Raw genomic sequence first — 57,671 nt, 5'->3', positions numbered from 1 at the left:
CAAAAAGGTGTCTGGAAATTTAGAAAGAGCTCCCCGACAGACGGTCGATAGTGAGCCCTTTCTGCTGCGCCTCGTCAGTCGTCAGCACGAAGACGAAGAGCTAGATACTGCTATAGCTACACTGTCTCAGGTCGCCTTTCTCCATCCAGATGAGGATACTTTTAGTCGGGGCTGGTCTCTAGATGAGTTACGTAGACTTAATGACACTGGTACCCCTATCCGCTTCTCTATCTATACTAAGCCCTTCGATAGGCTGGAACGTTACTATTATAGATCAAACGGCTCAAGAGCTTTAGTACCTCAAGGCCGGTTAGTTACCGAGCTAAGTCAGCCTTTTCACGGTGATACTATAGCCTTTAGTTCTAGTATCCCGCTTGTAGTCGACACCATCCGTAGCTTAGGCGTGTCATTACGCGGTAATGATCTAGTCACTATATCTCGCTTAGAGATGGACACCTCACTTCTCGATCTACGTCTCAAAGAGTTAATGTGCACCGATGAGATAAGGCGTCACAGTGATGGCACCCTATTCGTTCCGGAAGCTAGTGCACTTAAGCAAGGTACTGATAGACAGTCGCATCCTTGAAAGTCTGCCCGCCCACCCAGCTCCCGCCCGTATAGAGTGGTACGAAACCACGCGCCATTACGTTACATCTAGAGACATCATTACCAGTATCTACTACTGTCCAAAGTCCGTCATGTCCATTCTCTACGGTCGCGATCTTAATTCTCGCTTCCAACGATTGCCGTCCATAACCCCTACCTTGATAAGGTCTAGCTATCCAGCTAGATGTGCTAGGGCCAGTGGTTGTGATGTGACCGATATAGATACCGGCCATTAAGCGGCGACGCTTAGCTTCCAATCGCTCGTCTAGGACTGCTATGCCGATAGCGTGCTCACCTAGAAGCTGCACGAATGGCTTAAAACGGCTGTCTTCTTTGGCTATTTCCTGATTGTTAATCAAGCGCTGCTCAGCTGCTTCAATCGACTCACCATAGCTAAGCGGGCCAGGTAGATGACGTTTTAATTGCCGATAGGTCTCCTGCTCTTGCAGGCAGGCATGGAGATCGGTAGCAGTTCTCTCTACATCTACTTCAGTAATCGGTACTAGTTCAAACTCGGACATCACAAATAACTCAGTTCTTTAACCTGGTTGCTAGTATCTAACTGGAAAGATTAGTTTCAGCGAGTCGATAAGCATCAATCGCGAACGCTGTAGCATAGATCAGCCAGGCGGTAATAGCTAAGCTCCAGTCTCCAAGCTGAAAGTTGTCTAAGGATTGATCTAGTGCCTCAGCTACAGCAGGTGGCAGAGGAGCTAGGAGGTATATTAGCTCTGAAGTTAAAATCAGACCGCCAAATAGTACCCGTTGTTTGAGCAGTATATAAGCAGATCCAGGTAGGACAAAGTTGACGATGGCAGCGAGTACTGGGCTTTTCATGGTTACACTTTCATTAATTATTTAAGATTATCTACTCTAGAACGTATTCTGTCAATAGTTAGGTCGGTCTGAGTTGGGTGAACAGCATGTCAACTACCCATAACGCCTCCGCCGTCCATAGCCGTATAGCAGGCTACCGCTAGTCATGGCCCAAGCCAGGGCCAGTAGCCACCCACCGATCACATCCGTTGGATAATGAACCCCGAGATAGAGACGTGAATAGCCGATGATTAGCACGTAGAGCGTACTAAAAATCACTACCGACCAGCGCCATCTAGTAGGCCAGCAGATTACGACCAAGCTAATAGCTAGCGCCATACTACCGACAGCGTGACCGCTTGGAAATGAATAGCTTGTCTCCTCCACAATCCGTTCCCACAAGCTAGGTCGTTCACGACCAACTAATAGTTTTATAGCCGTAGTAGCGACTCCAGCTCCCACTACATTTACTACCATAAAGACAGCTCTGTAGTACCATCTCTGCCACAACAGTACGTAGAGTAGAACAATAGTCGCTAGGGTGATGAAGGGAGTGCCACCAAATCTAGTGGCAATTGAGTAGAATCTATTCCAGGAGTCCGTAATGCTCTGCCCTATCTGCTGCAGCACGATTTTATCTAGGTACATAGTATCACCCTCATGCACCTCTTCCAGCAGCTGGGCAAATCCGATCGCCAGCACAGTAAATATAACTAGAGCTATAGCAAGGTGTATCCAAGTAGAGCGTTTATTGATATCAGTCGCTAGTTGAAGCAGTATAGATTTCACATTACCAGTATAGATGCAAACTAACTAAAAGTTCGAGTGCGTCTACTGTAGGATGCCTTTTATAACTCGCATTATTGGTACTGCCTTGAGTCGCACACTGTTAGGTATGTACCGCCGATAAGCATTACGCAGTGTTAGATAAGTTACTCGTGAATTGAGATGGGCTAACTTTATAAATGGAGCGTATAATTCGTCTCGCTTCTGCTCTGCTAAGTTTAAATCACGATGAGCTTCTAGCATGAGGTCGCGAGTCAGCACATCACGTTTACGTAAACCAGTTATCCCGTGCATGCCGAGATGCGTCTGTAGCGGCACAGTCAGGATGGCTGCTCCGTACAGTCCCTGAGCTGCAATCGGTTCCATTACGTCGGGATGGAGTTGTTCCGCAAAACCGTGATGAGTAGCCAGTAGATACCAATCATTACGATCACGAGTTAGAGCGGCATATCCATCCTTCATTCCGGTGGCATCAACCGGGAAGGGACTATGGCCTTCAGCTTCTGCAGCTGATAGGCCCAATAAGTCGATATCTCGAGGTCGATTGATAGTACCAAGTGGGTGTTCCCGCCTAACAGTAAATTCACGAGAGCTATCGTTATAAATAGTGCCATACAGTGCGCTTCGTCCTATAGAACCGAATATGCGTAAGCCCTCCTGGGGCAAACCATAAATATGGTCGAGCTCGCTGATGAGCGCAGCTTCGGTGTGGCGAGATGATAGTTTTTCTGACATTCTGTTATCTTATATAATGTTTGTATTATTAGTCAACAGCCCTTACGGCATTAAGGTGAGGCTCAGTAAGTGTTTAGCGGTTTAGTTATAGCTTAGCTAGAGTTAAGTCTTCTTTCGACTCGATACTACCCGAGCAATGCGTGGGTTATCGCGCATGAACTTAGTAACTAGTCTTCGAAACAGACCAGTACTGCCGGTCTTGATATAGAAATATCCAACTACCGAGGTAATAGTAGCGCCGATGGCATTGAGCAAGAGGTCGATCATGGTATCGCGTCCGCTCGGCTGGGTCGTCATACCAAAGAGCTCATCTAAGCTAAACTCAAACAGCTCCCACATGGCACCGATGGTCATGGAAAAGGTAAAAGCGAACAGGGCTATTAGCACGGCCGAGGCCGTAAGCTTATTGCGGTGGTAGATGGCATACATGATCATGAAACCGATAAAACCGAAGACTATGGCCGCGGTGAAGTGCATGATTGAGTCCCACCACCAGAAACGATCATAGTAGCCGCGCATCTCGCCTAAGAATAGCGCTGCATAGATGAGCAGTACGGCATAAACCTCTATCTCGAGTGGCATGTTGATCTTGTGCCAGCGCTCGATGAAGCTGACGGCGTAAGTCATAGCTAGTACCATTAGGCTGACAAACACCTCGAGCCAGTTTAGCGTCAGCAAGCCGATAATAGCCGATCCCACCAGTAGTAATCTAACAATTATCACTACCCAGACAAGTAGTCTATCGGTAGCGTCTAGTTGTGGCTGGCTTATTTCACTCATAGTTACTATTTAGTATAGCGGCTTAAACTAGGCTTACCAATTTCATCTTTTAAAGTTTGTAAATCATCCTGCTGCCTACTCAAGTTGTAGTGGGTTTATGAGTTAACGTTAGGACAATCTGAGCACTTACGAAAAATAGGACAAGTATCGCTCGGCATAACTTCCGTAACTAGATAAGCTGATCGATGAGCTAGCAAAGGGGAAAGCTATGACTCACTAGATTATGCCCACAGACCAGAATATATAGGCTCATTTTCTGCATCTCTAATGAACATATCTACGAAATCACTAATACGCTGATCATCCGCTAAGGATTTTATAGACACACCCATAGTTCCAACTTCATCCACTAGCTTTTGAATATCCATCTCAATCCAACCATACCCACCCTCACTAATACCGACTATGTCCAACCCAAGTGTTTCAAAGAAATACATTTTGAGCCCATCATCTAATAACTCAGATCCTTGTGTAGAAACCCTAAACAGACGCAACTGTTCTGTCTCTACGTTTCTAGCAAATACTAGTGCATTGAAATGGCACTCGCTATAGGTACGCTTCATATCGAGCACGGTAACCTTTGAATGCTTACCTTCTAACTCTGTTTCGAATGCAAAAAATGCAGTTACACTAACTGCAGGTTCCTGCTCTCCATGGACCACTCCATCGACTTCTATCCCACCCGTTGTAGACCCAGTATACAGATACGCAACATCACCCCCGTGAGTTTCAAGCAGTTCATTCACTTTACGTGCATAAGGCTCACAGTCTGTAGCAAGTTGACGAAAATGTTCGTCATGCTTCTCTTTCAGTGCTAGAGATATTTCACCCAAGCTTTGACGTCTTAGTCGGTCGTATTCCTCAGACGATACATCACTTAACGTAAATCTTATTTCTTCCATAAAGAATATTATACAATACTATACATGCTTTACAATAAATAGCTTATCCGACAAAAATGCTCTCAGTGACTACGCCTGATAGATATAGTCAGGAATATTTCATTTACCTCTGAGAAACTGCTTGTCGCGGGTTAAAAGTGATTTAATGCGTCTATCCGTGTCCTCTCCATCATATTGAAGGCAGCGAAAGCGTCTATTCTCAACCGAAAATAATAACAGATGCTGATCAAGCAGGTGAGCTGAGCCACTGGGGTACAAAAGTTATCGCACAATAAGCTATAGTAAGGTTAGTGAAAAATACAATAACTCATCCTTATTGGCATGTCGACTTAAAGTGGCTACTTGCCCTGCTAGCTTTGCCGTTCCTTGCTACCGTATTGCTACTAACAGCCAGTTACCGTCTCACGGCTAAAGAACCAGCGGTCGATATTCTTAGCTACACGTTAGCCGGTTTAACTTCTAGTGAAGGCATCGATAGTGATTTCGATATCGAGCAGCTACGGCAAGATTTAGATGCTAACGAGGAGACGGTAGTCGCCTTTGGTGGCGTAAACGTGACTATTACGGCTGAAGATCTGGATAATTTGAGCCCCAGGGAGATAAGATTAAAGATATTCTCAGCTTTTGCTGAACGCTTTTATGATGTAGGTGCCGGAGGAGTGGCGGAGGATATAAGCAGTGATACGGAAGCAATTGTCCAAATTGAAGATGATGCGGTTTTAATCTCTCCTCTGACTAGCGCTGGACATAGGCAAATTGGCGTGTATCTCGCTATCGCTACGGTCATAGCCCTAGCTCTCTTGAGTATGGCGGTGCTCTTCAGCTACCGCCTAGGACGCCTAGTTACACCCGGAGTTTTGCTTCTCTTAGCCGGTCTACCGGGCATCTTGTTTATGGCTATAGCTGCGAGCAACCCCAATACGCCCTCTGGAACGATTCGATCGGAAACCGGCGAAGGGTCGATGGAGTTAGCCGGTAACTTTGTTAGCTTCATGGCCCCGCTAATCATGCCGTATCTGAGTAGCACCTACATGAGCGCATTTCTTCTCGGTGTCACTCTGCTAGTCCTGGCACTGATGCTAAAGATAATTCTAAAACACCGAGATAAGGAGAACGGATGAAAAAACATCGCATCTACACCATGAGCTTCTCTAGTGTCTACCCTCACTACATCAAAAAGGCCGAGAAGAAGGGTCGCACAAAGGCAGAGGTAGACGAAATCATTCGCTGGTTAACAGGCTACAGTCCGCAAGAGTTAGAGGTGCTGCTAGAAAACCAGACAGACTTCGAAACCTTCTTTGCCGCCGCTCCGAAGATGAACCCTTCTAGAAGTTTGATTACGGGTATGATTTGCGGTATCCGCGTAGAAGATATCGAAGAGCCCTTAATGCAAGAGATCCGATATTTGGATAAGCTAATTGATGAGCTAGCTAAAGGCAAGGTGATGGAGAAGATACTACGGGAGGAGTAAGCTCGTTTACTGTAGGCTAGAATTACCATGGCGATATACGCCACTATTCCAGACTAAATAAATCTTTCTCGGCCGATGAGTGCCCCCGCCTGCTCGACTATTGTACTATATCTGACTTCTGCCGGATCGGTCTCTTCCTCACCTACTTTATGAGCCAACTCTTGAGCTAGTTGCAATGTATACACCCTTCTTCTGTATTTTGTAGATATGTACGCTTCTTTTTCTATACCGGACTGAAGTAAGTCGTATGCATCATTTGCTTCATGGGCAAGCTCTACACCTCTCACGTCAAGCCCAAGGTTTTCAGCTAGTGTCTCAGCCATCATGCAATCCCTTCGTATTTGATAATTATCATATATGAAAAATCGGGAACTTTGCAACTTCTCCTAGAAGTAAGTGCCATTAGTACTATCGGAGCCACCAGAGAGTGTACCTGTTACGAATATCCATAAAGGGCATCCATCAGGCTTACACTACTTCAGTCGTTAAGGTGCTAGAAACTAGGAATTACATGTCCGAAAGAAGGATCATATCTGCACCACCCCCCAACGTTCAAAACGAATAATCTCTACTGTTCTGGCAGAAGAATATGGTGATGTAGCACCGACGCTATCTCGGGTAGCTACGCTCCAGGTGTAGGCACCAGGATCAAATGTTGAAGTATTAATAGAAACTGATTGAGTAGATGTAGACACAAACGTTTCACTTATCACCCAGGAAGTACCATCCCACCATTCGTTACCACCACCGCTCTTTTGCCTACGCAGAGCGTAGGAAGCCTGAGCATCTCCATCAGGATCGGAATGGGACCAGGAGAAGTTAATACTGCCATCCTGTTGTCGCAAACCGCTGGTTGGCGTTGAGGGAGTTGGAGTCGAAGGGATAGAGTTAGGAGTATAAGTTATTACTACTTTAGCTGAGTTGTCTGGATTCCCCCCTGTACTATAACTTCCGCCGGTTACTCCCCCTATATACCCAGAGCCACCTCCACCACCTGCATAATTATAGCCACCTCCTCCACCATAGTAACCGCCGCCGCCAGCCCCGCCACTGCTGCCACCGTTACCTCCCTGTCCCCGGGTTCCTACGGTAGCGTTACCCGAGGCAGAACCTCCAGAAGACTGGGTTCCACCACCACCAACTGAACCACCCTGCGATGTAGAACCGCTTCCACCGGAAGAACCACCACCGTTACCACCTTTCCCTGTGTAAGTATAAGACTGGCCGCCGCCGCCACCCGCAACAACTCTTTGATTGCTAAGCGTGTTTCCGCCCTTACGAACATCCGAATATCCACCACCCCAGGAATAAGCAGCACCACTACCGCCGGAGGTGGTGGTGCCAGCCCCTATATTTACCCCAATATATAAGGTCTCCCCTGGAGTAACAACAAGGTCCCCGTAGGCACGGCCTCCGCGAGTATTATAGCTGTAGGCTCCACCTGGATGCCCATAACAATCAAGGTGGACGCTATAAACATTCGCAGGTACAGAAAAGGTGCCGGTAGAGGCGTATGTTACTGTTGCCATTAAATCTGCACCACACCCCAACGCTCAAAACGAATAATCTCAAACGTCTGTTCAGTAGCATAGCTGCTTTTAGCACCAGCACTGTCCTCTGTAGCTACACTCCACTTATAGCTACCAGCAGAAAGGTTAGCTACAGCTACCTCGGTGTCTGAGGATATGTTTTCTGTTTCGATATATACCCAGGAAGAAGTAGAAGCATCCCACCACTGGAAGGGGTTAAGGGTCCTGGCGGTGGTATAGGAACTGGCACTACCAACATCATCTTTGGTGGCTACACTCCAAGTATAGGTATCATCATCGTTACTCCAGTTGGAGATACTAACTGAAGTATCATCTCCATCGTTCCAGACTTCGCTATCTATCCAGCCAATGGGGAGAGTCTGCTGCTCGATGCTGCCATACGTTACGTCGTATGGTGAACTGGTACCGTCAGTATAGATAAATTCTATACGGTTGTTAGAGTAGCCGCGCTTGAGAGAGACATCACTACCGTAGGAGTTTATATTTAACTCATCAATAACTACAGGATCTTCTACAGACTCGGTGGCCCGATCCCACTTCTGGAGACATACCCTCCAGGGCGAGCCTGCCCCAAGACCGATGAAGTATAGGTTACCGTCAGCATCATATGTAACTGACCCTCGTGCCGCAAAGCTTGATGTGTCATTCCCGGAAGTTCCATTATCTAACACATAAATCGGGCCTGTTGTAACAGTATCTGCAGCGTCCCGCTCCCAAAAAACCACACTGTAATATCCGCCATCGTTAAGATTGCCCCCAATGATAACTCTTGTACCATCAAAAATACAGTTACAGTAATTATGAGCAGCAACATAGTGAGTTGAGGAGATCTCCCGTTCTGTGCCCCATAACCACGATCCACCTGAATGAGTCGCCTTCTTAAACCTAATACCTCTACCTGAACCTGTAGCACCGGTCGACCATGTAGAGTACAAGTGTGGCGTATTATCGGCTACAGTCTTACCATCACCAGTATGATTAAAATCTATAGACGGGTATGCATGTGTACTAGTGCTGTAAGTAGCGCTGCTCAGCATGGCCATACCTTGGTTTTGTGAAAGACCATCATTATTGCCGCCAGTTATAGACCCGTCACTGGCTATATGCAGTCTTTCGTATTGAGCGAATAGCGTACCATTCGTCCAAGAGGCTACTATGCATACTTCCCAAGTTATAGGACTTGATCCCGGGGTGCGAAAAGCAATTATATCTGGGTAGTCTGAATATATATCAGTGTTCTGAACTGCAAATGCACTACTCCAAGTGTACGCAGTGCGAGAAGCATCGTCGGGTATTCCTCTCTTGTAGTAGATAAAACCGTCGAAAGGATTTTTATAAACAATATGGCAGTAATCATCGATATCAATAAAAAACGAGAAGTTACCTGTGTAGCTTATGGTTCCGCCCGACAAAAATGGTAGGACACCAGTAGTCCATGTCTGACCATTATCAGTGGAGTATTTATCATAAATAGCACCATTGCTTGAGTTGTAGTACATAGCCCACAGTACACCGTTTTGAGTTCGATCAATTTTACGCTGATTCGAATAGGCTGTAGCAGTTGAAGCCGGAGATGCTCCCATAGTAGCTGGTGGGTTTAGTGTCGGGTTATTCCAATTATCTAATGCCTCATTCCGCCACCACTCTTCACTATCGGTGGTGCCATCCCCATTATCTTTCTGGCGCTTAAGTGCCCATGCACTTTGTGCGCCACTCTCTGGGTCGGAGTAGCTCCATTCAAAGTCTACACCCTCGGTTAGATTAACTGCTGTCCTGTCTATCGGAGCCAAAGCCGTTGTGCTTGGTGGATCGTTTGGTGTGCCAAGAGCAAGAAATAAGGTTTCACTTTGTGCTCCACCAACTTTACTAGTTGTAAAGCCATCTGAGTCAAAAGAGTCAAGTGCTACAGTATTCTTCCTATCAAACCTATAACTTGCAGTTTCACTATTGTAAGCAACCACTGAGTTGCTCCAAATCGAGCCTGCCGAGGTGGTGCTAAGCGCATCTTCATCGTCGACACCTACGGCCCTATGATTAGTACCATCACTTGCACCAAGCGACCAAGCCGCATTGGGCTGAGGCGTGCTAGGCTGCTGATATGTCATCGAAAAGAGCATAGCCTCAGGACGGAAGCCTACTCCTGAGACCGAATAGGTTGATGAATTAGGTGTAAAAGAACCTGATCTAGCAGAGATACCCGACAGACATAAGGAGATACACTGATACGCGGAAGATAGTGCAGATGTAAAGTTGAGTGTGAAGCCATCGGCGTCCATACTGGCATAGTTCGCTTCTTCATTGACACCCGTACTATCAGAAAATGCGAGACACTTATCTGTGCGCTGGTATCGCGCAGTATTAGAAGTGGTTTGGGCGTCTTGGGTATAGATACTGTTAACCCATTCGTTCCCTGATGAGTCCATTGCACCAATATTTCCGTACATTAATGGTGAAGAGATGGGTAGTGCGCCTGCTGAACCCGAATGGGTGTGTAGGACGAGATCCGAAGTGAATCCTACCCCGGTCACCGGCTTACTACCCGTAGATGTCGGTGAAGTCCAGTTTACTGCTCTAGCCAAGACATCATCCCCACCAATAGCAAGGAACATTATTTCTGGAGAAGTAGCTCCAGAACTGGTAGTCCAGTTAACCGTGAAGCCATCAGCATCAAAAGAAGACAGATCCGCTTCATCACGAGTCCCGCTACTCACACTAGACCGATGTATGCACTTTGCAGCTATTGATCTAGAAGAATTCGAAGTACCAACTGCATCCTGTGATGCACCCGATACTGAATAAGACTCAGTCGGGCCGGAGGTAAATCCTACTGTATGGTATAAATGATCGCCCCATGTTCCATTTGCTGTTGGTGCTTCACCTGCGCTCCAGAAAATAATCGCTTTTGGAGTAAATCCAATACCGGTAAAAGCCTGATTGCCAGTCATATTCTGCTTGGTAAACGACCCTACATAATATTCAGCCACTACGGTCTTCTCTTGATTCTTAGGTAATAAGAAGACTGTGAATCATCCTCGTCTGCATCATTAAAAGTCCAGCCAAGATTAAAAGCACCTTGATAGCGAGCGGTCTCAGGGTTAGTGAGTACAGGAAGACTCGGCGTGGTGTTATTGCTAGATTGCACGACAATTGACGCAATGGCATTGTTGCTACTGTTAAAACTTACACTGTATCCGTCAGTAGGGTCGGTATGCGGCCCTGAGTATCCAGTAATCTCAGGGGAGGCAAATCCAAAGTAGCTAGGACTAGGAGTTGTGTGGGTTAAGCCTGTTGTATCGGCTGCAGCAATAAATGCCACTCCACTATTCCCCCACTCTCCCGCCAGGTTTGCAGAGCTGATATCTTCACCAGAGTAGTTTCGGGTTATATTGTACTCATCTGTACTGCGCAAGGTTACTGTAGTTACTCTTACTTGTGAAGAATTCCATCCTGACCAGGTGTAATCATTGGTGCCAGAAGAAGTAGCAAACTTCCTTAAGATTACTGCCGTTCTTGAACTTCCCCTGCCATAAGTAAAATTCCATCCGTTCACATCAAAAGAAGCGGAACTATTGATTACCCCAATCAGCAAGATCATATCTCCAACCTGAGTATTAGCCGACCAGGAGACAGCGATAGAGGTTCCGGAGACATAAAAATTATTTTTGTCGACTATTGTTAAGCCCAAGATACTCCTACTGAAAAATTCCTATTTATTTTCTCAACAACTGATACAGTTCTACACATTCTGTGCTTATGAATATTTTACCTTAAAGTATAAGGGGTTTAAAGCTTAACTTTCCTCTATAAATGATGGGCACTAGTAACAACTATTTAGTGTTTAACGAGCCGGTTGCTTCGATACAGTCTCTAGCTGAACGAATAGGCTAACAGTACCTACTCCCAGGGCACAGCACCATCAGCGTAGAGGTCCGGAGCGTCGCCATTCAGTGCTAGGAGCAAAGCCTGGGTAAATATCTCTTTTCCTGATCCATAACGCAAAGTTTTAATTTTGGCATAACCCATCGTCGACTCACCATTCGGCTTATCGTGGGTAATCTCAACCATTCCATCGTCAAGTACTTGATCTCTCGTATCAGCCCTTCGGTTTATGAGCATTAGGACAGTCCGACCAAATGCCTTTCTCGCCTCTTCACTGATGAACTCAACTGGAGGTCTAATCTCAAATACGACATCGCAACTAGAATCATCAAGCGTCTTTAACTCTACTGCGTATGGCTTGCCAATCATGTAGTTAATTCTAAGCGATTACCATGAGTATTCACAAGCATAGGCAGTTTATACCCTACTGGGCTTGACTATATCGGTAAGGACCAGGTTCGAACCATACTATAAAATTATAAATAATGTTATGAACACGAACGCCAATAAACAAGCTAGAAGTATGAGCCTCTTACTTCTTTTATCTGAGGTGAAGTATTCAATGATTATGTCTATAAAACCCATACGCACATTATATCAGTACCAGCTAAGCTACATTATATCTGCTATGTAGTTTTATTCTTAACTAATGTATTTCAGGGCTAGTGGACGTGTTCCAAGAAGATATTAGTCGCTTAAGACTCGTTAAATTCCGTCTTAAGAACAAGGCACTTTATGCAGAAACCAAATCTATGACAGGCTTTCTGCATCAGTTATCGCAGCGACTTCAGTACCCTGTTGGGCATGTGCAATCAGCTTAGCGATCCCATGCTGGAACTGCTGACTTTCTAGCACCCACATAGCTTCAGAGGAGCCTTCCCAACATTCATGCATAAACGTACTACTCATGGACCCATACCTTGTATGCCACAACCTCTTGATCGCACCATTTGTAGCTAAGAACACCCCATTGGCTACAGCGATATCCTCCGGGTCTAGTACTGTCCATCCTTCGATATCGGCAGACCGAGTAGACGCGTCTCCTGTGGGCATAGATCTAGACTCAGGCTCGACGTCAAGGCTTTTTAGTAAGTCTGCTATTAGCTTACCTGTCGCCGCTACTTTTCGCTGTCTATCGAGACTCTCTCCGTCAGATTCATTTAGGTCTCTCGGTGCTTCTTCTGTTAGTGCGTGCGGTACTCTTCTCAGTATTCCGGCCATAACTTCCGGATTATTGCGGGTCATAATAGGTAGCATCTTCTCCGCCATCGCTGTACCTCTCTTTAATACAATAAATTTTACATTATTTCATACTTATAGTGAAGGCTACTGGTTGAAGGATCATCCAAGATACTTAAGCAAGTTCACCCAAGTCTACACCTCCTGAGGGGATACACTATGTAGTTGCTGCGCCTTACCCGACGTAGTAGTTGCATATCTTTAGTATTTATTGTTTAATAACTTCAATGTATGAGTGTAATCCTATCGACGAACTTCTAGATACTGCTATCGAGCAGTACGAAACTGCCCCAAATGATGGGGTAGCTATCATCATAACTAATTCTGACGGGAAGATCTTAGCACTTCAGCGAGGCGAAGAAATCACCATACCAACAGAGACTCTTCATACCGACGAAGGTGTGGCAGATGGGATATCACGGTGTCTAGAGGAAGAAATTAGTCCAGTTTTCTCTACAGATGCAAGGGATGTGACCCTGCACATATTTGATGTAGCCGGCTATCACAGTGATGGCGTTCACAGTGAAGATGGCTATAGAGTAAGTATTGCGCATATTAAATGTAAGGGTGATTACGATCCAGTTGGTTTCTTTAAGCCAAACGTAGAATGCTCAAATGCTTTCTGGATAGATCAAGCAGACCTCCTGCAACATAGTAGCCTCAGATTTCCTGATTTGCATAAACTTGCTTTGAGCTTGCTGGCTTAGAGAATGAGAGGAATATGGGTGTGGAGCATATATCAATGACTACCCCCAGCTGAGTTAGTATGCAACTTTCCGGTTATATCTGAATAAACTGTTTAACGCGGCTTAACAGTAATTCCACACGTCTAATTGCATCTTCGCCGTCATTAAGCTTGTGAAGATATCGAATTTCATAATCCATAACTACTGAACCCGGTGGGAACTGTTGCCACGTAAGGTCAATATGGTATTCAGTGCCATCAGCAACGAGCATGTTCCAAAAATGCTTTTCCTGACCTGCACTAGTTAAGATTATGCCCTCAGTGAGTTCGGTATTTGGGAAGAAATGCTGCACAACCCGCGAAGTAGGATAACAATTCCCAAGTGCTGGGTTTCCTTCCGTGAACACCGCTCCGTAGGCCGTATCGGCGCTCCATGAAGCTTCAATTGCTTCACGTACTTCAATTAAACTCGGTGCGGCTCTATTCCCCATGCATCTGATCATACCAAACACAAAGGGTTTTCCGGATAAGTCTATCGTGGTGCTTATGCTTGACTGCCCTTAGTGGATGAACTTCGCAACTTATCATTTAGTTATATTGGAATCAATATAACTAAAAAGTAGGTTACGGGTTGCCTATTATTTAGTAGACTCTTCTATGAATTTGACTACTGGACCTTCATTCTCTGGTCGTAAGTCATAAATAACTTCACCAGACACCACTTCTGGAGGATGGCTACTACCATCTGCTGGAATACGAGTCCTGTAATCACCATCACCACAGTCAGCATCAAACATTATCATATCAACTAATAGACGTTCTCGAGTAAGGGGTGGTTCTTGGCGCGCTGGTTCATTTTCACTCATATGTATATAATAACAGAATGTAATTAAACTCAAATATGGCTGCCCTTAGTGGATGAACTTCGCAACTTCCCAAAAGTACATTAGGTTTCTATTCCGCGCCTTTTCAATTCATCTTTCGACTCAAATTCTAAATAATTTTGCGTAAGCTCTTCGCCAGCCCCGATATCACGAGTAGCTACAAGGTATGCTTCGTCGTGGTTTTCGTCCTGTGTTAAGCTCGCATCAAATGAGTGATTTATAAATTTTGATACATCAAAGTCCACGTGCCATTTTTGGCTAGGTACATCAAAAAACCCCCACCACAATACTTCCTCCCTTTCTTTTTTGTTTAATTGGTCAAATTCTTTTTGAGTTAGATCTAGATCGAGAAGAGGGCTGGCAGTATACACTAGCGCACCTTTCTTGATGTCTTGAGCTGCGAATAATCCTACACCGTGTAGCTTAGATTCTTGTAGTTTATAGTTTATGTGGATCATATGCTAACTATAACAAATTTGGAGGTCACCAGATATAAATTTATAAGCATAGGCGTAATGGCTGGGGAGGAGGGATTCGTGTGTTTATTATGCTCGCTCGAAATGCGTTTCTCGCTCGGCCAAGCAAGGTAACCATAAACTGCCACAGGCAGTTTATGTCCTCTCGGGTTCGAATCCATACCCCTTCTCTAACAAAGCTTTTAGCCATAGCAGAAGGTATACCTAAAAGCTTGGCTGGGGAGGAGGGATTCGAACCCCCGAATGCCAGTACCAAAAACTGGTGCCTTACCACTTGGCCACTCCCCATTATGTACCTCTATTATACCCCGAGATAGCGGGGGGGGGTTCGAATTGTTAATTATGCAGGGATTCGACCCACCTGTAATTTCCTGCTGGAAATTCAGTCGGGCCCGCCTCGCCACCGTCGTGGCTCCGGCTCTCGAACTGCCACTGGCAGCTCTCGCCCCTCATGCCAGTACCAAAAACTGGTGCCACTACCTTTTTGGCCACTCCCCAACGTCAAAAGATGCTGTCAGTTTTCGTTTATTACGATAACGCAATAAACTTCAACTTTTCGCTCTTTTTCCTTTTCAAAACAAAACAGTATCGTTTTGTTTTGGCCTCAATACTATAATTACTGAGCAAGGGTATTGTACCAAAACGCTTGATCTGGTGCTACTTAGCCGGTATAAGAGTCTCGCAAACTTGACCAATCGGCCTTAGGTAAGTGATACTAGAGGGAATGAAAAAGTTGAGTGAACTTATGCAACTAAAGGTCGACGTTAGTAACCGCACTATCTTCCGTGTCTTTGCGATCGGCCTCGGCTTCGTGCTGGCCGTACAGCTAGTCCTAGCTACTCGTCACGCTCTAATGCTGATCTTAGTCGCTTTCTTCTTAGCTATTGCCCTCTCGCCGGCCGTAAACTTTCTGGTGCGGAAAATGCCGCGGAAGAGTCGTGGCTTAGCTACTGGCGCGGTCTATATCCTAGCTATTTCCTTAGTCGTTATCCTAGCTACCTCACTAATGCCACCAATCGTGCGTCAGACCGTACAACTTGTCGAGAGCTTTCCTGACTACATAGAGGAGCTGCAGGAAGCTGATGGATTCTTAGGTACTGTGGTCAACTACTACGATCTAGACGAAGGAACGGGCAATCTACAGGACAGCGTGCTAAACCGGGTATCGGGTGCCGGTGAACCGGTGATCACAGTGCTAGAACGCGTCTTCTCTAACCTGGTATCAACCCTAACTGTACTAGTCCTCACCTTCTTCATGCTAGTCGAAGGGCCGAAATGGGTGAAGAAGTTCTGGGAGCTACAGCCTAAGGGGAATCGCAAGCACCGTAAGAAGCTGGTACAGCGCATGTATAACGTCATCACGAGCTTCGTCAACGGTCAGCTCATTATCGCTTCCATCAACGGTGTAGCCACCTTCATCATACTGGCTATCTTGGGTGTGCCCTTTGCCCTCTCGCTGGCCGGTATCGTGGCGGTCTTAGGCATTATCCCGGTCATCGGTGCGACACTAGGTGCGGTACTGGTCATCGCAGTTGGACTATTCGAATCAGTCACAGTCGCACTGATTCTAACTATCTACTTCGTCGCCTACCAGCAAGTTGAGAATAACGTCATCCAGCCAGCTATTCAGTCTAAATCACTGGGTATGTCACCGCTCTTAATTCTGGCCTCGGTCGTTGTCGGTATCACGCTGGCCGGTATCTTAGGTGGACTGCTGGCCATCCCGATCGCTGGCTGTATCCGCATTCTCGTCATTGACTACTTAGAACAGCACAATCTGGCCCACAGTTAGGTCGATGCCGTGACGGTAACGATCGACATATCGACCGAAAGTATTATCCGGCGTTTAGGTGTCGTTTTATTGCTAGTAGCTGCAGCCCTAGTGCTCTACCATATCCGATCGGCTTTAGGCGTCTTCGTGGTAGCTGGCTTCATCGCCATAGCCGTCAACGGGCCAGTGAATCGTCTAAGCCCTTACATGCCGGGTGAAAATCGCAGGCTGGCTACCACTCTAGTATTCATACTGATCGGTCTGATAGTTAGCTTAATTGTGGCACTGATAGTGCCGGTCATTAGCACTCAAGGTCGTGAGTTAGCCGTGCAGTTGCCGAGCTATCTAGATGAGCTGCAAATGGGTGAGGGCACCTTGAGTCGCTGGCTTAATAGCGTCGATTTAGTGGGTAGTATCGAAACACTGATGAGCAATGTAGCTACCGGCTTAGCTGCCTCTTCCGGCACTGTTATAGGTCTGATTAATCGACTGCTCTCTAACCTCTTACTGCTCGTCTTTACCGTGGCCCTAGCTTTCCATCTGACTATAGAAGGGCCTACATGGATCGATGGGCTATCTAGGCAACTATCGAAACGATTACGTTCAGGTGGGGCCACTTTAATTGCACGGATGTATAAGGCGGTAACCGGCTTCGTCAACGGCCAGTTGATCGTCACCTCGATCTCAGCTACAACTACCTTAATCCTGCTAACCATTCTAGGTATGCCGGCGCCCGTATCGCTGGCAGCGGTCATCTGGCTGACCGGACTTATTCCACTCATCGGGAACACATTAGGCGCGGTAATAATCATCGCTGTCGCACTTTCGCAGTCTATAGTGACGGCTATCATGCTAGGTATCTTCTATATCATCTATCAGCAAATCGAGAATAACGTATTTGAGCCGATCATTCAGTCTCGCACTATCAGTATGACACCGCTCTTTGTGCTACTCTCTGCCCTAGTCGGGGTTTACATTGCTGGCTTCGTCGGTGCTCTTCTAGCCATACCGGCCGGAGCCTGTCTGAAGATTTTGATTAACTACTACATCGAAAAAGGTGGGCCTGAAGCTCTCACACACCGATAAAGACTAGGTACGCGCCCAGACCTGACCCTTCGGAGTGTCCCGTACGGCTAAGTTGTGCTTGGCTAACTCGTCTCGGGCTAGATCGGCTGCTTTCCAGTCTGCCGCCGTGCGGGCGTGTTCACGCTGCTGCAGTAGTTCCTTCTGCTCCTCAGTAATGTCACTAGAGCTAAGTAGGCCTAGGCCTAGCACATCATCAATGGTCTGTAAGTAATTAATGAAACCGTCCTGCTGACTCTCACTGATCAGATTTTGGGCGAATAGTCTTTCATCGTTCGCTATTTGAGCCAGAGCCTGGGGCGAGTTGAGGTCGTTAGCCATCGCATTCAGGAAAGATTCGCTCGACTTATCGAAGCTGATATCAGAGTTGGCTGACTCATCCTTATACAGCTGCCACCGTAGATCGGCCATGGCCCTTAAATCCATCAGACGGGTGTGAGCCGATTTGAGAGTGTCCCAGGTAAAGTTTATCGGTGAGCGGTAATGTGATTGTAGGACAGCTAAACGTAAACTCATCGGGTCATACCCTCGGTCCACTACATCCTGGATGGTGTAGAAGTTATCTAAGCTCTTCGACATCTTCTCCTCATCCACCTGCAGAAAGCCGGTGTGCGTCCAATAGCCGACAAACGGAGTGAGACCGGAAATGGCCTCCATCTGTGTTAACTCGGCCTCATGGTGCGGAAAAATGAGATCGATGGCTCCGCCGTGAATATCGTACTGGGGTCCGAAGTAGTGTTCACTGATAGCCGTATCCTCAATGTGCCAGCCGGGCCTACCCTTACCAAACGGTGCATCCCAGGCCGGCTCATTAGGCTTGTGGAACTTCCAAAGACAGAAATCGTTCCAGCCACGCTTATGTTCACTTTGATCAATTCGCGCTTGTGAGTCGTGCTCACCAACCTGCTGACGACCGGACAGTTTACCATAATCAGGAAAAGTGGCGATCTCGAAGTAGATGCCATCATCTGCTATCTCGTAGGCGTGACCCTTCGTCATCAGCGCCTCCACCTGACGAATAATATCGTCGATATGGTCGGTGGCTCTGGCGTAAGTATCGACAGCCATATTGTTAAGCGTGGTCATATCTTTTAGGTACTCTGCCTCAAAATGGTTCGCCAGCTCTCGCCAGTCCTCACTCCGCTCCCAAGCTCGAGTAATGATCCGGTCGTCGATGTCGGTAATGTTTTGCAAGTAGGTCAGCTCGTAGCCCAGTCGGCGCAGAGTTCGCGCTAGGACGTCCATCTGGATGTAGGTTTTAGCGTGACCGATATGGGACAGTTCGTAAACGGTCGGGCCGCAGACAAACATCTTTACCCTGCCGGGGGCAAGCGGCTTAAATTCTGTAACCTGTTTGTTTAGAGTGCTATAGAGCTTCATCCAGTAGCCTCTCAATAACTGGCACGATAGCTTCGGTGACTTCAGTGTGAGTGGCGTTTTCAAACCGACAAGAAGCGGCCTTGTCGTGCCCCCCGCCCCCGAAATGTTCAGCTGTAAGCCGGGCTACCCCAACGTTAGCTCGCATTGAAGCGTTACTGTAGCCTTTACGTTCGGTGATAACGACGGCAATCTCGACTTCCTGGAGTGTTCTCAACTCATGCTTAGTACGTTCGATCAATAGCTTGTCCTCACTTAGCAGCTTATACTCCTCCGCGGTAAAGTAGGTGACGGCGATCTGATTATCCTTAAAAAAACTAGTACGGGCTAATACTTCGGCTCGTAAATGCAACTGGGTGGCTGGGATACTGCTGACCTTCTCTACGTTGAGCCTGAGCTCCTCCAGATCTACACCTTGTTCCACTAGATAGGCCATCGCCCGAAAAGTAGCGGCACTGGTATATCTAGTAGAGAGATTAACGGTATCGGATTTGATGGCGGCGGCTAGGACATAGGCAGCTTCAGCATCAAGCTCCCAGCCATAGTGCTGCGCCAGCTCGACTACCTGTTGGCCGCTAGCTCCGGCAGTATCGTCAAGCAGCAGCAGCACGTTGGCTCCATTGATCTGATTATTAGTCGAGACGTGGTGATCAATACAGACAAAAGGACGGCGCGAGAGAGCGGCTTTATGCTCACTCCAGGTCCGCTCAATCTGACTGTGAGTACTAGAGTCAACCAGGATAGCCAGGTCATATTTACCTGGTAGATTTTGCGTCACCCGGTCCTGTCCTGGAAAATGTTTCAGGTAGCTCGGTACTTCATCGTGACAGTAGAGTGTAACTTGTTTGCCCAACTTAGTAAGAGCCGCTTCGAGACCGAGACTGGAGCCAAGGCTATCGGCATCGATATGCTCGGCTTGCATGACCACGACATGACTGGCTTCATCTAACAATGTGCCGAAGCGAAGTAAAAGTTCCGGAGTATAGTTCATACCGTTTGCCGTCCTTCTAGCGCCCGAACTAGGGTGGTCTGATCGGCATACTCCAGATCACTGCCCATCGGCAGCCCACGGGCTAGACGAGTAATCTTAATATCCGGTAAGAACCGACGAATGTAGTGTGCCGTAGCTTCTCCTTCCACACTGGCGTTAGTAGCTAGAATCAACTCTTCGATACCTCCCCCTTCTACGCGCCGCTTCAATGAGGCAAGATTGAGCTGGTCGGGGCCGATGCCATCGACGGGAGAGATAATACCACCTAAGACATGGTATACGCCGTCAAAGCTGGCAGCCCGCTCTAGCGCTACTACGTCTAGAGCGTCTTCCACTATCGCTACCACGTCTCGACTACGTTTCGGATCGCTACAGACAAAACAAAGTGGCTCACTAGCAAGGTTGTGGCACTGGCTGCACTCGACGATATTAGCGTGCAGACTCGTCAAAGCCTCTGAGAGCTGACTGGCTTCGCCGGCTCCACGGCGTAGAATCGACATAGCTAAGCGTTCGGCTGTACGAGGCCCGACGCCGGGGAGCTTATTCAGTTCAGAGACCAGAAGTTCTAGAGGTTTGGGCAGCATTAAATTCCGAGATTCAGTCCGGCCGAGGCGCTCTTCATCTTATCGGCTGCGATCTGCTGTGACTTAGTAATAGCTTGCGTGATAGCCGACTCCAGCCACTTCTCAAGTTTAGTCGTATCGGCCACCTTGTCAGGATCTATCTTCACACTTTTGACCTTCTGCTCGCCGCTGATTTGGATTCTGACGGCACCATCGCCAGCCTCGACCTCGACCACCTCGCGAGCCAGTTCCTTTTGAATTTTGCGTAATTGCATTAGTTGCTTAGGATTCATCTGAAACACCTCATATATTTAAGTACTCTCCTATTGTAGCAAACCTACGGACGAAATGAGTGGATAATAGACTACTCTTCCACTCGATACAGCGTGAATAAAGCTGTATCGGAGCGATAGCGAGAGATCTGGGTTACCTGATCGAGCGCAGCAGCTCCGAGCTCGATGTCCTGCTCGCGGTTAAGGTAAGGCACGATTAACCTATCTCCGACCGCTAACTCGACCTCGCCCGCATCCGGTGGAGAGACCTGGATGTACTCGACCTTACCGTCGGTTAAAAAGCTTACCGACAATACTTGGTATTCACTAGCGACCACAAAGTAAGTGCCGTCGATATCGTGAGTCAGCATGAACTCGGCTACCGCCCGCATCGGCTCGTAACTGGCCGTAAAAGTCTGAGGTGCATTAGCCCAGGCCACAAAATAACGCTGATAGCTATAAATAGTAGTGATAGCACCTGCGGCCACGATGATGGTTATAGCTAAGTGAAGTGCTAGTGGGTTACGAGGAAACACACCGCGCCAGCGGGCAATTAGCTCACTCAGCCCAATAGCAGCTAAGATGTAGATGATAGGAGCCGCCGCCACCGCCCGTAATGCGCTAGGAGCGACATTTCCCATACTTAGTGCCGCCGGTAGTAGCAGGACCGCAAGTAGCGATACCAGCGCCGTGTAGCGAATGTCATGCCGCCGCCGCCAGCTCAACAGAAGACCTAGCAAGAAGAGTACACCGACCAGGGCTGTGAGCTGGGGCTCACCGCGCAGATTATGTAGCTGATTACGATCTCCGGCTATATGGAACATACCCGCGGTACGCCCCACCGACTCGACTAAAACTTGAGCCAGCGGCTCATCACGCTGCTCAGCATTAAAGACACTTGTAGTGGGCCGCTCAAAATAGGCGGAGCTGTTAGTCGCCATATAGGCAGCAAAAGGCAGTAGTGTCACCAGGACACTGAGTAGGACTATCAAGAGCGGTTGCCAAAGCTGGCGAAGCTGAGAACGATAAAAATAACGACTAAAGAGTAGGAGTGGAGCGAGAGCTAAAGGCAAAACGTGCCAACTCGGCTGAACATAAAAGCCCAGGCCGATAGCGACCCCGGTAGCTACAAACCAGCCTGCTCTATTAGTCTGGAGTGCCCGTGCTGACAGCCAGAGGATAGTCGGCACTAAAAGAAGCAGCAGTGCTGCCGGTAGTGCTAGCCGACTCATATGAATGGCCCAGGGCGAAATCGCCATAAAAAATGCAGCCATTAGCCCGACCCGACGGGAGAACCAGACCCGCCCTGCCAGATAAATCATGAATACTGCTCCGATGCCAGCTAGGGCGGGCATCAGCCGTAAGGCAAACATAGTAGGGCCAAAAATGGCTACACTTAGAGCCTGCAGGTAGAACAGCAGCCCCTCTCGTCCCCCAGCAGACTCGTAGAAGGGCTGGATATCTCCTTGCAAGATAGAGATAGCGTCGAGACCGTTGGCGGCCTCCTCTGGATGTAGGCCGTAGGGCAGGCTTGGCAGCTGCCAGAGCCGAAACAGAGCAGCTAGAACTATAATACTGACTAGTAAAGTCAGTTCGCGATTAGCAACTAGCCAGTCTCCTAGCTCCTCACGTTTTAGCTCCACCCACTTCCAGATTTGGCGACGATTAGGTAGGGTGAGTTTTCCGCGCTCTATCTGACTGGAAGTGTTATCTAGTAGCTTCATCGGTAAATCAAATTAGTGGCGCAGATAGCAGACATGGCTAGCGGTTCTGCTCGATTGATCGAAACTGAGTCTTCTCGGCATGGAAGTAGAGTTCGACTTCACCGATCGGCCCGTTACGGTGCTTCTTAATTAGTATGTCGGCGATGTTCTGTCGGTCGGTTTCCGGGTTGTAGACTTCTTCACGATAGATAAACATCACTACATCGGCATCCTGCTCAATCGAACCGGACTCACGGAGGTCGGCCAGCTGCGGTATTTGCGGGCTGCGTGACTCTACGCTACGAGAAAGCTGTGATAGAGCTAGAACCGGAACATTTAGCTCACGCGCCAAGCCCTTCAAGCCCCGCGAGATTTCTGAAACCTCTTGGACTCGATTCTCACCGTAGTTACCGCGCCCGCTCATCAACTGTAAATAGTCGACGATGATCAGGCCGAGACCGTGCTCACTCTGGATACGCCTAGCCTTAGTCCGCATGTCCATGACATTAGCCATCGGAGTATCATCGATAAAGATTGGGGCCTCAGATAGAGCACCCATCGCCTCCCCAATCTTGGCAAAGTCGGTATTTTCTAGATTTCCGGTGCGCAGTTTCCAGGAGTCTACTCCTGACTCGGCACTGAGTAAGCGATCGACTAGCTGCTCCTGACTCATTTCCAGACTGAAGATACCCACTGGAATGCCCTCTTTAACTGCTACGTTATGGGCGATATTAAGCGCAAATGACGTCTTACCCATAGCTGGACGGGCGGCCAGGATAAGTAGGTCAGAGTCCTGCATTCCGGCCAACTTGTTATCCAGTCCCTTAAAACCGGTCGGTACCCCGCGGAGCTGACCTTTGTTTTTGTTTAGCTCCTCAATCCGGTCAAAACTCTCATTTAACACGTCCCCGATAGCGCGAAAGCCGGTGTGACCTTTATTCTCAGAAACCCCATAGAGCAGTTGCTCAGCCTGATCGATTAACGCATCTGTATCCTCATCATCACTAAAGCCGAGGTTGGTGATCTCCTGGGCCGCACTAATGAGACGGCGCAGAGTAGCCTTCTTGGCTACAATCTCACCATATTCATGGATGTGGGCGGCGCTAGGTACCGAGTTAGCTAATTCGGTAATATAGCTGGAGCCCCCGACCGCTTTAATGCTCCCACTAGTCTCCAACTTCTCTGAGAGGGTTAAGACATCGATCGGCTTACGCTGCTCATAGAGGTGCAGCATGGCGGTAAATATTTGGTTATGCCGCTGCTCGTAGAAGTCATCCGGCCGAACGGTATCGGCAATCTTAGTTAGTGCCTCTGGATCGATCAAGATACTGCCGAGCAGGCTGCTCTCGGCCTGTACGTTCTGTGGTGGGAGTTTGACCTTATCAGCCATGAGCTACCTCACCACCAAGAATATTTGTGACCTGGGATATCACGTCAAAGTCCTCCTGCTCCGCCTCCGGCTCTGGTGGTGGCTGTTTAGCCTTAGCAGCAGCATCGGACTTAATCTTGACTGTAATATCCCGACCACAGACTGATTTCAGTGCGTCAGCGATCGAAGCTTGCGTTCGCTGCTCATTTAAGCGGCGATAATGAAACTGGAAGCGCGCACTAATCTCACAGCTATCTACGCTAAATGTGACGTCAGTGTTACTTAAAAGAGCGTAGAGCGCTCCGTGTCGCTGCTTAATTAAGCTTAGTGCCTCTATCCAGGCTGTTTGATCGAGCTGGGTAGAGTCCGTTGTTGTAGCAGTCGGATCAAGGCTAGGCTCACTCGGTTTAGCTGTCTCGACCGACTTTGGCTTGGCTTTCACGATTCGGGCCCGGAAATTCTTGGCCGGGGCAGGCCCGACTCGATCTGTTGGGTTCGAGCCAGCTTCTAGTAGTAGGGCTTCAAGCGCAAATTCGATATTAACCGTATGCGGCGGCAGACTACTTAACTGCTCCAGCAGGCTGCGAAGCACGGCTAACGGCTGTTTTGCCTGAATCCGTTCGCGAATCTGGCGACGAACGTAGGATAATAACTGCTTCATTAACAGCTGTGGGGCGATACCACTCTCAAGCAGCTCGTCATACACCTTGAGCATAGCTGCATTATCCTGCGCCTCTACGGCTGTGATGAGACTCGCGATCTGTTCGGTGCGGGCTAGCCCGATCATATCTTCTATCTGCGTCACCGTAATCTCACTCGTAGCGCTAGTGCTGACCTGATCCAACAAGCTAATGCTGTCCCGCATGCTACCCTCGCCGAGAGTAGCTAGTAAGGAGAGTGCCTCATCACTAATCTTTATCTTCTCTTGCTTAGCAATCGACTTTAAGTGCTTCTGGGTAGCGCTATGGCTAATAGGACGAAAGGGGAAATGCTGCGTGCGCGAGATAATAGTTTGGGGCAGCTTATGCGGTTCGGTAGTAGCTAATACAAAGATGACGTGGGAGGGCGGCTCCTCAAGCGTCTTGAGTAGAGCATTAAAGGCGGCAGTGCTAAGCATATGCACCTCATCGATGATATAAACCTTATACTTGGCATAGTTGGGGGCTATGTGCACCTTTTCCCGCAGCTCGCGAATCTCATCGACTCCGTTGTTACTAGCAGCATCGATTTCGATAATATCAGGGTGGTGAGCTGTCTCCTCAATCTCGTTCACACGTCGCGCCAGTATACGAGCCGCACTAGTCTTCCCCACTCCCTTAGGCCCGGTAAAGAGATATGCGTGGCTGATACGATCAGCCTTAATAGCCTGCTCCAGCGTAACAGAGACATGATTCTGCCCTACCAGATCGGAAAAATCATGACTACGATAGTGACGATAGAGCGCTATTTTGCCCACGTGTTAGTTTTCCTCCAATTTCTGATTCTAGTATGGCGCACATCGGCCATAATTTCCAGAGCTAATTTACAAGTCTAACGGTTATTAAGAAAAACTATGCTCGCCTCCGACTAGAGGAAATCGGAGGCGAGCTGAGCGGCTTTTAACTCGTAATAGCGGCTTCGATAGCGGCCCATTCGGCCGTATCGTCTTCAGGGATTACTGCGGTAACTTGATCTCCAGCCTGAGCCTTAAAGTAAGTGACGCTCGCGAGCAAGACCCGATAGTCCTGCTCATCCACTTTGATATAGTACTGGCCACCCTTCTGCTCGACGGTACCTATCACCTTCTTGCGCGGTACGGGACCAATTTGCTTGTAGATAAAAGTTCCGTCATCGGCGATGGTTAGTTTTAGGATATCACCCTGAACTAGCTTTGACTTAGAGGCATAGTTGGCCGGTACCGGGTAGGTCTTACCATCCGGTCCAATCATATTCTGACCGTCAAACACACCTTCAATTACCTTACCGATTTCCTGCTCACTAGAACTGGGTGTTACGGTCTCCTCGTCACCGACAAGACTAATCAGCAGCTCTTTGGCTGCTGCTACACTTGTTTCTGCTTCGTCAAGCAACGCCCGCAAGCGTTTTAGCTGTTTGTCTGCTATGTCTGTCATGTTTGTGTCCTAATTAATAAAACGTAGAATAAAGCTCCCTAACTTTATTTCCCCATCACTGTATCAGTTTTACTATACAAAAGTCAAAACATTTATACAAGCTACTATCCCGGTCTGGCGCCGAGTACAAAAACTGCTCGGGACCCTTGCCCGAGCAGTATAATGTTTCGCGCGATGTCTGAGTTAGCTTAGGCTAGCTCGACGGTAGCGCCAGCTTCTTCGAGCTTAGACTTAGCATCTTCAGCTTCGTCCTTCGCTACGTTCTCTTTGACGGCTTTCGGAGCACCATCAACAATGGCCTTACTCTCGGCTAAACCTAAGCCAGTGATCTCTCGTACCGCCTTGATGACGTTGATCTTGCTAGCGCCGGCATCGGTTAGAGTTACAGTGAACTCACTCTTTTCCTCGGCAGCTTCGCCAGCTTCAGCAGCTGGAGCTGCAGCGGCGGCGGCTGGAGCGGCGGCTGACACACCGAAGTGGTCCTCTAGAACTTTAACTAGCTCGCTCAAGTCCAGTGTGCTGAGAGTCTCGATCTCTTTTACCAGCTTCTCAAACTTCTTAGGAATTTCGGTCTTTGCTTCTTCTGCGACCTCTGCGGTCTTATCTTTTGCTTCTGCCATGATATTCTCCTTTAACTCGAATTAATCGAGTAATTATCTAATTTAAGTTAATTATGCTTCCTTAGCCTGTGCGACGCCGTCGAGAACCGTTACTAGTCCACGCAGGTTACCCTGTAGGACGCTAACGAATCCACTTAGTGGAGCTGCGATAGTACCTACCAGTTGCGCCGTCAACTGCTCGCGACTTGGCAGGCTGGCCAGTTTAGCCACCTGGGTGGCATCGAACCATTCACCCTGAGCGTTAAAAGCGCCTAGTGGTGTCAATGACTCATGTTTCTTAGCGTAGTCACTGATAGTTTTAGCCGGTGCTACCGGGTCACTGTAACCGAAGGCGACGGCGATCGGCCCTTCGAGCTGTGAGAGATCGAGATCCTTAAAGCTGTCGGCTACGGCCAGTTTGAACATCGCGTTCTTTACCACGCGGAAGTTTCCGCCCAGTTCACGCATCTGCTTGCGCAGCGCTTGCGCCTCATGCACCGTTAGACCACTATAGGCCGTCATTACGGTCATACTGCTTTGAGTGAACTCTTCTTTCAGAGCTTCAACCTGGGCTTCTTTTTGTGTACGAGAAATTGCCATGATGGTACCTCGTTATTATGTTTAGTGAGCATTAAAAAATCTCTGACACCGACCAGTCAGAGATATATTCAACAATCTAGCTGTTGCCAACTAAGGCTTAGTTCCGACTTAGTTGGATATACCTCGGTAGCATTCTTAATTCAACCTTTAGGGCTGAGCGCTACGGTCTTTGGCTCACTGTCGGAGAGTATAGCCTATCCCTCTACCTGATGTCAAAGCTTGAATTAATTGACTATTGTAGTATATAATGTCATAACTATGATAAATGAACTCGCACGCCAGTCTAGTAATGAGCTGAACGACCTAGCGCAGGAAGCCTTTATCCGTGACCGCATGAGCGATATGCGCGATACTATCCAGCTCCAACAGCGTGAGATCGAACGGTTGACGACGGAGAAGAACATCGATCATCTCACTCAGGTAGTAAATCGTAGTGGCTTTGAGCTGTTAATTGACGAGGAATGGAGTAAGCTTAAGCGACGCCGACACGACAACCCTAATACGGCCCGGCTATCTCTAATCTGCATCGATGTAGATGATTTTAAAATTATCAACGACTCCTATGGCCACCCAGCCGGAGACGCAGCTTTAAAGACGGTTACTGACGCGATGAATGCTCGTCTGCGTGAGAATGACATTATCGCGCGTTTTGGTGGAGATGAGTTCGTGATAGCTCTACTCGATGCCGATGAAGATGACGCTCTAGGGATTGCCGTCGACCTAGTCCGCCTGGTTGCCGGTACCGACATCAGCTATAACGGTAGAACTGAGTTCAACTGTACCATCTCGGCCGGGGTTAGCTCATTGAGCGATCAGACAAACTGGACAGAACTTTACAAACAGGCCGACGATGCCCTCTACGCCACTAAGGAAGCCGGTAAGGGGCATGTACTGTCCTACCGACAACTTACACAGTAGTATTTGACAGATTAGCTGTTTATTATTTAAGGTGAGTCTATAGCTTAGCTGCCGATAGGGGTGACTCGATGCAAGTTTTAACGATAAGGCTTGCATGGAATCATCTGATTCCACCGCTCGAAGGGTAACTTTTCGAGTGTACATTTACATTTTGGGAGAGGGACAGTGTCCAACAAGCGTACCGAGCGGGAGATCGTGGCGCTGGTTCGAAAAAAGGGTGGTACGTACTTCACTCGCCGCGACGACATCGCCGGTGATCTCCTCCGCTGCTCAACCGCCCGGAGAACCACCAGACAGGCAATCGAGAAGTGCGTAGACCGATGCATCCAACGAGGAGTGCTGTTACCCATTGAGGAAGAGGGCAAGCTCATCGGTCTTCGTGTACCGGCCCGGTAGTCTCAACGACATCTAGATGGTGTAACTCCTCCGGGGTGGTCGGCTGCGAAGGGTGCACAATTGGTGGATAAACCCACCTGCGCCGTGCCGACCACCCCGACCACCACCCGGTCATACCTCCCTCTCCCGCCCTAGCATATCTCCACCATAATAGTTATGCATGCTATGCGTCTGTCTATGAGGTAAAATGATGGACAAAGGAGTTTTATTATTTATGAGTGCAGAATTTATAGATCCTATAGGATACAACGAGGATAGAGAGCCGGATACGCAGTACCGGCAGCTACTAGAGGAAATTATGCTCCGAGGCGAGGAAGAAGTAACTGCGCTCAAACTTGACGAGGAAGGTGTAGAGCGACCGGCCACTGCCCGTTATATCGACATGCATACCATGCGCTACGATCTTACTAATGGATTCCCGCTCATCACTGAACGTAACTTAAGCAAAGTATTTCCCAAAGCTATCGGTGAACTTGTCGGCTTCATGAACGGAGCTCACACTTTAGATGAGTTAGAGAGCTACGGCATGCCACGTAAATGGTGGGAAGGCCAGGTCACACCTGAAATGACCGCTATGCTTGGGCTAGCTGAAGGTGACCTCGGCAGCGCCTCATATGGCCCCAACCTAGCTGCATTCCCAGATCGGAACGGGGAGCCATTTAACCAAATCAAAGCCATGGTTGACCAGATTCGTCACCTACCTCAGCTCCGCCGCCATATGATAACTTCGTGGTATCCACCCGAAAGTTTTCGAGCACCAGGGTATGATTCGAAGGTTATCGTTGCACCTTGTCACGGTACCGTACTGCACGCCCGGGTTACAGCGAACGGTGATCTTACACTGAAGCATTTCCAACGAAGCGGTGATGTGCCAGTAGGTGTTGTCAATAACATTGCCCAGTGGGCCGCCTTTACCGTAATGCTAGCTCAAGCTACCGGTTATCGACCGAAAGCTTACATTCACGTCATATCAGATGCACATATTTATGAGAATCAGTTTGAAAAGGTAGAAGAACTGCTAGATAGAGCGCCGAAGCCACTGCCGCGAGTCCTGGTTTCTAACGAAGTACCTGTCGATCCTGATATTCGATCTGATAAATCACCGTCTGATGCACCTCGTAGTGATATCTTTAGTTATCGCCCCGATGATTTCCAGCTGGATGAATACGATGCTCACCCTTACTTCCATATACCGACCCCGCAATAAGGAGATAACTGTATGGCTCCTGAAAAAACAATAGTCGTCGCTTACGACAGAAACCGAACCATCGGCTACAAGGGATCGATGCCGTGGCACGGCCAGTTACCGGCAGATTTGCGTCATTTTAAGGAGCTTACCTTCGGCCACGCAGTTGTTATGGGAAGACACACCTATGAATCAATCGGTCGACCCCTACCTAATAGACATAACATCGTCTTAACTAAACAGCGAGATCTACAGCTTCTCGGCTGCACCGTAGTCAACTCACTCGAATCAGCTTACGAGAGTGCCGCCGATGAGGGGGGTATCTACGTGATTGGGGGCAGTAGGGTCTATAGTATCGCTATGCCGACTGTAGATAGACTCGTAGTAACAGAGATTGAGGCCGACTTCCCTGGGGATACCTACTTCCCGGAGATTCCTCCCGAATGGCAAGAAGTATCCCGTAGTCAAACTTACGAGGTTGATGAAAACAACCGATATCCCTACACTTTTGTTGAATATGAACGAATCTAAAGACACCCCACCAACCACAGTTTATCTCCCTAATGCCCGTCAGGCAGATCAACGTGCCGCGATGGAGAGCATCGCTGAACGCGGAATCTGTTTTATGTGTCCCGAACACATTCCTGAATTCTACGGCGAGAAAGACGATATCATTGCTGAAGGCGAACACTCATTTCTAGTGCATAACGGCTATCCGTACGAGAATACCGACTACCACATCATGGCCATTCCTAAACTTCATGCTACTAGTATCCAAGAGCTAAGCGATGAGTTCTTAACTGAGGCCTTCGGTTACTTCAAGGACTTAGAACAGAAATTTGCTATCAAGGGTGGCGCTATCGCTATGCGTTTCGGTGACCCCTCAGAAACGGGCGCGACTGTCCACCATCTGCACATCCACTTTATAGTACCGGCTCAAGGAGTAGACTTTAGTCAAAAACCGCTACTCTTTCATATCACCCCGCGCCGGCAGTAATTATTTAATAGTAGATTGCTATTTTTGACTTGTGCCCGTCGCATCAATATAATTCCTGTATGTCAAGAAAAAAGGTGGTGTCTATACCTGATATAGCTGTTGTTAAACAAAACAGCAGCAACTCTGCTCAACGCCTAATCGCTGATTTTGAGACTTTAAGTGAATTTCTAACCCTCTTACGGGCAGATAATCACAAGATTGTGTTAACCCAGGGTGTTTACGATTTAATACACGAAGGACATGCTAAATATCTCGAAATGGCCAAGTCGTACGGCGATATTTTAATTGTCGGCATCGATTCCGATGAACTCACCCGCAAACGTAAAGGCAAAAGCCGTCCGATCGTACCCGAAAAGGAACGAATTGAGATGTTAGTCCACTTACGTCATGTCGACCTAGTATTTTTACGCCAGCTCGACCACGACATCGGCGATCTGATTCGCGCGGTTAAACCGGATATTCTGGTAACTTCCTCCAGCACCGGGGACTTTCCAGATGATCTAAAAAAAGAGTATGAAGAGCACTGCGGCCAGATAGTCACTCTCACGCCTCAATCTACTACTTCTACGACGGCGCGCATCAGACGTCTGACAATCGACGGAGCGGAGCAGCTAGCGGAAGAGATACACACCCTTACTAAACAGTTCATAGAGAGAATTCGTAATAAATGACGAACCAAGCTATAGTCGCCTATGTCCCTGCGCTTCATCAGGGTTATATAAATTTTTTTCAGCACCATGTGGGTGATATATACCTGATTGGCGAAGACTTACTGAAAGAAATACCCCGACTCGATCGAGATATAAGAGCTATAGAGCCCAATATAATGCGCCGCGCAGTCGACAGTATCGAAACCACTAAAAAGATCGGCGTCCTTAATAAGAAGACTATCAAAACTACACTGAATAAATACGACACGATAGTTATGCCGGACGAAGACGTATCTCAGCTGATTATAGACAAGTACCTCGACCGCAAGAAGGTTAAACTAATCTCCACTTTCCTCCGTTGGGACCGACAGATTAGTACGCAAGACAGTGAGGCCCCGGCTCACCGCCAACTCTCAAGCCAGAAGTTAGACGTAGAGCTAATGGCTAAAGCAGTTGATGAAGCTCAGAAGAGCCCGGACTGGTGGCGACAGGTGGGATCACTCGTAACTAAGGGCGGTACTATACTCCTGCTAGCCCACAATCGACCGTTGGTGGCTAAAGACTACTCCTCTAACACATTCGGCGATCCGCGTAGTAATTTCGACGCCGGTGAATTTATCGAGGTATCAAAAGCGATACATAGTGAGGCCGCCCTCATTGCCCGAGCGGCCCACAATGGTACTGCACTAGAAGGAGCCAGCCTCTACGTCACTACTTTCCCTTGCCCCGTTTGCGCTAAGCTGGTTGCCGAAGCAGGCATTAGCAAAGTCTACTACACCGAAGGGTACTCCCGACTTGATGCTGGAGATATCTTTGCCACCTACGATATCGAACTAATTAAAGTAGAGCTTTAATTCGCATTCACAGTACACGGCCGCGCCAGGCGGTCTGGGCTAACATGTAAACCTGGTGTCGATCCGGTTCAGCTTGTCCATGGCGCATAAAGACCTCGACCGTTAGGGCACCGAAGGCGGCCGATATACGGCTCTCATTAGCCCTTAGATAGTGTCGGACGTAAGGGTACACCTCGGCGTATTCTAGAAGTGACGTTATTTGGTTGGATAACACGCTTGTAGCCAGCCACTCCAGATGCTCGGTGAGAATCTGGTCCTGTCCTGGGCTTACATTAAAGGCTCGAAGGCCGGTACGCAAATACCCGATCCGTTCAACTGCGTTAAAAGCATGGCCTAACTTGGAGTCTCTATCGAATATAATCGTGTCGAGGTGAGCTTTGACTTCGTCACGTCTGGGATCGTCCAGATCGAAGAATTCATCGAAGAGCCGGGAGAATACCGTACGTTCAACAGACTCATCATCGGCCGTCTTAAGCTCGTAGTTAATATCCCCTACTACTGCCTCCTGCCAATCATGAACCTTAGCAGCCAATAGGAACACATACGTTTCGAAGTTACTAAACCTAACAGGAGAATCGTCTTCCGCTTCATGGTAGAGAACGAACTGACGAGCTATACCGTATGTGATTGGCATATGCTCCAAACAGTTAACGTCGGCTCCTAGAAGTTTCCGCCACTGCCCAGGGTCGACCTGCTCTGGTCGGTAACGGTCGTAACGTATAACCCCTGCTAACGTCTGCCCGTATTCGCTATCCGCAAATCGTTGGTGAATTTCCACGTAAGAGCTTTGAGTAGTAAGACCAGAAGATAGCTCACTCATGTATAATTTCTCCCCGTATAAAGTTGACCTAAGTGGCACACATTATAGTATAGATCATACGAATAACCATGAGCTTGACATGGTTAGCTAAGCTCGAGTTCTTCATAGAACAGCCTACCTATATCTAGCAGGTCTATAATCTCCCGAGTGCCTGGTAAGAGATCGAGAGTAATCAGAGTGTTTATGGGCACCCAGACTGCCACCCCAGCCGTGCACTTAATAATTTCTCCGGTCGGGTCGTCCCCTACAAATACATGAGATAATTGGTGTTTCTTACACTCACCACGCCCGAACTCACGAATGTACACGTTACCGGCCCACTTAAGTTTTGTTTTGAGACCGGTCTTTTCTAATAACTCACGTTCGACAGCTGAGAGGGCCGACTCCCCGAAGTGGAGCTTACCGTTAACCAAGCTGTACCTACCGTACCCAGGCTCTCTAGCCCACTGGAAAAGAAGCACCTCTTGCCGATCATCTCGAAAGCAAACGGGGGCGGTGACGATCTTAGGCTGCAGACGTACGCTTAAACCAGCCAAACTCATACGCTCGGCCTCCTGCTTACCCTGTGCACTCAAGTGGTAGAGATTATCAGTCTTCTCTACCATGCCCTCGTCTTGGAGTTGCCTGAGGTAGTAGATGAAGTGGTTATTCTCAACTTCGACTGGCCGTAATGCTGCAAAGCGCAATCCTTGACTCAGGATAAGCTTTTCTAAAATGTCTTGTTTTATTGGATGCATAGCACCTTTATCTCCAGGCATAGTGTAGAGAGATAATTCGCTAATGTCCAGTCAAGCTACCTTGACCGAAGTATAAGAACGAGACCTACGCCTCGCTCTTAACTCTCTTTTTAGCCTAAATACTTTGTAGTTTTAGGCGCCCTGTACGCTGCTAGCAGCTAACTTAATAGCCGGTCCCATGCTGGTCGTAAGGGTTAAGCTCTCAACATAAGTTCCTTTGATAGAACTGGGGCGTGACCCTTTAACGGCACCTAGCAGCACCTCGAGATTCTCCAACAATTGCTCTGAAGTGAAGCTGACCCGACCGATAATCTGATGAATAATGCCGTAGCGATCTACCCGGTACTCGATACGTCCGCCTTTGAGCTCCTTAACTGTCTTGGCGACGTCAGCCGTAACCGTACCGGCCTTCGGGCTAGGCATCAGCCCCTGTGGGCCAAGTGTCTTAGCGTGTTTACTTAGATCACGCATCATGTCTGGGTGGGCTACGAGAATATCAAACTCGACTTCACCTTTACCAATCTGCTCTAGCAAGGTCTCGTTACCAGCTAAGTCAGCGCCGGCTTTCTTTATCTTGTCCAGCTCTGCATCAGGGGCGAGAGCTGCCACACGCTGACTCTTGCCGCTACCGTGAGGTAAGACAAGCGTTCCGCGGACTAACTGATCGGCCTGTTTAGGATCGACTCCTAGGTTGATATGCAGCTCGACGGCTGCGTCGAATTTAACATTTGATGTCTTCTGAGCGAGCGCTATAGCTTCGGCTGGCTCATACTCTTTACTCTTATCGATTTCGCTAAGTACCCCACGGTAGCGCTTACTACGACGCTCAACACGAGGGCGAGGAGGATTTGCCGGCGGGGCCGATTTAGCAGTGCGTTTAGTCTTTTTCGGTGTAGCTGTCTCTGTCTCCTCAGCAGTCTCACTGCTCTCTTCTGTAGCCGATTCACTCATAGTCGTAAATACGGCACTACGCAGGTCATCAATCCGAGCGTACTCATCCGGGTTAAGCCCGAGAGTGGCAGCAAACTCATTCAGCTCACCGCGCTTCATCTTCTTAATTTCAGTCTCTGTAGCCATCTTATCTCCTTCGTGGTCCAAGCCCCCGCTAGTAGCGAGGTCCCACTGTTGCGTTAGTTTATTACTTCTCTACCTCGACGCCCATACTACGAGCGGAACCGGCGACCACACGCTTAGCAGCCTCTAGGTCATCGGTATTCATATCGACTAGCTTAACTTCAGCAATCTCGGCCACCTGTTGGGCAGTGAGCTTACCGACCTTAGTCTTGTTTGGCTCACCGGAAGCCTTATCGATACCGAGTTTTTCCCGAATCAAATCATCGGTCGGTTGACCCTTAACAATGAAGGTGAAGCTTCGATCTTCGTAAATCGTCACGTGAACCGGTAAACTACCCTGCATATCTCGAGTCTGTTCGTTAAACGGATTTATAAAATCCATCATATTCACACCGTACTGACCCAGGATAGAGCCAACCGGTGGTGCCGGTGTAGCCTTCCCGGCCGGCACTCTCATCTTGATATTCGCAACAATCTTCTTAGCCATGATTTACTCCTTATACCTTCTCTACCTGTAAGCTATCTAGCTCTACCGGTGTTTCGCGTCCAAAAATATTTACTAATACCTTAATCTTGCCCTTTTGCTCATCGATCTCAGAGATACTACCATCGAAGCCTTTAAATGGTCCGTCGGTGATATTGACGGACTCTCCCGGGGTGAAGTTGATCTTATACTTCGGCTCTTCCACACCCATTCGCTTCTTGATCGAACGGATCTCGTCCTCACCGACTGGAGTTGGTTCGTCCCCACTACCGACGAATCCGGTAACATTGGGAGTGTTGCGCACGGCATACCATGACTCTTCAGATAGAATCATCTCTACTAGCACGTAGCCCTGGAAGATCTTATTCTCGACCACGCGACGTTTACCGTTCTTGATCTCGATCTGTTTTTCCTTCGGTACGATAACGTCGAAAATCTTATCGGCTAGGTCCAACGTCTCGATGCGCTGCTTGATATTGTCCGACACCTTGTCTTCATAGCCTGAATAGGTATGAATGGCATACCACGCCCGCTGTGCTTCGGCTGTTTCGCTCATTCTCTAACTCCTTACAATCCTAAAATTATCTGTTGTAGCACTTCGGTAAGACCGTAGTCCACGGCTGCTATAAATCCGCCCACGAGCAGTGAGAGTATGATAACCGCTACCGTTAGCTGAATCGTAGTCTTACGATCCGGCCAAGTAACTTTTTCCAGCTCGTGCCAGGACTCCTTAAAATACGTTAGCAGTGCGCGCATAACCGGACGGTCCTCCAAATAAAAAAAGCCTGCATTTCGGGGCTTTTGTCAATCATACGGTATAACACTAGTGCCTGTCAATCATCAGTACGTGTTGAAATCGCCTTAGCGGGCTAGGGTTGAGGCTACTTATGATAGCATAGGACATATGTTGTTCCTCATAGTCACTATCACAGCCAGTGGTCTGTTACTCACAGCACTCTACAGTAGCTGGTCGAACCGAGTTGTCGGCAAGCCGTTAAACACATCTGAAGCACCTACTGTCTCCCTGCTGATTCCGGCGCGGAACGAGACCCACGCCATCACAAACAGCCTGCATCAGGCGCTGGCTCTCGATTACCCAAAGTTAGAGATTATTGTCCTGGACGACCTCTCTGGCGATGCTACTTCCGAAAAAATCCGCGCCTTTGCCCAAGATGGAGTTCGCTTTATGAAAGGTCTACCACCACCGAATGGCTGGGTAGGCAAGAACTGGGCCTGTCAACAATTGGCCCAGACAGCCAGTGGCGAATATCTGGTGTTCTGTGATACGGACGTACTACTTAAGTCTAAGGGCTTGAACCGGCTGATTCGGGCGATGGTGGCTGGCAAACTAGACGGCCTCTCCACTCTACCCCAGCTGCTATTGCAGTCGCGTCGACAGATCCTCTCCTACCCGTTGCTGAACTGGCTGATACTCCTTATCCCGCACCAGAGCACCGCTTTAGCTCCGGCCTACGGCGGCTTGCAGATATTTAAGACCACCGCCTACCGTCAACACGGTGGCTTTGCACGCTATCCAGAGGTAATGCTGCCCGAACTGATGCTGGCTCGCCACTTTAGTCGCACCGGGAGATTCCGTTTCTTCAATAACTATCGACTCGATACAGTGCTACTGAAGAAGCCGAGTAGCCTGATCGAATCTCGGATTCGTTATTTGTGGCCACTATACCGCGATTTTTATAGCCTTGGTCTGCTGCACTTCTCACTAACTTTACTGCCCTTAATTAGCCTAGCTCTCTACCCCTGGCTATATCTGATAGTGGCGGCGGCTTGGCTCGTAACTATCCGCGGGCACGTCAGTAATTCCTCCCTCGGAATTCTAGCCCTACCCTTCATCTGCCTGCTCGAGCTCGGTCTGCTCATGGCCTCCATCTTGCGTCACCGCCGCGGGGCGGTCGCCTGGAAGCAGCGAGACGTCAGTCAGTCCCAGTTGGTGACTCATCAGCAAGCATAGGCTCGGCCGGTAGCGCACAATAGAAGGTAGAACCTTTATTAAGCTGACTCTCAAACCATAATCGTCCGCCCATTCGCTCGACTAGTCGCTTAGTGATGTAGAGGCCGAGACCAGTGCCGCCACTCTGTCGCGTCCGGTAGTCTTCCGAACGATAGAACTTCTCGAAGATATGCTTTTGATCAGACGCCGATATGCCGATACCGCTGTCTTTGACGGCAAACACTACACCATCACCCTCACTATCAGCGCGAGCGATTAAGGTAACCGTACCTGTTTCAGTATATTTTATGGCATTGGTGATGAAGTTCTGCATGATCTCTTTCACTGCGTCCAGGCTGGTGGTAATCGGTCGGACAGCCTTCTCTACTTCAAGCTCAAACTTCAGGCCCTTAGCAGTAGCCTGCTGGCGATAATCATCTTGCAGACGGTTTAAGAAATCAGCCGGATCAACCTCGGCCACATCTATCTCCAACCGACCCTTCTCGGCCTGAGCCAGGACGTGCAAATCGTTAACTAGATTACTCAAGAATAGTACGTTCTCATGGGCCTGCTCTAGTAGCTTCCTGCCCTCCTCGCTCAGCTGATCAGCAAACTTCGGCATCATAGCGGTAGATATATTGGCCTCAGCGATAGCGATTGGGGTACGCAGCTCATGTGAGGCGGTAGAGATAAACTCATCACGCTGCTCATCGAGAGTCTTCTGTTTAGTGATATCCCGTAAGACGAAGATGAAGCCGGCCCGGCTCTGCTCACTTCCAGGCGACGAAACCGGAGAGACGCTCAGGTTGATATCGATCTCCGATTCATCACTGGCCCGAAAGTAGATATCATCACGTACTAAGGTACCTGAAGCTTGCTGGGCGGCGGCTATAACTTCAAAAGGTTCGCCGTTAGGCTGTTTCAACTGGACAAGATGTTCAAGCGACTGATTGTAGAGTGATTCGTTAGTGTTAAACAGCTCTAAGGCCGCTCCATTATAAAGCAATACCTTCCCTTGCTGATCGGTAGCCACCACGGCATCGGCCATACTATTAATTAAGCTAAGTAGGCGAGTTCGTTCGAAGTAGAGACTCTGATTGGCTTCATCTTGCCGTTCAGTATCACGGCGATAGTTGTGCGTCACCCGCTCGAACAGTAGACCTAAGACCGTAAGGCCAACCAAATAAAGGCTCAGCTGATACCACTGGGAAGGAGTCATATTACCTTGAAATTGGTACCAGCTAGCGATACCGACCGTGACGTAGGCCACAAATAGACTGGCTACAATACCGCGCAAGCCGTTCCAAATAGCTGAAGTGAAAAGCAGCAAGATCAGTAGCTGAAAATAAGGACCAAATACGTCGGTAAAGAATATCAGCAGCACCGCTACGATAGCATGATGAAGGATGAGTAGTAGACGACGCACCCGCGGGGCAGTGTAGTCACCTACCGGAAAGAAAAGCGTGGGGATAATACCCAGTAACGGCAATATATAGAACAATCCTCCGAGATTGGTATCGATCGTATTGGAAATAGAATAGTCGATGATGACGGTAATGGCGATAATTATCTGAACGATAAAAACCGAATGGTCTTGCTGGAGGTGCGACAGTTTATCTCTAATTAGCATTAGCAGTATTGTAGCCTAGGCGTAAGTATAGTGGCAACTAAACCGTCCCTAGCCGATATAGTGGAGAATGTACTGCGCCACACTGAAGTAGACTAGGATACTACTTACATCAAGAACTATTGTGCCCAGGGGTCCGCTCGCTACTGCCGGATCATAGTGTAGCTTGATGAATAACCAAGGCATGATTACAGACACCAGCCCGGCAAATATAATACTGATTAGAGCGGCGGTAGATACGATTAATGCTAAAACTGGCTGGGAAAGCCAGGCCATGATAGTGGCGGCTAGCACTAGACTGATTAGCACTCCAATAATGCTAGCTACCGATAGTTCCCGCCGAATCGAGGTGCCTAAACTACGAGAAAGACCGAAGGCATAGGCGCGGACATAGATGGTCTGTACCTGATTACCGACGGCCCCAGCCAAGTAGACTATGGTCGGTATGAAAGCGGCCAAGAGCAGCTCCTCTGTCAATGCCCGCTCAAAGCTCTGCACGACACCGGCGGCCAGTAACCCGCCAAACGTACCATAAAGCAACCAAGGTAGCCGTCCGCGAATCTGGATGCCTAGTGATTTACCGCTGATTAAACTGCGTTGGACTAGACCGGCTTCTTTGACTAAGTCCTCAACGTTCTCATCATGAAGAATCTTGAGAATCTTATGGGGCGGCACAACGCCGATGAGGATGCCACGCTCCACTACTGGTACCGATTTCAGTTCGTGTTTTAAGGCGAGACGCACGAGGTGCTCCTGATCAGCCCGGGGGGCGATACTGATCACTTCTCGTTCAAGCAGGTCATCGATAAGAATGGTTGCATCGTGCATAAATACCTGACGCAGAGAGACCAATCCCATCAATCGCCCGTCACTATCTACTGCATATACATAGTCAGCCGTAGCCAAACTATCCCCATTATCATGAAGAAACTTCCTCACTTCATTTAAGCTTGTACCAAGTGGTAGTACGGCCAGGCTGGTTTCGCAGATTGCACCAGCAGTCTGAAATGGATATGACTGTTGTAGGTTAGACATTTCTTCCAGTATAACTTGCTTGGGTTTAAAACGGTACGTTTATTCCGCAGTAGTCTCGTCTATTAGCTGCAGTTCTAAGGCCTCGACATCCTGACGAAGCTCTAGAACCTCCTCTTCTAATTCGGCTTTTCGTTCATCAAACTGGAGAGTGCGTATTAAGTATCCCATCGCACCGCTCACTAGAATCGTGATAATAATTATAACGGTAAAAAGCGCTTTACTGATCTTCATCGGTATCTCCTGTCTGCTAAGTAGTTTTATACCTTTTATTATAACGGGCGGCTTACACCTCGGGCAAACCACATATCAGCCTATTTAATTAGTCCGGTAGGCGGGTTCGATCCCAGCGCTATCGCACTGCCATAGAAAACTAAGCACTCCGCAAGGAGTGTTTAGTTTTCTATGGCAGGAGATAGCGGACGCTTTTCAAACATCAGCTCTAGCTGCTAATGAAGATTATAGACTAAAAAGCTTAGTCGAAACATTTAACCTATCGGGAACGTTATTAACCGCACAGGAGCTTGTGTAAGCTTATGCGTCGCTCAGTTCAAGAAACACTAGGTAGACCAACTGTAATCACACCTGAGACTGTCAGGAAAGTCGTAGTGGCAAGAGAGAGTGGTCTGAGCATCAGGAAAGCATGTCAAGCCACTGGTATATCACACGAAGCCTACTATTATCACATTCGAAATAAACGACACTTTTCAGACATTTTAGAGCTATCTGAGAACACAGTTAAAGAAAGGGCTAGGCTAGGAGTTATAGACGCCATTATTCGAGGTGATTTGCCTACTATACGTTGGTACTTGGAACGAAAAGACCCCGACTTTAGTAAGAATAAGGAGAAAAATGAAAAATAACGAAGAACAACAAGATTTTATAGAATTTTGTAGGCTTTACATACAAAGCGTGCGGTGGCAGGCTGCTAAATCAGATAAATATAAAAACGCTCCACATGAGTACACCGTTACTCATTGGAACCCTGACAGAAGACCTTGGTTTGAGCACATGGTAATGGGAATAAGACAGTATGGCTATACAGAAAACTTTGGCAATCAAACTTATAAATATCTAGATATAGATGGACATAAATACTGGACGCAAGGGGCTCCACTATACATGACAATCTTAATAAACAGGTCTAGTATCAATAATGAGAAGTTACAACTGATTAATTACGAGACGTAGCGACGATAACGATGTGCCAGGGCTTCACTACCGCCCTCTAATATCGTCTGAATGTAGTGGTTAATGTCTTCACTCTCGATACTACCACTAGCATATTTCCTGTCAGCTTTCTTCTTTTCGTCTAGTCTTGCGACGATTACCTGGTCTGCGTCGCAGCCAACTACTATATTAGCGTTGTGGGTTGATAAAATTACTTGGCGACTCTGCTTTATGGCTCTTAGCATAGGTACCATTTCATTAGTGATGAACTTATTGTCTAAATTGTCTTCAGGTTGGTCTATTATAAATATCTGCTTATCGGTAGCACTGGCAAGGTATATTTTTAAAAGTAAAGTTCCTCTCTGACCAAGTGAGAGGTTTTCGACAGGTATGTTATCTAAGCTTATTTTGGTACGGACGCTTATGTATTCATTCCACCTATTGAAAATGACGTCGATGAATTTTACATTGCCATATTTATTAAATTTGAGCTTTTCGAGTAAAGGCCATATCAGACCAGATTTCCAGAAGTCTATGAATCCCTTAAACGTAATGGGCTGTACTCCATCATCACCCATTATGGCTTTACGAATATAAGCTTTATCTTTAGCGGTTCTAGAGTCGAAGCATTCATCAATTAGTATCTTAATAAGTTTAGTTTCATCGAATGTGATTTCACCTTCAACACCTACGCCTTTTATGATGGAACTGAATAACTGTTGTTCGTCTTCATCTGATAATTCATTCGTATTCACGAAGTTTTGAAAAGCCTCGTTAATTTTTATGACCCTTCCGCCGACAAGATTACTTAATGACTGACCCATGGCCTTGAGTTCCTCTCGGTAGTTGTCGAGTTCTAAAATGGCTGTTTCGTAAGATTTTGCATCAGCGTCGATGTCGTTAATTTCGTCCTGCAATTTCCGAATGCTTTCTGTGAGTAAGCGTACGTCTTCCTTGACTCCTTGTCGCTTTAGCTCTTCTAGAATCGTATGGTAGTTCTCCGTCAGCTCTTTCTTTTCCTTTTCCATAGCATCAGCACTATTTTTTATTGCTTCAAGCTGTGCTGTTATTTCTATGGTAGGTATAGTAAAACCTTCAAGAGCAGGTATGTCAGCAAGCAACTTGTTAGTTGCCTCGATACTTTTCCCATTTGCAATGACCTTAAGCTCTGCCTCTAAGGTGGGTAAGCGTTCAAGCACATTTTTAATCTTCTGACCTTGCTCGATTACGACTCTAAGTTTTTTTACCAGGACTTCAGTTTCAGTGGAAGACAACCTCTTTATTTGGCTTTCCTTTTTTAGACGATAGTCTTTGAGTTTCTCCAAAAATGACTTGTCGTTTACTTCAAAGAGTTTGGTATACTTTTCTTCAAGCTCATTCAATAATGTACTAAAATGTTCTATTTGCGATAAATCGTGAGTAATTATGCCTTCGATTTTGTCGCTCTCTATGATGTCATTTTCGATACCCAGAAAAGCGGTTATCGTCGGAGTTAAGTTTTTATCATCTGTAGCGATTGACGAAAGTTCTTCTTGACCTATATACAGAACTGGCAAGTCCATTTTAGTATGCTCTGTCAAGTTCTTACTAAAACTCTCTTCATTTCCGTTTTTGTCCTTCAGCACAAGTGATATTTTGGCTGTTGCCCCTAAGTTACGGTAGCTCTCTATAACTTTAGGTTTTCCATTGTTATCTTTTAAGCCATGACTTTCGTTTACAACTGCTATCGTTTCAAGCAATAGGCTTTTACCGCTCCCTCTTCCGCCAATAATCGCCACAAGGTCTCTATTCAAAGGAATCGTTTGGTCGGAAATTTTAAATCCACTGCCGTCTTCAACGCTAAACGAGCTCAAGGCCAATTTTTGATTATCTTCGTATGGATTAGTGTCCTGGATCTTAACCCGAAGGGTAGGCTCGTATATAACCTGTTTCAGCCCATTCAATGTAGCATCAGACTTAATCCAACAAAATTGAGAACCGATGTCACTTAGCTTCCGAGAATCAGAGCATTTTATTTTTGTAACTGATTTGTTTCCATATTGAGGGTCTTTGCCATTAATTATGTTCACTGTCCCTGAAGAGAGGTTGCCACTGTGAGGCACTTGTACAATTTGGCAATGTTCATGCAAATAGATGTCGCTATGTGCCGTACCACCATTTGCAGTATTGGACTGCATAAATAAGCCTCTGCTGGTATTAATGTGTGCGAATATGCTTACCCCGTTCTTTGTAGATACTAAGTCAAGTATCTCTTGCGATGAAGCGGAAGCATTCAAAGGTTGTTTGCTTGCGTTGAAACGTGAAGAAGTAAGACCTATTTCAGTTAAAAAATGGTCTATTGCTGATTCCCAGTTGTCCTTCCAGCATTTTTCAGAATCAAAGACGCACAAGATGTGTATGCCATGATTAGACGCAACTTCGATTCCAGGCAATATAGTGAGGTCGTAAGGGCTATCGGAGACTTCTTGTAATAATAAGTCGATGTCCTTGCCGTTGTTATGGTCAGTAATAGCTATCACATTAATATCAGTGAATAAACCGATATAATTAACGAATAACTTGGCATACTTCTCAGCTGACATGCTCATTTCCTGAGCCTTAATTTCTGTACTCGTTAAGCCTGAAGCAGTTGCAAGTTTATCTAGCTCACTAGGCTCAAGACTATTACCCAAGCAAGTATAATTTTGGTCTAATCTTGTTTGGACTTGTAAATCCCACTTTCTCCAAACAGAGCCTTCGTTGAGTGATGACAAAGTTTTAGTTCCTTTTCGTTTTCATGGTTGTCTCAGACTTTCCAGTAAGCAGGTTATTGAGCTGAGATTTCCAGCTTTTTTCGTCTAACATCTCAAAGTGAAAGACTTTATCAAATTGACCAGTATCTAATTCATTCCAGCTAGTCTCCACTGCTAGTTCATTGCATAAATCCAGAACTGTTCGCTTATACTCGGTGTCTTCATTTCTAGCGAGATGGTCGCCCTTTGATTCCAGGACGTAGACCTTGCTGTAGTCTGTTTTATCAGTCGATGACTGTTCAGCAGCTAAAAAGTCAGGGTAAATACGGTTAGGCTTCCAGCCCTGAATACGGTAATCTGCCTTCGCCAAGTTTCTGTACCACCATAATAATTGCTCTTGTTCGTCTAAATACAGACCTACAGCCTCCTCAAGATTATTCATGTCCTCGCTTGGGACATAATCAAATAAACTTCTTTGTAGCTCTTCATCGTGAAGATCTCTCATTCTTTGCTTACTGCGAACTGTAGCTGTGCTCCTTAGCGGTGTATCGCCGATTAGGTATAGCTTGAGCTCATCTGAGCCTAATAGAGAGCGAAATACCTCTTCAGCTAGTCTATCTCGCTCTATAAGCAAGAGAGCCCTCAGATGCTCTATAAAAAAGACCAGATTACTAGCTAGTACTTCAATATCATTATCTTTTAACATTATTTCAACTGCTTTATTGGCAATCTCATACGCTACCCAAGGGTTCGGCACAATATCAATAACTTGCCTAGCTATATATTCACTATCAATTTTAGATTCATAGCTACGCTCTGCTACTGTCCTTGACACTGGCTTACCATCATCATCTACGCTTACAGATACTGCAATGTCGTCTGTAGACTTATTCATAAGTACTAATTGTGAAAGAGAGCCTAACGAAGCTTTAGACCACTTAATGCGGCTTAAAATGTCGGTTGAATACCGTACCTCACGCCAGCCTAAGCCGTCGTCAATGGCAAATACTGGCAAAAATATCTTCCCTGCAAACTTCTTAAAATCATCTCGGTATTCAGTCTTTTTCGGTTGCAGAAAGTCGGGGTTGCCATCGTCTTCAGTATCTACTGATATACGACCCACTAAATCACCAAGTCCTTCGCCCTCTAGGTTTTGTTTAATGCCTTTTACTAGTTTGGCTGTGTCGTGCTGGAAACTATATACGTAACATTCGTCTAGAGCCTTGATTCCTGTCTTTCTTGCATAAGGCTGGCGAAGCACACGACCGATAAGCTGGGTCATAGCAGTTTCTGATTGTGATTTAGTAAGAGCACAAAGGACATACGCAAAAGGACAATCCCAACCCTCTTGGAGGGCTTGCTTAGTGATTATAAACCTAATGGAGCAGTCTTTAGACAGAAGGTCTATACCCTCAATGTCATCTTTTTCCGATGACTTTATAGCTATTTGCTCTTCAGGTATGTTAGCTTGCTTAATAAGATATTCTTTAACGTCTTCAGCATGTATATAATTGCCGTCTCTTTGGTCTTTACCCGTTCGTTCTACTTGGACTAAAGTGATGGGGCGTATGTGATTGTCGGTGTTCTGCTCATACTCTTTTGCCTTAGTCTCAAGGTCAGCACGCATAGAAACTGATTCTGCGAGTGTTTCTTTCCAGCCTGCAGTTGTCTTGTTTACTAAGTGCAAATCTAGCTTAATCATCTCCTCATCATTGAGCTCTTTACCCGTTATCTCCACCAATTTATTAGCATTTTCTGGCGGAGTAGCTGATAGCTCTAATACGAATGAAGGGTTGAATCCGAAAATAGTGTTACGAGCATTTTCAGTATAAGCTTTATGTCCTTCATCAATTATTGTAATAGGGTTCAATAGCTTCAGAGTGTTACCGAGTGAAGTCTTGGGCAGATTGCCCCATATATAACCCTCTTCTCCAAACGTGTCTAGGTTTGGCACACGAGCCATTAACTCTTCGTGTAGCCTATAGGCATCTTCTGCAGGGAAGAACTCAGTATAACCTGAGTTATCTTTAAAGACTTTTAGTGTCTCTTTACTCTGACGTGCAGCGGATGGAAGCATTAACAGCATTACACATAGATTTTCCGCTACATCGTCAGGTGTAAATCGGTCGGTTTTCTCTAAGATTAGTGTTTTTCCGCCACTCGAAACATCTAACACTTGTCTGTATGGGTGATTACGGTCTCTTAGAGCAATTAAAGTCTGCTTATAAATCTGTGTGGTTGGGACAATCCAGAGCACCATACCGTTCTGTTTATTAAGGTATACCTTATTTATAAGATCTATTGAATGAGTTGCTAATAGGGTCTTACCGCCACCAGTAGGTACTTTGAAATACAGATTAGGGGTTGGCTGACTTATGCCATTAAAAGATTTCTGGTAGTCTTCTAGCCCTATCTTTTTCCAAGCTTTTGCTGGGTAATGTATATCGTTTGCTAATTCGGCGTCAGCTTCCAGTACACGCATAAAGCGTTCTCGTTCGCTAACAAGCTCTGTAAGATACTGCGAGAGCTTTGTTGTTACCTTTTTCTGGTACTCTCTCAGCTCCATTACTTACCAACCTTATATATCTCAAACGGTAACTGGCAAAAATCTATCTTTAGCTCATCTAGCTCTCCGCTCTCAACGTATTTAGTCGGAGCAAATACTAGCAATGGTCGGCTACCAGCTTTTTTTCGTAATTCACGTGCTTTATTGAGGGTAAGGGCGGTTTGCTTTAAGTATTCAATGTCAGGCTTGTAAATCATATATACGTCATGGTGTTTAGAAGACCCTATGAAACCCGTACCTTCATTTAGCTTAGATTCGTTAAACTCTTCACCGGTTGCCGTGTAATAGACGTACCGAGCTAACTCAAGATAACTTGGTAATTTACTGCCGTCTAGTATGCCTTCGGTTTCTATCGGGTCGCCTAGCTTAAAGTAGCTGAACGTACCGCCAAGTCCCTGCTTTAAGTTCTCGTTCTTAGACTTGGGTATACCTTTTATTACCCTTCGGACACGTTCTGCGGTTATTTCGTCGGTGTAATCTTCCATTTCAACTAAGACGAACTTGCGATTTCCGCCATCGTCTTTATTTAGCTCAAGGACTGCTTGGGCGGTTGTACCTGTACCAGAAAATGAATCCAAGACTATACTGTCTTCATTTGTTACTTGTTGCAATAGTGATTTCACAAATGCTACTGGTTTAGGAAAATCAAACTTACGCTCACCAAATATTTCATCTATGTCCGCAGAGCCATGCCGAGTATAAATATCTTTACCTACCACACTAGAAAAACCCGTGGTTGAATCTTTCATCTCGCTTAAAAAGACTTTTCTACGTGGTCTGCCCGTAGGTTCTTTTGGCCATAAAATACGTTCCTCGTTAATTAAACGAGACATTGTATTTTTATCGTATCGCCAGCCCAACTTGGGCTTACCGTAATTTACCCCTGTGTCTGGGTTCACTAGTTCGTAATGGCAGTTTGGGCGCTGACTTTCGGGTAGTATGCCTACCATATTTCCGCTCACCCAGTCGCCTCTAGGGTCGTTATCTGGATTGCTATACTGTTCCACCTTTCGCTCATCTCCAATAAACAACTTAGAAACATATATATCTCGTGCGTATGCCAGTACATATTCATGGTCGTTTGATACGCCAGTTAGGCTACGATTGTCTTTGTTTTGCCTACTCTTCCATACCAATGTACTGATGAAGTTATGCTCTTGAAATACCTCGTCCATTAGCAACTTAAGCCTAGCTTGCTCAATATCATCAATGCTTACTAATATGACGCCATCATCTGCTAGTAGTTCTCGTAAAAGCTTTAATCTCGGTAACATCATACATAGCCACTTGTCATGCCGAGTAAGATCTTCTTTATCAACAGGTGTCTTGTCTTTTAACCATTCCTTTATTAAGGGGCTGTTTACATTATCGTTGTACGCCCAACCTTCATTACCTGTGTTGTAAGGCGGGTCAATATATATACATTTTATTTTTCCAGCGTACGTAGGCAGTAGTGCCTTAAGAGCAAGGAGATTATCGCCCTGAATGACTAGGTTGTCATGCAGGCTTACAGACTCGGTCAGACTCTTGTCTTTTTTCGGTATTAACTGATGATAAGGTACGGCTAAGTGATGATTCTGTACGAACGTTTTGCCCTTGAACTGAATTGATGGCATTGTTATTTCCTTTTTTCTAATAGTTTCATTACATCTTCACGTTTGTATCGGCGGTCGCCTCTAGTACCGAAACGAACTGCGACTAGATAACCCTTTTTGTCCCATGCACGAAGCGTGTTCGGGTGACAATTTAATAACTCACACGCTTGTCGAAGCGTGAGTAATCTAGGCTTTTTTGTCTCAGATTGTGGCATACTATAACTATACACGACTTAACAGCTGTTTGAGAATTGAAAGATATATGCAAAAGAACCCCGAAGAGATTCAAAACATCATTGACCAACTAAGCAAACTACTTGCTACTGGTGGGGCTAATCTGAGCGAAGTAACTCAGCTCATAGCTCAGGGTATCGACCTCACTGGACGTAATGTCCTGCCTACGGACACTATTGACCAGTGGAATAGCACTGTTCGAGAATTACTTTCTAAAGCTTTCGGTGAGTCACACCATTATGTTCATCGCTTCAGCCACCCCCAACTTAGCAAGGGTTCACTCACTGATGTCCCTAAAACTCTTGAAGAATATGTCGTTACGCTCGAAGCACGACTATTCACGCTAGAGGACTTTATAAACAAGCTCGAAGATAAAAAGATTCAAACTATGCGTAAAGCGGTTACTGAACGGGAGTACAATGCTAGTCCGAAATATTGGCTAAGATATAACCCAATGGGCGGAAAGTTACTACTAAACGATAAAATTGTATTAGCCAAGCCACAGCTTGATTCACCTGCAGACAAGCTTCTTCAAGTGGCTTTTGAAAATCCAAATACAGTTTCGACGGTAAAAGGTGTGACGTCTCGACAAATTTCCTCAGCACTTAGAGATATGGGTATAACGGGAGTTCTTAAAGATATATTTTTTCCACGAACAGGATCTGGCAAAATTATGTTCCGCCCCTCTATTAGCAATATAGAATTCAATGAAGAAAATCATAAATCTTTTAACATCACTGATTACGAGAAACAGTGAGTTCTAATGAGAAGCAGTACTTAATCTAGAGTTCTGCTGAGCCTCCAAACAAACATTTATAGATGCGTAATAGTCTCATAGCATGAGGCTATTTTAATGACTAACAATCAAGAACCGTCAGAACGAATACAGAATTCAGACGTCGCTACTAGTGACGTTGATGGGGTACTGAGCGATGAGTCGGTCGCCACTCTGACTGGATTTCTTGACGTGCTCATTCAAATGGACCTCGCACAAAAGCAACGTAATAAATCAGGAGATGGCAATGAAATACCCAAGAAGTGAAATGATAAAAGCAATTTTAGAAATAGTAGCAAAAGACGAACATCGCATTCGTTCAGAAGCAGTCAAGAAGGGCATCGCTCAAGCATGCTTGAAAAGAAATGCAGTAAAACAAGGAGGTAAATAGTTGTGAGTACCGACAATAAGAATCATGAAAGAGTGGTTGTGTGTAAGCTATGCAAGGGCTGTTTGAGAAAGTCTACGGAGGAGTACCTTTTACGAATCGGTCACACTGAAATGGAAGAACTATATGAAGATATGAAGTACCTCCTCAACTCTGTTTGCGAAGATGATGAATGCTATAGAGAAAAGTGCATTGACTACAGGAATTCTTCCCATGGTAGACACGATAAAACTACTCGTAGCTATAAATAACCCTTTAGAGCTTGATGGCTCTAGATTTGTGCCCACTATCGACGAACTTGTGCAGAGTCTTAATTATGGTAAGGCGACACTCAATCCTTCAAAGTCTTACGCTAAAGCAGACAAATACATGCCCCGTCTTACCATGCATAAACGACCGAGTAAGGCGGGAGTGATGTACCAACTAGCTATAGAGTTTTCGGCACCAAAAATTGTTTTCGGCAATAACTTTAATGAGCTTACTGATGTACACTACACGGAATTATTGTTAGTTCTTCAAGAAAAGCTGTGTGAACTTACAGGGCATATGTTTTCTGAAAAACAACTTGCGACCGCTAATGTAAGCGTCTGGCACCCGTCCAAGAACGTAGTATTTCGTAACTACACAGCCTGCCAGACCGTACTTACCACTATCAGTAAACTGGACGTAAGTAAGGTTTATGATTTGCAGAAAACAGACTTTCGAGACGGTCATGTAGTACATATACACTGCAATTCACTAGACATAGCTTTCTACGATAAATTGGCAGACCTACGCAAAGCAAAACTAAGTGAAAAACGTGCATTTGAAAAAGACAGCGTTATTCAGATAAGTCTGCTGGAAAGGCTACAAAAACTAAGTCCTCTTGAAATATTTCGATATGAAGTAAGGCTTGTAGGTAGAGCTTCTATTAAAAGGGCGTTTACAAACTTAGAAGAGTGGACATTAGAGTCCCTTTTTAAGTCGAAACTATGCCAACAACTTTTAGTAAAGCACTGGGAGAAATTGACAGCTTCAGTCGATATGTTAGCACTAGACTTAGAGCAACCGTATGAACTATTGCAGAACGTAGCAGAAGAAAACCCTAACGCTACACCTCGAACGACATTAGCAGTAGTTAGCGGTCTGCTTATAGCTGGTCAGGTCGGTATACGTGAGTTAAGGAATGTTCTGGAGTCTTGTTACGGTAAAGACGCCTGGTACAGTATTAAGCCATTATTGAAAAAACCTCAGTCTCATCGCTTCAAATATTTCCAGCACATAAGTCAATCTTTAGAGCATTTCGAGCCAACTCACATGGGTCAGATAGTATAAAAACTAGTTAAACATACTGTTAAGTTATGGTAAGATATAAGGAGTAGATTATGGACACTAAACTAATTTTAATCGCAAGGGTATCAAACGAGGAGCAACGTGTTGCGTTGCCAGCTCAGAAGGTACGGTTAGAAAGGTATGCAGAACAATGCAAACTAGAGTACGAGTACTATGAGTTTGATGAAAGTGCCCATAAAGACGACCGTTCAAAATTCAATGAGCTAACAGAACACATCAAGTCTTTGCAAGAATATTGTTGGGTTGTGTTTGATAAGATCGACCGTTTCACTCGTGATTCAAGCCAAGAACAAGTAAAAGCTCTTCAGCAGTTAGTTAAAGAAGGTAAGATAGAACTTCACTTCCCGCACGATAGCTTAATAATAAATCATACCTCGTCGGCTGCAGACTGGTTTAGGCTTGGGATTGGCATGGCACTGGCTAAGTACTATTCCGATGCAATTAGTGATAATGTTAAGCGTCGATTCGAGCAGATGTTAGGAGACGGCATATGGGTTCACCGAGCCCCTATAGGCTACAAAAACGTCAGACAAGACGACAAAAATACGACTATAGTAGTAGACGAAATAAGAGCACCGTATATTGTTAAGGCATTTGAGCTACGTTCTATGGGTATACCATATGAGGTTATAGCTAAACAGTTAGCCAATGACGGGTTTATAGGTACTACTAGCAAGGCTGTACCACCTGGCAAGTCCTATATAGAAAGAATACTTACCAACACGTTCTATTACGGAGTAATGAAACACAGTGGACGGTATTACCCTCATATATATGAGCCCCTAATCAGCAGAGAGCTATACAATAAATGCATGGAAGTAAAAGACCAGCGCAAACACGATATGACAAAACATAACTCAGAGTGGTTTACGTTTAAGAAATTGGTCAAATGCGGTAGGTGTGGACGTGCGGTATCTTCATATTGGGGAAGAAAGCAAGTCTATATGAGATGTAGTGGCTCAGGACAGAATAGTTGCGGGAATCCTAATACGGCAGAATCTTTGGTAATCGATGGTGTGAGCAAAGATATAGCGAGCATCACAATACCAGAGCACTTCATACCGCAAGTCATAATAGAGCTTAAGAAGCGACACGAAAATCAGCAACTCTATTTCTCACAGAGCATAGACCAAACGCGCCGTGAGTATGACGTACTTAAAGAAAAGTTAAAGACACTATACTACGACCGATTAGATGGACGTATTACTCAGCAGAGGCATGACGAAATCGCCAATGAGTTTGAGCGTAAACAGCAAATACTAAACGACAGACTCAAGCGTCTAGCTAAAGATAACAAAAGCTTTCAAGTAACTGCTTCATATCTGTTGGATTTGGCTCAACGAGCCTCAGAGCTTTTTGAATGTTCGAACTATGAGCTTAAACAGAAGCTTTTGGAGTACTTAATATCGAACGTTGAACTAAATGATAAGAGATTGTCTTATATACTAAACGACCCCTTTAGAGCCATCGCACAAGCAAAGAAAAAGACACAAAATGTGCCTGGTTCTAATATTTGGCAGGGGTGGCAGGAATCGAACCCGCGGCCTTCGGTTTTGGAGACCGACGCTCTAGCCAGCTGAGCTACACCCCTATAGCCATCACCTCATTATCACGAATATGTGCCGTTATTTCAAATCCTCAGCGCCCTTAAGGCGGGCTTGATCTATCATGAAGGCTGTTTCTTCCGCTGCATCGCGGACCGCCTGATAGAAACCTCTACCCGAACCGTGGCCGGCGGCCATATCGGTTTTAAGTAGTACGAAGTTATCGGAATGACCATTCTGCAGCTTAGCTGCCATCTTCCAAGCATGTAGCGGATGCACCCGACTATCGTTAATTCCGGCAGTTAGGAACAGACTGGGATACAGCTGTTTATCATCCACTTGATGATATGGGCTATATCCACTCAGCCAGTTAAACTCGGTTTTCTTATCCGGATGACCGTACTCATGAGTCCAGCGGTGCGCCAGTAAAAACTTATGGTAGCGATACATATCAAGCAAAGGCACTGCACAGACAGCCGCTCGAAAGAGATCAGGTCGCTGGGTGATTACTGCACCTATCAATAAGCCGCCATTGCTACCACCTTCGATAATTAAACGCTCAGGCTGAGTAACCCCGGCATCGATCAGGTACTCTGCAGCAGCGATGAAATCATCAAAGGTATTCTGCTTATTAGCCCGCATACCAGCCTGGTGCCACTCCTCACCAAACTCCCCGCCACCACGTAGATTTGGCTCGACGATGATACCGCTGCGCTCCAGCCATGGCTTCAGTGAGCCGACATAGTTGGGGTTTATACTGGTAGCAAAGCCGCCGTAACCGGTAAGTAGTACCGGATTGTCAGTTCGATTTTGATAATCTTTTGGTGCCACAAAGAAGAGAGGTACCTGTGTGCCATCCTTTGAAGTGTACCAACGCTGTTCGGCTACATATCTACTTGCGTCCAAACTGCGCGGATCAGCGTAGAATAGTTCAGAGGTTTGAGCTTTAGAATTAAAAAGATACTCGGTGCTAGGAGTAAAAAATGTAGTGACGGAATAGTAAAAGTCGCTATCGTCACGGTGTGTAGCGAGAGAGCCGATACTTGATAAGGACGGAATGTCTAGGCTGCCGATCTTCTCACCGTCACTTCTTTTAACTCGCTCGACCTGATCGACCGCATTATGGGTATAGCAGAGCAGGATCTCATCTTGCGTAACAGTCCAGTCATCTAATAGGCGGCTGGAGTCTTCAGGTACAAATTCCTCCCACTCCTCAATCCTAGCGCCAGCCTCTTCAACCGGGAGGCGAAGCAGACGGCGGTTATTAGCTCGATAATCGGTATCAAGGTAAATATAGTTGTCCAGTAGTACAAGCGAAGATCGAGCATCAAGCTCTGGCAGTAATTCTACGGTCGTAGCTGATTCTCTATCATGCAAAAACACGTGCTGTTCGCTCCAGCCAACCCCGGCATTGATGGCTACATAGCGACCATCCTGTGAATCGTGGGCATCCAACCAGGCGTCTTTAGGTAGTTGTTGAGAGTGAGCGTCAAAGATAAGCTTGTCGTCTCCGCGTGGCTCGCCTAAGCGATGGTAGTAAATCTGTTGATAGTGTGACTCATCGGTTTCATCTCCGCCCTGGGCTTGATAGTTGCTGCACATATAGTAAAAACCGCGTTCATCCTCGCACCAGTCCATAGAGAAGACACGACCATGATAAAACTCCGCATCCTCACCACTAACTAAGTCACGGATAAAGACCCGATCGTACTCACTGCCCTTCTCCTGCAGGGCATAAACGGCGGAGCGGCCATTTCGTGACAACTGAAAGAAAGTAGCTGCAATCGAGCCGTCCTCACTAAATAGATTGACATCAAACACCACCTGCTTATCAGTCTCATCGCGCGGGTCTAGCGCAGAAAAAAGTACCGGGTGCTGCTGACCGGGCTGACGCTCATACCAGTAGTAACGTACGCCGCAGCGGTAAGGTACACCGCGCGAAAAGACATCGTGCTCTTGGAGCAACTCTTCATATATCTCCTCCACCACCGTAGAGCTGAAATATTCTTGGGTTAACTCGTTCTGCTGTTTTACCCAGGACAAGACCTCAGAGCTGTCGGCCTTCTCCAGCCAGCGGTAATCATCCGTGACTTCACGACCGTGCAGCTTGTCTACTGCCGGACGCTTTGGTGTTTTAGGATAACGCATAATTATTCCTCTGCTCTTAAACATGACTAGCAGTACCCTCGAGACTAACTGTCCTACCTGTAGCCCTGAGCTTGTGTCTCGAACAGCTCGTGATACATACCCGATTGCTTCATCAACTCCTCGTGACTACCCGCCTCAACAATCTTACCATCATCTATCACGTATATCTTATCGGCATTTCGAACCGTAGAGAAGCGATGAGAAATAATAATGGTCGTCTTCTCCTTTTGAGTAGCGTTAATTCGCTCAAATATCTCATACTCTGCCTTCGCATCAACGGCACTTGTCGGTTCATCTAAGATTAAGATATTTGCATCCCGGAAGAAAGCTCGCGCCAAGGCGACTCTCTGCCACTCCCCTCCTGATAAATCGGTGCCATCGTCAAATACTTTAGTCAGAACGGTATCGTATTTATGGGGAAGTTTATCTATATATGCATGTGCGCCAGCCTTTTCGCTGGCCGCTTGTATACCTTCGATATCATCTACACGCGCCACATCTCCAACACCGATACTACGTTTTACCTTGAGGTAGGGGTACTTGTTGAATTGTTGAAATAAAGCCCCGACCTGCTTATACCATTGTGAAATGTCGGTATCACGAATATTGATATTGTCTACTAATATCTCGCCCTCACTCACGTCATAAAACCGCATTAAAAGCTTAATGATGGTAGTTTTGCCGGCTCCATTAGCTCCTACCAGCGCAATGTCATCACCCGGCTCAATGATCATGTTTAAGTGACGCAGGACATACTTATTTGATTTTGGATACTTAAAGCCGACATCACGAAACTCAATTCTTGGTGTCACCTTCTCATTAATATGAGTTGGTTTTTTGGAATGTTTGACTTGAGGCTTGAGTGCTATGAAATCACGATAGTCGTGCAAAAAAAGATTTGATTCGCTTAATGACTGAAACCCGCTTGCCATCTGGCCGCTAGCATTCGAGAAGTCAGCTACCAATCGTCTATAGAATTCGAAGTCCCCGAGCGAGAAGGCGGCGTTCCGAACTACTCGTAGCAACAGAATAGCACCGATTCCAAACTGAATCAGGCCCTCAAAGACGCTCGAACCTAGCAGTCGTTTCTGAGAATGACGCTCGACATCGATCCGGGCGTCTTCGGTACGACTATAGTATTTCCGCCATAAAGCTCGAAAGTATGTTGAGAGCTTAAAAATCTTTAGTTCGTTCACTTCATCAACATTCTGGAGCGTACGGCCCAAATAGTTGCGCAAGCGCAATTCGTTATCTATCCAGTCCCATACCTGCCATCGAGCTCGAGCTGTTTTCATGAGAGTAACGACAAGCGGTATGATGCTAACAAACAGCAGCAGAACTATTGACGGGCTCAATACTATAATAGCGAGCGTGGTAGCCACAAGCTGCAAGACCCGTGTTAATAACTGCAGTGTACGTTCTGGTACTAGTGAAATCACATTAACGTTATAGGTAATCTTATTTGCTAGCTTGTTGAATGTTGAGTCTTCATAATGATTATGATCAAGTTGTTGGAACTTATCAAAAACTTTCTCGGCTAAATACATACTGAAGACTTTTCTGAGTCTAATCGTTATGTAGTATTGCATATTAAAGCTGTGTGAAAACAATACTTGGGTAGCTGCTAGCGCTGCTAGCATAGATAACGGCAGCATTAGTCCGGCCGTGCCCGCAGAGGCAGCTATAGTAAAATCGATAAGCTGACCAGTTAAGAATGCGATGAGTATTGGGGTTAAGCCCTGAAACGCATAAATGGAGCTAGAGAATATGAATAGCTTCTTATCAAGTCTCCACATGGTACTTAAGGCGAACCATACATTTTCTCTAACGTTATTAATATTCTGCCAAAATGATGTCGAACTATCGTCTTGGTCTGGTTTCAAACTAACACCTTTCTCCTTAGATAAATTCTAAATTATTAGTACTAATGTAAGTCATTGTATCTGCTGGTGCATTTTTTGACAATTCTATTAATCATTGTATGAATATGCTATAATACACCTGAATAGTAAAGGAACTGCCTCCGATGGCAGTTCCTTTACCTGTATGCTTGGTTTCTAATGTAGCTTCTTCTTTGACTCGCGATAGATCGTATGGCGACGCAGCATAGGGTTAAACTTCCGCAGTTCTAAACGGTCTTCCGTATTCTGGAAATTCTTAGTTGTAGTGTAGCTGCGGTGTCCGGATTCGATACATTCCATCGCGATAATCCGCCGTGCACCCTTTTTCTTAGCCATTTGATAAACCTCTGATAAACTTCAAAGTAATATTCTACGGGAGTTACCGGTGATATGCAAGAAGTTAGCCGACAGCAAGCCAGGTAAGTGCCGGACATGCTTTAATAATCGCCAGCCGGGAGCTATAATGATAAAACTACCTGCCACCTTAGCTCAGCTGGCTAGAGCAACGGTTTTGTAAACCGTAGGTCGTCGGTTCGAATCCGACAGGTGGCTCCATACTTATTTCATGTATAAGTTAAATGTAGTAGAGTTCAATAGTGAAAGTTGGTAGGTTATCTACCTTCGAGCTCTCACTTAAATTAGCCAGGGTAGCGAAGTGGTCAAACGCATCTGACTGTAAATCAGACGGCTTTATGCCTTCGGGGGTTCAAATCCCTCCCCTGGCACCACCAGATAAGTAACTTGAGTGTTAGGCTGTTTATCTAGTGGTGCTTAGTCAGCAAAGACCTCAACTACTCGCAGTATAAGGAGTTGATTGTATCCGAACTAAATACCTTCAACCACATCATCATCACGAGCAGTAGGTGTATCTTCTGGTTTGATACTGCCGTAGGTGCTGGGTTCTATACCGCACGGCGGGCAGCACGCCTGAACTACGTTAACTACCTCTCCTTGACCTGCCGAGTTCAGGCCATATCGACCTAAAATCGATAAATAAACCAACTTACCTTGGACTATGCTGCCACAAGAATGTAAGTACTCCCCATTTTCAGGGTCTTTAACCGAATCCTTTAAAACTTCGCACGGATCTCTGTCTATGCTCATAATATGAGCTTATTATACAATCTAAATCTACTCATGCAATATCCTCATAGGGGCGCGTATATTACAGGGAAGAGCGGGGCAGACTGTTTCGTTTGGAAAAAGGAAGAACCATGAAGCTGTTGGCTGTTCACCAGACAAAACGATACGGTTTGTCTGGAAGAGGAAGACAAACCGTAAGCTGAAAGTAAAACAGCTTCCGCTGTTTTAG

58 protein-coding genes and 4 tRNA genes are annotated in these 57,671 nt (G+C 46.5%); 20 read left to right on the top strand and 42 right to left on the bottom strand.

Going from position 1 to position 57,671, the window contains the following annotated elements:
- Positions 1-7 precede the first annotated feature (7 nt).
- A complete protein-coding gene (locus WD467_00315) occupies positions 8-586 on the top strand; it encodes a hypothetical protein (GenBank protein MEX2452344.1) in 579 nt (192 codons plus the stop codon).
- Here WD467_00315 and WD467_00310 read toward each other — a convergent pair.
- The 6 genes from WD467_00310 to WD467_00285 all read right to left on the bottom strand — a co-directional run bounded on the left by WD467_00310 (position 552) and on the right by WD467_00285 (position 4,625).
- On the bottom strand, positions 552-1,127 hold the full coding sequence (locus WD467_00310) for a GNAT family N-acetyltransferase (GenBank protein MEX2452343.1): 576 nt from the start codon (positions 1,125-1,127) through the stop codon (positions 552-554). The genes WD467_00315 and WD467_00310 overlap by 35 nt on opposite strands.
- Before the next feature lie 37 nt (positions 1,128-1,164).
- Positions 1,165-1,443, bottom strand: coding sequence for a hypothetical protein (locus tag WD467_00305; GenBank protein ID MEX2452342.1), 279 nt, complete (start codon positions 1,441-1,443; stop codon positions 1,165-1,167).
- A gap of 93 nt (positions 1,444-1,536) precedes the next feature.
- Positions 1,537-2,211 carry a phosphatase PAP2 family protein gene (locus tag WD467_00300; GenBank protein MEX2452341.1) on the bottom strand — a complete coding sequence of 225 codons (675 nt, stop codon included), beginning with the start codon at positions 2,209-2,211 and terminating at the stop codon, positions 1,537-1,539.
- Positions 2,212-2,253: 42 nt separating this feature from the next.
- Complete coding sequence (locus tag WD467_00295; GenBank protein MEX2452340.1) at positions 2,254-2,943, bottom strand: hypothetical protein; 690 nt, start codon at positions 2,941-2,943, stop codon at positions 2,254-2,256.
- A gap of 102 nt (positions 2,944-3,045) precedes the next feature.
- A complete protein-coding gene (locus WD467_00290; GenBank protein ID MEX2452339.1) occupies positions 3,046-3,723 on the bottom strand; it encodes a hypothetical protein in 678 nt (225 codons plus the stop codon).
- A 221-nt stretch (positions 3,724-3,944) separates the two neighbouring features.
- On the bottom strand, positions 3,945-4,625 hold the full coding sequence (locus WD467_00285; protein MEX2452338.1) for a hypothetical protein: 681 nt from the start codon (positions 4,623-4,625) through the stop codon (positions 3,945-3,947).
- A 290-nt stretch (positions 4,626-4,915) separates the two neighbouring features.
- On the opposite strand from WD467_00285, the gene WD467_00280 reads away from it, so the two are divergent.
- Positions 4,916-5,746: a hypothetical protein gene (locus WD467_00280; protein MEX2452337.1), complete on the top strand. Its 831-nt coding sequence runs from the start codon at positions 4,916-4,918 to the stop codon at positions 5,744-5,746.
- Positions 5,743-6,096: a DUF2200 domain-containing protein gene (locus WD467_00275; GenBank protein MEX2452336.1), complete on the top strand. Its 354-nt coding sequence runs from the start codon at positions 5,743-5,745 to the stop codon at positions 6,094-6,096. The genes WD467_00280 and WD467_00275 overlap by 4 nt, the downstream gene beginning before the upstream one ends.
- Before the next feature lie 53 nt (positions 6,097-6,149).
- Here WD467_00275 and WD467_00270 read toward each other — a convergent pair whose 3' ends face one another.
- The 6 genes from WD467_00270 to WD467_00245 all read right to left on the bottom strand — a co-directional run bounded on the left by WD467_00270 (position 6,150) and on the right by WD467_00245 (position 12,794).
- Positions 6,150-6,422, bottom strand: a complete 273-nt coding sequence (locus WD467_00270) for a hypothetical protein (protein MEX2452335.1) — start codon at positions 6,420-6,422, stop codon at positions 6,150-6,152.
- Positions 6,423-6,623: 201 nt separating this feature from the next.
- Positions 6,624-7,625 (bottom strand): glycine-rich protein, encoded by a 1,002-nt coding sequence (locus WD467_00265; protein MEX2452334.1) that lies wholly within the window; start codon positions 7,623-7,625, stop codon positions 6,624-6,626.
- Positions 7,625-10,630 carry a hypothetical protein gene (locus WD467_00260; protein ID MEX2452333.1) on the bottom strand — a complete coding sequence of 1,002 codons (3,006 nt, stop codon included), beginning with the start codon at positions 10,628-10,630 and terminating at the stop codon, positions 7,625-7,627. The genes WD467_00265 and WD467_00260 overlap by 1 nt, the downstream gene beginning before the upstream one ends.
- A complete protein-coding gene (locus tag WD467_00255; GenBank protein MEX2452332.1) occupies positions 10,630-11,241 on the bottom strand; it encodes a hypothetical protein in 612 nt (203 codons plus the stop codon). Before WD467_00255 ends, WD467_00260 begins: the two co-directional genes overlap by 1 nt.
- A gap of 299 nt (positions 11,242-11,540) precedes the next feature.
- Positions 11,541-11,894: a hypothetical protein gene (locus tag WD467_00250; protein MEX2452331.1), complete on the bottom strand. Its 354-nt coding sequence runs from the start codon at positions 11,892-11,894 to the stop codon at positions 11,541-11,543.
- A gap of 381 nt (positions 11,895-12,275) precedes the next feature.
- The gene (locus WD467_00245; GenBank protein ID MEX2452330.1) at positions 12,276-12,794 is read right to left on the bottom strand and encodes a hypothetical protein; all 519 of its coding nucleotides are present in this window, start codon (positions 12,792-12,794) and stop codon (positions 12,276-12,278) included.
- 197 nt (positions 12,795-12,991) lie between these two features.
- Between WD467_00245 and WD467_00240 the strand changes: the two genes are divergently transcribed.
- Entirely contained in the window at positions 12,992-13,471 is a 480-nt protein-coding gene (locus WD467_00240) for an NUDIX domain-containing protein (protein MEX2452329.1), read from the top strand.
- Positions 13,472-13,544: 73 nt separating this feature from the next.
- Here WD467_00240 and WD467_00235 read toward each other — a convergent pair whose 3' ends face one another.
- From WD467_00235 to WD467_00220, 4 genes are all read right to left on the bottom strand, one after another.
- Positions 13,545-13,940 carry a hypothetical protein gene (locus WD467_00235; protein ID MEX2452328.1) on the bottom strand — a complete coding sequence of 132 codons (396 nt, stop codon included), beginning with the start codon at positions 13,938-13,940 and terminating at the stop codon, positions 13,545-13,547.
- Between the two features lie 147 nt (positions 13,941-14,087).
- Positions 14,088-14,315 (bottom strand): hypothetical protein, encoded by a 228-nt coding sequence (locus tag WD467_00230; GenBank protein MEX2452327.1) that lies wholly within the window; start codon positions 14,313-14,315, stop codon positions 14,088-14,090.
- 80 nt (positions 14,316-14,395) lie between these two features.
- On the bottom strand, positions 14,396-14,791 hold the full coding sequence (locus tag WD467_00225; GenBank protein ID MEX2452326.1) for an SET domain-containing protein: 396 nt from the start codon (positions 14,789-14,791) through the stop codon (positions 14,396-14,398).
- 231 nt (positions 14,792-15,022) lie between these two features.
- Positions 15,023-15,097: transfer RNA gene (locus WD467_00220), tRNA-Gln, on the bottom strand.
- Between the two features lie 436 nt (positions 15,098-15,533).
- Here WD467_00220 and WD467_00215 point away from each other — a divergent pair.
- Together WD467_00215 and WD467_00210 are read left to right on the top strand one after the other, a co-directional pair.
- Positions 15,534-16,601 (top strand): AI-2E family transporter, encoded by a 1,068-nt coding sequence (locus WD467_00215; protein MEX2452325.1) that lies wholly within the window; start codon positions 15,534-15,536, stop codon positions 16,599-16,601.
- Positions 16,602-16,610: 9 nt separating this feature from the next.
- Positions 16,611-17,666, top strand: a complete 1,056-nt coding sequence (locus WD467_00210) for an AI-2E family transporter (GenBank protein ID MEX2452324.1) — start codon at positions 16,611-16,613, stop codon at positions 17,664-17,666.
- Positions 17,667-17,669: 3 nt separating this feature from the next.
- Here the strand turns inward: WD467_00210 and cysS are convergent, their stop codons facing one another.
- From cysS to rplJ, 10 genes are all read right to left on the bottom strand, one after another.
- Positions 17,670-19,043, bottom strand: a complete 1,374-nt coding sequence (gene cysS, locus WD467_00205) for a cysteine--tRNA ligase (GenBank protein ID MEX2452323.1) — start codon at positions 19,041-19,043, stop codon at positions 17,670-17,672.
- Complete coding sequence (locus WD467_00200; GenBank protein MEX2452322.1) at positions 19,030-20,031, bottom strand: DHH family phosphoesterase; 1,002 nt, start codon at positions 20,029-20,031, stop codon at positions 19,030-19,032. Before WD467_00200 ends, cysS begins: the two co-directional genes overlap by 14 nt.
- Positions 20,028-20,615, bottom strand: coding sequence for a recombination mediator RecR (gene recR / locus WD467_00195; protein ID MEX2452321.1), 588 nt, complete (start codon positions 20,613-20,615; stop codon positions 20,028-20,030). Before recR ends, WD467_00200 begins: the two co-directional genes overlap by 4 nt.
- Entirely contained in the window at positions 20,615-20,887 is a 273-nt protein-coding gene (locus WD467_00190; GenBank protein MEX2452320.1) for a YbaB/EbfC family nucleoid-associated protein, read from the bottom strand. The genes recR and WD467_00190 overlap by 1 nt, the downstream gene beginning before the upstream one ends.
- 71 nt (positions 20,888-20,958) lie before the next feature.
- The gene (locus tag WD467_00185; protein MEX2452319.1) at positions 20,959-22,590 is read right to left on the bottom strand and encodes a glycosyltransferase family 39 protein; all 1,632 of its coding nucleotides are present in this window, start codon (positions 22,588-22,590) and stop codon (positions 20,959-20,961) included.
- A 37-nt stretch (positions 22,591-22,627) separates the two neighbouring features.
- Positions 22,628-23,959 carry a replicative DNA helicase gene (gene dnaB, locus WD467_00180; GenBank protein ID MEX2452318.1) on the bottom strand — a complete coding sequence of 444 codons (1,332 nt, stop codon included), beginning with the start codon at positions 23,957-23,959 and terminating at the stop codon, positions 22,628-22,630.
- Positions 23,952-25,394, bottom strand: coding sequence for a DNA polymerase III subunit gamma/tau (gene dnaX, locus WD467_00175; GenBank protein ID MEX2452317.1), 1,443 nt, complete (start codon positions 25,392-25,394; stop codon positions 23,952-23,954). The genes dnaB and dnaX overlap by 8 nt, the downstream gene beginning before the upstream one ends.
- A gap of 142 nt (positions 25,395-25,536) precedes the next feature.
- Positions 25,537-26,049 (bottom strand): hypothetical protein, encoded by a 513-nt coding sequence (locus tag WD467_00170; GenBank protein MEX2452316.1) that lies wholly within the window; start codon positions 26,047-26,049, stop codon positions 25,537-25,539.
- A gap of 188 nt (positions 26,050-26,237) precedes the next feature.
- A complete protein-coding gene (gene rplL / locus WD467_00165; protein ID MEX2452315.1) occupies positions 26,238-26,669 on the bottom strand; it encodes a 50S ribosomal protein L7/L12 in 432 nt (143 codons plus the stop codon).
- Positions 26,670-26,720: 51 nt separating this feature from the next.
- On the bottom strand, positions 26,721-27,248 hold the full coding sequence (rplJ, locus tag WD467_00160) for a 50S ribosomal protein L10 (protein ID MEX2452314.1): 528 nt from the start codon (positions 27,246-27,248) through the stop codon (positions 26,721-26,723).
- A gap of 258 nt (positions 27,249-27,506) precedes the next feature.
- Between rplJ and WD467_00155 the strand changes: the two genes are divergently transcribed.
- From WD467_00155 to WD467_00130, 6 genes are all read left to right on the top strand, one after another.
- Positions 27,507-28,166 (top strand): GGDEF domain-containing protein, encoded by a 660-nt coding sequence (locus WD467_00155; protein MEX2452313.1) that lies wholly within the window; start codon positions 27,507-27,509, stop codon positions 28,164-28,166.
- Positions 28,167-28,776: 610 nt separating this feature from the next.
- Entirely contained in the window at positions 28,777-29,769 is a 993-nt protein-coding gene (gene thyA / locus WD467_00150; GenBank protein ID MEX2452312.1) for a thymidylate synthase, read from the top strand.
- A gap of 12 nt (positions 29,770-29,781) precedes the next feature.
- Positions 29,782-30,279: a dihydrofolate reductase gene (locus WD467_00145; GenBank protein MEX2452311.1), complete on the top strand. Its 498-nt coding sequence runs from the start codon at positions 29,782-29,784 to the stop codon at positions 30,277-30,279.
- Entirely contained in the window at positions 30,266-30,745 is a 480-nt protein-coding gene (locus tag WD467_00140; protein MEX2452310.1) for an HIT domain-containing protein, read from the top strand. The genes WD467_00145 and WD467_00140 overlap by 14 nt, the downstream gene beginning before the upstream one ends.
- Positions 30,746-30,804: 59 nt before the next feature.
- The gene (locus tag WD467_00135) at positions 30,805-31,416 is read left to right on the top strand and encodes an adenylyltransferase/cytidyltransferase family protein (protein MEX2452309.1); all 612 of its coding nucleotides are present in this window, start codon (positions 30,805-30,807) and stop codon (positions 31,414-31,416) included.
- Positions 31,413-32,249, top strand: a complete 837-nt coding sequence (locus tag WD467_00130; protein ID MEX2452308.1) for a deaminase — start codon at positions 31,413-31,415, stop codon at positions 32,247-32,249. Before WD467_00135 ends, WD467_00130 begins: the two co-directional genes overlap by 4 nt.
- A 7-nt stretch (positions 32,250-32,256) precedes the next feature.
- On the opposite strand, the gene WD467_00125 is transcribed toward WD467_00130, so the two are convergent.
- The 5 genes from WD467_00125 to nusG form a co-directional block, all read right to left on the bottom strand.
- A complete protein-coding gene (locus WD467_00125; GenBank protein MEX2452307.1) occupies positions 32,257-33,069 on the bottom strand; it encodes a hypothetical protein in 813 nt (270 codons plus the stop codon).
- An 83-nt stretch (positions 33,070-33,152) separates the two neighbouring features.
- Complete coding sequence (locus tag WD467_00120; GenBank protein ID MEX2452306.1) at positions 33,153-33,827, bottom strand: NUDIX domain-containing protein; 675 nt, start codon at positions 33,825-33,827, stop codon at positions 33,153-33,155.
- Between the two features lie 111 nt (positions 33,828-33,938).
- Positions 33,939-34,883 (bottom strand): 50S ribosomal protein L1, encoded by a 945-nt coding sequence (gene rplA / locus WD467_00115; protein MEX2452305.1) that lies wholly within the window; start codon positions 34,881-34,883, stop codon positions 33,939-33,941.
- A 61-nt stretch (positions 34,884-34,944) separates the two neighbouring features.
- Positions 34,945-35,367 carry a 50S ribosomal protein L11 gene (rplK, locus tag WD467_00110; protein ID MEX2452304.1) on the bottom strand — a complete coding sequence of 141 codons (423 nt, stop codon included), beginning with the start codon at positions 35,365-35,367 and terminating at the stop codon, positions 34,945-34,947.
- A gap of 10 nt (positions 35,368-35,377) precedes the next feature.
- Positions 35,378-35,920, bottom strand: coding sequence for a transcription termination/antitermination protein NusG (gene nusG / locus WD467_00105; GenBank protein MEX2452303.1), 543 nt, complete (start codon positions 35,918-35,920; stop codon positions 35,378-35,380).
- Positions 35,921-36,268: 348 nt separating this feature from the next.
- On the opposite strand from nusG, the gene WD467_00100 reads away from it, so the two are divergent.
- A complete protein-coding gene (locus WD467_00100) occupies positions 36,269-37,336 on the top strand; it encodes a glycosyltransferase (protein MEX2452302.1) in 1,068 nt (355 codons plus the stop codon).
- On the opposite strand, the gene WD467_00095 is transcribed toward WD467_00100, so the two are convergent.
- The 3 genes from WD467_00095 to WD467_00085 are packed head-to-tail and all read right to left on the bottom strand — an operon-like array spanning position 37,299 to position 40,208.
- Positions 37,299-38,945, bottom strand: coding sequence for an ATP-binding protein (locus tag WD467_00095; GenBank protein ID MEX2452301.1), 1,647 nt, complete (start codon positions 38,943-38,945; stop codon positions 37,299-37,301). The genes WD467_00100 and WD467_00095 overlap by 38 nt on opposite strands.
- Positions 38,946-38,993: 48 nt before the next feature.
- Positions 38,994-39,977, bottom strand: a complete 984-nt coding sequence (locus WD467_00090) for a magnesium transporter (protein MEX2452300.1) — start codon at positions 39,975-39,977, stop codon at positions 38,994-38,996.
- Positions 39,978-40,016: 39 nt separating this feature from the next.
- Entirely contained in the window at positions 40,017-40,208 is a 192-nt protein-coding gene (locus WD467_00085; GenBank protein MEX2452299.1) for a hypothetical protein, read from the bottom strand.
- A gap of 618 nt (positions 40,209-40,826) precedes the next feature.
- Here WD467_00085 and WD467_00080 point away from each other — a divergent pair.
- Positions 40,827-41,165, top strand: a complete 339-nt coding sequence (locus WD467_00080; protein MEX2452298.1) for a hypothetical protein — start codon at positions 40,827-40,829, stop codon at positions 41,163-41,165.
- Here WD467_00080 and WD467_00075 read toward each other — a convergent pair.
- From WD467_00075 to WD467_00065, 3 genes are read right to left on the bottom strand one after another with little or no spacing between them, the layout of a single operon-like run.
- Positions 41,153-43,897: an AAA family ATPase gene (locus WD467_00075; GenBank protein MEX2452297.1), complete on the bottom strand. Its 2,745-nt coding sequence runs from the start codon at positions 43,895-43,897 to the stop codon at positions 41,153-41,155. The two genes, WD467_00080 and WD467_00075, sit on opposite strands and share 13 nt — an antisense overlap.
- 4 nt (positions 43,898-43,901) lie before the next feature.
- Complete coding sequence (locus WD467_00070; protein ID MEX2452296.1) at positions 43,902-46,442, bottom strand: DEAD/DEAH box helicase family protein; 2,541 nt, start codon at positions 46,440-46,442, stop codon at positions 43,902-43,904.
- Positions 46,442-48,058 carry a site-specific DNA-methyltransferase gene (locus tag WD467_00065; protein ID MEX2452295.1) on the bottom strand — a complete coding sequence of 539 codons (1,617 nt, stop codon included), beginning with the start codon at positions 48,056-48,058 and terminating at the stop codon, positions 46,442-46,444. The genes WD467_00070 and WD467_00065 overlap by 1 nt, the downstream gene beginning before the upstream one ends.
- A gap of 241 nt (positions 48,059-48,299) precedes the next feature.
- Between WD467_00065 and WD467_00060 the strand changes: the two genes are divergently transcribed.
- The 4 genes from WD467_00060 to WD467_00045 all read left to right on the top strand — a co-directional run bounded on the left by WD467_00060 (position 48,300) and on the right by WD467_00045 (position 50,748).
- Complete coding sequence (locus WD467_00060; protein ID MEX2452294.1) at positions 48,300-49,028, top strand: hypothetical protein; 729 nt, start codon at positions 48,300-48,302, stop codon at positions 49,026-49,028.
- Between the two features lie 96 nt (positions 49,029-49,124).
- On the top strand, positions 49,125-49,313 hold the full coding sequence (locus WD467_00055) for a hypothetical protein (GenBank protein ID MEX2452293.1): 189 nt from the start codon (positions 49,125-49,127) through the stop codon (positions 49,311-49,313).
- Positions 49,294-49,437 carry a hypothetical protein gene (locus tag WD467_00050; protein MEX2452292.1) on the top strand — a complete coding sequence of 48 codons (144 nt, stop codon included), beginning with the start codon at positions 49,294-49,296 and terminating at the stop codon, positions 49,435-49,437. The genes WD467_00055 and WD467_00050 overlap by 20 nt, the downstream gene beginning before the upstream one ends.
- Positions 49,438-49,647: 210 nt before the next feature.
- Positions 49,648-50,748 (top strand): hypothetical protein, encoded by a 1,101-nt coding sequence (locus WD467_00045; protein ID MEX2452291.1) that lies wholly within the window; start codon positions 49,648-49,650, stop codon positions 50,746-50,748.
- A 1,532-nt stretch (positions 50,749-52,280) separates the two neighbouring features.
- Here the strand turns inward: WD467_00045 and WD467_00040 are convergent.
- The 4 genes from WD467_00040 to rpmG form a co-directional block, all read right to left on the bottom strand.
- Positions 52,281-52,357, bottom strand: a tRNA-Trp gene (locus WD467_00040).
- Between the two features lie 34 nt (positions 52,358-52,391).
- On the bottom strand, positions 52,392-54,458 hold the full coding sequence (locus tag WD467_00035) for a prolyl oligopeptidase family serine peptidase (GenBank protein MEX2452290.1): 2,067 nt from the start codon (positions 54,456-54,458) through the stop codon (positions 52,392-52,394).
- Positions 54,459-54,511: 53 nt separating this feature from the next.
- On the bottom strand, positions 54,512-56,254 hold the full coding sequence (locus WD467_00030) for an ABC transporter ATP-binding protein (GenBank protein MEX2452289.1): 1,743 nt from the start codon (positions 56,252-56,254) through the stop codon (positions 54,512-54,514).
- Positions 56,255-56,515: 261 nt separating this feature from the next.
- The gene (gene rpmG, locus WD467_00025; GenBank protein ID MEX2452288.1) at positions 56,516-56,695 is read right to left on the bottom strand and encodes a 50S ribosomal protein L33; all 180 of its coding nucleotides are present in this window, start codon (positions 56,693-56,695) and stop codon (positions 56,516-56,518) included.
- Between the two features lie 142 nt (positions 56,696-56,837).
- Here rpmG and WD467_00020 point away from each other — a divergent pair.
- Together WD467_00020 and WD467_00015 are read left to right on the top strand one after the other, a co-directional pair.
- A tRNA-Thr gene (locus WD467_00020) sits at positions 56,838-56,914 on the top strand.
- Positions 56,915-57,000: 86 nt separating this feature from the next.
- A tRNA-Tyr gene (locus tag WD467_00015) sits at positions 57,001-57,087 on the top strand.
- A 97-nt stretch (positions 57,088-57,184) separates the two neighbouring features.
- On the opposite strand, the gene WD467_00010 is transcribed toward WD467_00015, so the two are convergent.
- A complete protein-coding gene (locus WD467_00010) occupies positions 57,185-57,463 on the bottom strand; it encodes a hypothetical protein (GenBank protein ID MEX2452287.1) in 279 nt (92 codons plus the stop codon).
- Between the last annotated feature and the right edge of the window lie 208 nt (positions 57,464-57,671).

The organism is Candidatus Saccharimonadales bacterium, assembly GCA_040903985.1.
Classification (GTDB): domain Bacteria; phylum Patescibacteriota; class Saccharimonadia; order QS-5-54-17; family QS-5-54-17; genus JBBDUI01.
Note: the sequence above shows the minus strand (reverse complement) of the source record. Positions and strands in the feature narration are given on the sequence as shown.

Coding starts and splice junctions, on each gene's coding strand:
- WD467_00310 (MEX2452343.1), bottom strand. CDS start 1,127: ATGTCCGAGTTTGAACTAGTACCGATTACTGAAGTAGATGTAGAGAGA.
- WD467_00305 (MEX2452342.1), bottom strand. CDS start 1,443: ATGAAAAGCCCAGTACTCGCTGCCATCGTCAACTTTGTCCTACCTGGA.
- WD467_00295 (MEX2452340.1), bottom strand. CDS start 2,943: ATGTCAGAAAAACTATCATCTCGCCACACCGAAGCTGCGCTCATCAGC.
- WD467_00290 (MEX2452339.1), bottom strand. CDS start 3,723: ATGAGTGAAATAAGCCAGCCACAACTAGACGCTACCGATAGACTACTT.
- WD467_00285 (MEX2452338.1), bottom strand. CDS start 4,625: ATGGAAGAAATAAGATTTACGTTAAGTGATGTATCGTCTGAGGAATAC.
- WD467_00275 (MEX2452336.1), top strand. CDS start 5,743: ATGAAAAAACATCGCATCTACACCATGAGCTTCTCTAGTGTCTACCCT.
- WD467_00270 (MEX2452335.1), bottom strand. CDS start 6,422: ATGATGGCTGAGACACTAGCTGAAAACCTTGGGCTTGACGTGAGAGGT.
- WD467_00265 (MEX2452334.1), bottom strand. CDS start 7,625: ATGGCAACAGTAACATACGCCTCTACCGGCACCTTTTCTGTACCTGCG.
- WD467_00255 (MEX2452332.1), bottom strand. CDS start 11,241: ATGATCTTGCTGATTGGGGTAATCAATAGTTCCGCTTCTTTTGATGTG.
- WD467_00250 (MEX2452331.1), bottom strand. CDS start 11,894: ATGATTGGCAAGCCATACGCAGTAGAGTTAAAGACGCTTGATGATTCT.
- WD467_00245 (MEX2452330.1), bottom strand. CDS start 12,794: ATGGCGGAGAAGATGCTACCTATTATGACCCGCAATAATCCGGAAGTT.
- WD467_00240 (MEX2452329.1), top strand. CDS start 12,992: ATGTATGAGTGTAATCCTATCGACGAACTTCTAGATACTGCTATCGAG.
- WD467_00235 (MEX2452328.1), bottom strand. CDS start 13,940: ATGGGGAATAGAGCCGCACCGAGTTTAATTGAAGTACGTGAAGCAATT.
- WD467_00230 (MEX2452327.1), bottom strand. CDS start 14,315: ATGAGTGAAAATGAACCAGCGCGCCAAGAACCACCCCTTACTCGAGAA.
- WD467_00225 (MEX2452326.1), bottom strand. CDS start 14,791: ATGATCCACATAAACTATAAACTACAAGAATCTAAGCTACACGGTGTA.
- WD467_00215 (MEX2452325.1), top strand. CDS start 15,534: ATGAAAAAGTTGAGTGAACTTATGCAACTAAAGGTCGACGTTAGTAAC.
- cysS (MEX2452323.1), bottom strand. CDS start 19,043: ATGAAGCTCTATAGCACTCTAAACAAACAGGTTACAGAATTTAAGCCG.
- WD467_00200 (MEX2452322.1), bottom strand. CDS start 20,031: ATGAACTATACTCCGGAACTTTTACTTCGCTTCGGCACATTGTTAGAT.
- recR (MEX2452321.1), bottom strand. CDS start 20,615: ATGCTGCCCAAACCTCTAGAACTTCTGGTCTCTGAACTGAATAAGCTC.
- WD467_00190 (MEX2452320.1), bottom strand. CDS start 20,887: ATGAATCCTAAGCAACTAATGCAATTACGCAAAATTCAAAAGGAACTG.
- WD467_00185 (MEX2452319.1), bottom strand. CDS start 22,590: ATGAAGCTACTAGATAACACTTCCAGTCAGATAGAGCGCGGAAAACTC.
- dnaB (MEX2452318.1), bottom strand. CDS start 23,959: ATGGCTGATAAGGTCAAACTCCCACCACAGAACGTACAGGCCGAGAGC.
- WD467_00170 (MEX2452316.1), bottom strand. CDS start 26,049: ATGACAGACATAGCAGACAAACAGCTAAAACGCTTGCGGGCGTTGCTT.
- rplL (MEX2452315.1), bottom strand. CDS start 26,669: ATGGCAGAAGCAAAAGATAAGACCGCAGAGGTCGCAGAAGAAGCAAAG.
- rplJ (MEX2452314.1), bottom strand. CDS start 27,248: ATGGCAATTTCTCGTACACAAAAAGAAGCCCAGGTTGAAGCTCTGAAA.
- WD467_00155 (MEX2452313.1), top strand. CDS start 27,507: ATGATAAATGAACTCGCACGCCAGTCTAGTAATGAGCTGAACGACCTA.
- thyA (MEX2452312.1), top strand. CDS start 28,777: ATGAGTGCAGAATTTATAGATCCTATAGGATACAACGAGGATAGAGAG.
- WD467_00145 (MEX2452311.1), top strand. CDS start 29,782: ATGGCTCCTGAAAAAACAATAGTCGTCGCTTACGACAGAAACCGAACC.
- WD467_00140 (MEX2452310.1), top strand. CDS start 30,266: ATGAACGAATCTAAAGACACCCCACCAACCACAGTTTATCTCCCTAAT.
- WD467_00135 (MEX2452309.1), top strand. CDS start 30,805: ATGTCAAGAAAAAAGGTGGTGTCTATACCTGATATAGCTGTTGTTAAA.
- WD467_00130 (MEX2452308.1), top strand. CDS start 31,413: ATGACGAACCAAGCTATAGTCGCCTATGTCCCTGCGCTTCATCAGGGT.
- WD467_00125 (MEX2452307.1), bottom strand. CDS start 33,069: ATGAGTGAGCTATCTTCTGGTCTTACTACTCAAAGCTCTTACGTGGAA.
- WD467_00120 (MEX2452306.1), bottom strand. CDS start 33,827: ATGCCTGGAGATAAAGGTGCTATGCATCCAATAAAACAAGACATTTTA.
- rplA (MEX2452305.1), bottom strand. CDS start 34,883: ATGGCTACAGAGACTGAAATTAAGAAGATGAAGCGCGGTGAGCTGAAT.
- rplK (MEX2452304.1), bottom strand. CDS start 35,367: ATGGCTAAGAAGATTGTTGCGAATATCAAGATGAGAGTGCCGGCCGGG.
- nusG (MEX2452303.1), bottom strand. CDS start 35,920: ATGAGCGAAACAGCCGAAGCACAGCGGGCGTGGTATGCCATTCATACC.
- WD467_00100 (MEX2452302.1), top strand. CDS start 36,269: ATGTTGTTCCTCATAGTCACTATCACAGCCAGTGGTCTGTTACTCACA.
- WD467_00095 (MEX2452301.1), bottom strand. CDS start 38,945: ATGCTAATTAGAGATAAACTGTCGCACCTCCAGCAAGACCATTCGGTT.
- WD467_00090 (MEX2452300.1), bottom strand. CDS start 39,977: ATGTCTAACCTACAACAGTCATATCCATTTCAGACTGCTGGTGCAATC.
- WD467_00085 (MEX2452299.1), bottom strand. CDS start 40,208: ATGAAGATCAGTAAAGCGCTTTTTACCGTTATAATTATTATCACGATT.
- WD467_00080 (MEX2452298.1), top strand. CDS start 40,827: ATGAAAAATAACGAAGAACAACAAGATTTTATAGAATTTTGTAGGCTT.
- WD467_00070 (MEX2452296.1), bottom strand. CDS start 46,442: ATGGAGCTGAGAGAGTACCAGAAAAAGGTAACAACAAAGCTCTCGCAG.
- WD467_00065 (MEX2452295.1), bottom strand. CDS start 48,058: ATGCCATCAATTCAGTTCAAGGGCAAAACGTTCGTACAGAATCATCAC.
- WD467_00060 (MEX2452294.1), top strand. CDS start 48,300: ATGCAAAAGAACCCCGAAGAGATTCAAAACATCATTGACCAACTAAGC.
- WD467_00055 (MEX2452293.1), top strand. CDS start 49,125: ATGACTAACAATCAAGAACCGTCAGAACGAATACAGAATTCAGACGTC.
- WD467_00050 (MEX2452292.1), top strand. CDS start 49,294: ATGAAATACCCAAGAAGTGAAATGATAAAAGCAATTTTAGAAATAGTA.
- WD467_00045 (MEX2452291.1), top strand. CDS start 49,648: ATGGTAGACACGATAAAACTACTCGTAGCTATAAATAACCCTTTAGAG.
- WD467_00035 (MEX2452290.1), bottom strand. CDS start 54,458: ATGCGTTATCCTAAAACACCAAAGCGTCCGGCAGTAGACAAGCTGCAC.
- WD467_00030 (MEX2452289.1), bottom strand. CDS start 56,254: ATGTGGAGACTTGATAAGAAGCTATTCATATTCTCTAGCTCCATTTAT.
- rpmG (MEX2452288.1), bottom strand. CDS start 56,695: ATGGCTAAGAAAAAGGGTGCACGGCGGATTATCGCGATGGAATGTATC.
- WD467_00010 (MEX2452287.1), bottom strand. CDS start 57,463: ATGAGCATAGACAGAGATCCGTGCGAAGTTTTAAAGGATTCGGTTAAA.